Source organism: Salinicoccus luteus DSM 17002 (genome assembly GCF_000712035.1).
GTDB lineage: Bacteria > Bacillota > Bacilli > Staphylococcales > Salinicoccaceae > Salinicoccus > Salinicoccus luteus.
Genome location: NZ_JONV01000006.1, coordinates 1 through 56,481, shown reverse-complemented (window position 1 = coordinate 56,481; position 56,481 = coordinate 1). Strand labels below are relative to the sequence as shown.

The following is a 56,481-nucleotide window of genomic DNA, read 5'->3' as shown; positions in this document are numbered from 1 at the left end:
TGACCATGACCACTGCCAGAAATGTGCAGAGGCCTGCTTCAAATGTGCAGAAGCGTGCAGAAACGCTGCATAATCCGCACACCTTCATCAGACAGGAGACTCATCCAATTATGAGTCTCCTGTTTTTTTGTATCTCCGCCCTATTAGTGAAAATAAATCTGAAGTCATCTATACTTCAGATATGTACAGACTGAAATGAGGTGGAAGCAATGAGCATAAGAATCAGTAAAATCCATATGTTATCAGCCCTCCTGATATCCATCCCCCTCTTTCTCGCCTCCTGCATCACACGCCCTTCTCCCGATCTGCTGGAAGACCCTTCACCCAGACAGGAACTCCCCGCCGAGTCGGAAGACATCACGCTGTCACTTGAACAGACGACCCATGCCCTGCCTGTAGAAAAACTGAACCTCAATGTCCATAACACTGGCAGCACCTTCTATACATATGGTGAGTTCTTCTATATGGAAAAAGAGATCGAAGGCAGATGGTATATGCTCGAAATCGAGGATGCCATCTTTGATGATTTTGCCGCATTCGACAACTATGGCAGCAGAATCGCCCCTGGAGAAACCACGGAGGAAACGTTAGACCTGAAGGACTATGCACTCACCCTCAATTCCGGAAAATACAGACTCGTCAAAGCCTTCAGCAACGAGGCCACCTCCGAAACCACCTGGCTCTCAGCACATCTTGAAGTGATGGATTAGTTCCTATGCATCCCACCCTAATCGTAAACATCCATATTCACACTAATTAAAAGTAATTTAGTATGAATATGGATAAACCCCTTTTTATGTAACTAACTATCAGTTACACTGGTAATAGAAAGTATTTCCAAATAAGAAAGTATCAAAAAGTACCTATTTCATAATATGTGCTTATTTTTTTACTTCTTTATTGGAAATATTGTGTAACCAATACATATATAGGAGGTTAAATTTATGGCAGAAGAAAGACAGAAGAAAAAAGGTGGGTGTCTGAAATGGGCAGCAATCATCATTGGAGTACTGATACTATTCGGAGCCTGCGCTGCTGCATTTAGTGGAGGAGAAGAAGAGACTGGCAATACTTCAAATGATTCGAATGCTTCCAATTCAGCAGAAACGACAACTGAAGAGACTGCGGAAGAAAGTACTGAAGAAGAGACGGAAGAAGATATTTCAGAGGCGGTTGAAGAAGAAACTGAAACTACAGATGAAAACTTGGCTGTCGGTGATTCAACAGAAATCGACGGCATCACTTTTACTTTAAACGAGGCCTATTATACTGACGAGAGAAATGAATTCGCAGAAGTTGAAGCTGATAACGTTCTTGTGCTGGATATGACATACGAGAATAATTCTGGAGAAGATATCAGTGTAGGTGGAGATGTTTCAGTTTACGCCGACGGGACTAAACTAGAATCCTATCCGATCGATGAAATGCTGATGGACAGCTTGTCTGATGGCAGAAACATTTCAGGCAAAGAAGGTTTTGCAGTGGTCGGAGAACCTTCTGAAATTGAAGTTGAGTTTTCTCCTTTGATGTCCTTTAGTGGAGAAAAAGCAATTTACACAGTAAATCCTGAATAAATTTAAACACCTGCTGATCACATAATATTTAAGTGATCAGCTTTTTTTATAAATTAATATAAACTAGTTTATATATTTACAACTTGAATCTCTGCGAAAGTAGTGGAAATTAAATCTTTTTATAATTAAAAAACCCTCTTCAAAATAAAATTTGAAGAGGATTTAGATAATCTGCTTGGTAAGGATAACGGACAATGAGGGGTTTTCAAGGGCTGTTATATCAACGTTTATTTAAAAAGTCGCTGAAATATTGACACCTACATTCCCTACTTTTCTGTTTCTCTTATCTCTTTAATTTGCGGGTCGGGTTCCTGATACGAGCGCCATAATGACAACTTCAAAAGTTTCATTGTCAGGTGTCTTTACCTTTTCTCATACTCTATAGCTGATGATACATACATTCACTGTATTTCGCTAATTGTACCTATTATAACTCCTTTACAAAGAGAAGGCCAAGGAGTAATATAACTTCCATAAAAGAAGCGGATAAAATCATAAAAACTGAAGGTACCCTGATTGTATCACTCACCATGCAGGTATAAATCATTTTGAAGAAGAAGGTATGTAAATTGAAAAAGTTTAAGCATATCACTTTCAACCCATCTCAGTTATTTATTGTGGTATTTTCAGTTTTTATATTTCTTGGAACTCTTTTATTGAAACTTCCAGTTTCAACCACTGGTGTTATCAGTTGGATAGACGCACTATTTACTGCAATTTCTGCGATGACAGTGACAGGATTGGTCGTAGTCGACAAGGGCACAGGCTTCATCCGCTTCGGACAACCGTTCAACCAGCGTAGTCCTGGCCCCCCTTATGAGGTTCGCCAATAATTGCATCTCCTTAACCAACTGTCGAGATGTCCAACATCCGGCCCTAATAGGAATAGAAGTTCAGAAGCTCGGAACACTGGGAGTGGCCTTTCTGTGCGAACATCTGAAACATGAGTGTGCAGGGGGGCTGTTTTTCGCTTGCATGTAAATGCCTGTGGTTTGCCTTCACGGATATCTGCCAGATGGATTACCCGGCCTTCTTCAATATACGCTTTAAATTCACCCACTCTATCTTGCATGCACTCCCCCTTCTTATATTCTCATTTCGCTGCCCGTGCGCCTATGCGGTGCACCCGGCATCAGAATTTCCCAAATGATATCGCCTTTGCATTTTCATGACGCGGGCAGTGCAAAAAAGCAGGCATTCATGGATTTACATGAATGCCTGCTTTTTAAGTAATGTCAAGACCCTTAAGTTAATGACATTGATGAAATCATCGTTTCTTTTTCTTTCTTATTAGTAGGAAAATGAGGATGATCACCACTGCAATGAGAATGCCATACATGATCTTTGAATAGATATCCATATATCCCACAATTGTCTGCCACGAGCCACCGGCAGAAGCACCAAGGTATACGAGGACAGTATTCCAAATCAAAGTACCTACTGTAGTCAATGTAAGAAACAACAGGATGTTCATGTGTACCATCCCTGCAGGGATTGATATGATGCTGCGCATCACAGGAATGAAGCGGCATATGAACACAGCCACTGATTGAAATTTACTAAACCAGTCATTGGTTTTATAGATATCTTCCTTATCTAACGGGAGGAAATGCCCCCACTTGTCGACAATCTTTTCCATCCGCTTCTGAGCTTGAAACTTGCCGAAGTAGTACAGGACAGTGGCGCCACCAACGGAACCGATGGTCGCTGAAATGATGACACCGGTCATCCTCAAACTCGACTGGGTCGTCATGAAACCACCGAAACTCAGCACCACTTCTGATGGGAGGGGCGGGAAAACATTTTCTAAAGCCATCAAAAAGGCGATGCCGAGATGGCCGAAATTATTAATGATATAGGTAAGCAAACTTTCCATCTTATCCTCCTAAGACGCACCAAAATTACGGATAAAAATATACATCTCTTCCTTCTTTTAATTACCCGTAATCAGTTTCATTATGCCGTAATTGTTTAACAACATCGATAATATGGTTAAAACAGCTAAACGAACAGACAAAGGAGTATTTGATCATTACAGAAGGAAACAGGAACCTACAGGAACAAATGATGGAAAAAGCACAGGCTAAACAAAGCGATTATACAGATGAAAAATCAAAAGATCATTAAATATTTATAAGCAAATTAAAATCATCATAAAAAAGCCCCTTGAAACCAGAAGGTTTCAAGGGGTGAGTACGGACAGTGAGGGATTCGAACCCTCGATACGGGGTTGCCGTATACACGCGTTCCAGGCGTGCGCCTTAAGCCGCTCGGCCAACTGTCCATGATTGAAAAAGAAGTGAGCAGGCTCACTTCTGTTATGACCCGTACGGGATTCGAACCCGTGTTACCGCCGTGAAAGGGCGGTGTCTTAACCACTTGACCAACGGGCCATGGCTCCACAGGTAGGATTCGAACCTACGACCGATCGGTTAACAGCCGATAGCTCTACCACTGAGCTACTGTGGAATAATAAAATGGAGCGGGTGATGGGAATCGAACCCACGACATCAGCTTGGAAGGCTGGGGTTATACCATTTAACTACACCCGCAAAACCAATAAGGGCGGCTGATGGGGATCGAACCCACGCATGCCGGAACCACAATCCGGTGTGTTAACCACTTCACCACAACCGCCATAATATTAGAATGGTTCAGGACGGAATCGAACCGCCGACACTGTGAGCTTCAATCACATGCTCTACCGACTGAGCTACTGAACCTTGGTATGTATAGTCAAAAAAAAATAATGGCGGTCCCGACGGGAATCGAACCCGCGATCTCCTGCGTGACAGGCAGGCATGTTAACCGCTACACCACGGGACCTATATGTAAAACTATTGCGGGGGATGGATTTGAACCATCGACCTCCGGGTTATGAGCCCGACGAGCTACCAGACTGCTCTACCCCGCGGTAATATTATTGTGCGCTTTCAACGCCTGATACATATACTATACGTTTTACGAAATATTTTCAAGCAGTTTTTTTAATTTCGTTACGTAAAATTTACACTTTGGACAAAATTTGTTGTTTGTAAGTATTTCATACGGAATAAGGGTAAAAGATATAAAAATGTTTGAGGAGGATAATACATGACTGAATTGAACAATGACAACATTTCTTTCTGGACCGATACTGTAGACTTGCCCTCTTACCCTACTCTTGAAGACGATACAAGTACAGAGGTGCTAATTGTTGGAGCCGGAATCACCGGACTGATGAACGCGTATCAGCTTGCCATGCGGGGCCGTCAGGTGACTGTCATCGAAGGTAATGAAGTGCTCAGCGGAACGACAGCGAATACGACAGCACGCATCATGGCACAACAGGGGCTGCTCTATAGTCAAATCAGCAAGCAAAAGAACAAGGAGACCGCCCGCCTCTATTATGAATCCCAGATGGACGCCATCGATGAAATTGAAGCAGTCGCTAAAAAGCATAACATAGACTGTGACTTCAGAAGAGTCGACGGTGTCATCTATGCCGAAAATGAAAGCTCAATCAAAAACCTGGAAAAGGAAGCGAAAGTTTATGAAGAACTCGGCATAGATGGCACTTTATTGAAAGATCAGCTTGACCTTCCTTTTGAATCCGTGGCCCAACTGGTCATGAGGAATCAGGGGGAATTCCACCCTCTAAAGTTTCTGAAAGGCATATTGGAAGTGCTTGAGGAAAAAGGGGTCAAAATATATGAGCATACGATGGGCAAAGGTGTTGAGGGCAATACATTGAAAACGCCTGAGGGGATAAACATAGATTTCGAGCATCTCGTAGTGGCTACACACTTCCCGTTTCTCGACTATCAGGGATTCTACTTCAACAGTTTCAAGATCAACCGATCTTATGGACTCGTTGTCACGACTTCGACCCCACCGTCCGAAAACCTCTCCTTGAGCGGCTATGATGGCCCCAGCCTGACGACAAGGAATATCGTCAATCCGGACAAGGAGCTGCCTACTGTCCTCTTCGGCGGTCTTGGGCATATGTCCTATAATGAAATGGATATGACAGAGCAGCTCGAGAAGCTCAGGCTCTATGCCGATCAGAAGACGACCAACCATGAGCGCCTATACGCCTTCAGGGCGCAGGATCAGATGACGGCCGACTCCCTCCCCTACATCGGATATTTCGACCAGAAGCATGACAACCGGTTCGTTGCTGCCGGCTTCAACAAATACGGCATGACCAATGGCGTCCTCTCCTCGATGATTATCAGTGATTTGATCGAGGGCAGGGAGAACCGGTACCGTGATATGCTCAGTCCTCATAGGAAGAAAGGCACATTCGCCGAGCTCAAGCAGTTTGCTACGACGCCAATCGAGAGTCTAGGAGTCGAAGCGAAGAACATGCTGAAAAGTTATCCCGACATCAATGAGACGGACCTTTCTGCAGGAGAAGGCGCCGTTGTCAGGGATGGTGTGATGAAGAAGGGGCTCTATCGTGATGAGAACAGCGATGAGTACCTCGTCGTAGACAACCGCTGTACCCACATGGGATGCAGTCTGAGCTGGAACCAGGAGGACAGGACATGGGACTGTCCGTGCCACGGTTCGCGCTTCAACTTCAAAGGCAATGTAATAGAAGGTCCTGCGACAGAAGATCTCGATGTGGAGATAAAGAAACCGGAAAATGAATAGCACAAAAGTTCTTGATTCACACGATTATCTCCCCAAAAAACCATAAAAACTTAAAAAATTATCAAAACACGGATAAAAACATTACACCTACATTTTTTATCCGTGTTATTTTATGTCCCAATACTTTAAGAAGCATTCTTTCAGCGACTCAAAATTTCCATCCAAACCATCGACTTCCCCTCTCCCCCAAAGGGTATGCATGCTTACTATTCATTAAACTAATGTAATTAAATTTCTTTTATGTTTAAAAAATAATTTCATAATTTAGAGTTTAAAATCTATAAAAATCTGTGCTTTAACTCACAATATAAGACTTGATATGCGTTGTATAGGTTGAAAGTTTCTTGTGTTAAGTGTATAGTATAAAAGTCATGCAATTTGAAAATTTCATAGAAATGGAGAGGATATGTATGGGATCTGTGAAAGTGACAGATCAAAAGATTGATCATGAGATTGAAGAACAGGAAGATGACTACTCTTTGGACAAAGTTCCTTATAAAGAAAGGAACATGGGCTGGTTCAGCATTACCAACATAACCTTTGGTATCGCAACTGCAATCTTCTACTTCCAGCTGGGCAGTGTCATGGCACTTCAATTCGGTGCAGTGAACGCGCTCATATCAGCTGGTTATGCCATCATTGTAGCAGGTATCATGGGTACGATTATTTCCTACTTATCTGCAAGATCCGGGATGAACGTCAACCTGATGTCGCGAGGCGGCGGATTTGGTTACATAGGCGCTTCATTGACTTCCCTGATCTACGCATCCAACTTCATCATGTACTGCGCGTTCGAAGGTATGATCCTTGTGTACGCCATACATGAATTTTTCCCGGCCATTCCATTATGGGTGCTGATCGTTGTATTCGGTACGCTTGTCATTCCATTGAACTGGTTCGGCATCAAGCAGCTGGATAAGCTGCAGAAATGGTCTCTGCCGATATTCTTTGCTTTCCTTATCGCAGCAATTACTGTTGCACTGTTTACTACATCACTATATGATGGCCGCTTCTGGACCTACATGCCTGAAGGTGTGCAGATCGGCGGCACCGCACTTCTGATGTGCATCGGCATGCAGCACGGCATCATGGGACTGACTGCACTGCTTGCATCCGACTACGCACGGTTCCTGAAACCTGAACACCTTAAGATCGGATCCGTCATGATTGGGGTCATACCACAAATCTTCTGTTACGGCGTTATGGGCGGCCTCGGCATATGGTTTGGTGTCCGTCTCGCGGAACCAAACCCTGGCGTCTATATCGTTCAGCTGCTCGGAATCGGTGGTGCACTCTTCACGATGCTCACCCAGATCCGCATCAATGTGACTAACATCTACAGCAGTTCCCTATCCCTATCAAACTTCTTTGAAAATGTGTTCCGCTTTACACCGGGACGCAGGTTCTGGATCGTCGTTGCAGGCGTCACTGCAATGGTTCTCATGCTTGGAGGCATTGTGGATCATCTGGACGCAGCATTGATCTTCCAGGGTGTATTCCTGCTTGCATGGGCCGCCGTACTCATCACCGACGCCCTCATCGTCAAGATGATGCTCAAAATCGGCCCTGCATTCTATGAAGCACGCCAGGAAAACCTGTACAAGTGGAATCCGGTCGGCGTGGTGGCGCTCATCGTTTCCAGCGCCCTCGGTACCGTAGCTGCTCTTGGATACATGGGCACATTCCTGGAGAATACCGCCGCGTTCTTTGCCGCAGCACTTGCAGCGGCCCTCACAGTCCTCATGGCTGTTCTGACAAAAGGAAGATACTACCTTAAAAATGAGGTCGATGACATCGACAAGGAAGACTACCTTTATGAGCCGAAAGCAGAGCAGAAAAAAACCGTGCCGGTCAGGCGTCCGGTCACGGTCAATGCAGAAAGCATGAAAAATTAGGCTGTACAGAAAATGAAAGTGGGACGGAGATCACCATGACCTCCGCCCCACTTTTTTATATACTAGGAGCCCGTGTTACTCTGCTGATCGACTTCAATCCAGTCCTGGGACCAGTTTTCGATATCTCTCAGTACAGTTTCAAGGGAGCGTCCTTTTTCTGTAAGTGAGTATTCTATGACTACAGGCGTTTCAGGGTATACATCCCTTTTTATGAGACCTTCCTGCTCCATATCCTTAAGCCTGTCGGAAAGCACCTTCCCGCTGATGCCGATTGCGGCCTGTATTTCCCCGAAGCGTTGCGGCGCTTCCAGCATCTGATAGATGACCAGAGCCGTCCATCTCTGGCTGAGCAGTGTCACTGCCTTTTCGAATTTAGGACAAAGATTTGATTGTTTCAACTTATATCACATCCTTGATGTAATTATACCATATGTTACCTTTAAACATAAAGATATGATTTTACTTTACATATCCAAATTAGTAATATAAACTTAGTTACATAAAGTAACTTTTAATAGGAGGCAATTATGAATTTCCACACACCCCCTGCTACTCATGTTTCCCATGTAAAGATCAATGTGTCCGATATGAAGGAAGCCTCGAATTTCTATACTGGCCTGCTCGGCTTCTCCATTCTCGAACAGAGTGACAAGGATGTTCAGCTGACGACCGATGGCAGGACAAGCATCCTCTCACTACATGAACCAGAAAACCCTGTAGAAAAGAAAAGGACATCCGGATTGTATCACTTTGCCATCCTCCTGCCTGAACGTGCAGATCTCGCTGCAGTCACCATCCACCTTGCCAAAAATGATGTCAGACTGGGTGCGTCCGACCACCTCGTCAGTGAAGCCCTCTATCTCAACGACCCCGACGGCAACGGCATCGAAATATACAGGGACAGAAGACCTGAAGAGTGGACGTGGAATGGTTCAAGGGTGGAAATGACGACAGACCCGCTGGATTTTGAAAACCTCGTCGAATCACTGGATGAAGGACAGGAATGGCAGGGCATGCCGAAAGGTACGGTCATGGGACACCTTCACCTGCACGTCTCCGACATGCCTTCTGCCGTGAAGTTCTATACGGAAGGCCTTGGGCTCAACGTTGTAACTGAGTTCCCCGGCCAGGCCGCATTCATGTCTTCTGAGAACTATCACCACCACATCGCCGTAAATATATGGAACGGCATCGGTGCGCCAAAGCCCGAACCAGACAGTGTCGGACTCAATGCCTTCGTCATGAGCTACCCCGATAAAGCATCACTCAACGCCGCAGCCAAAAGACTTGAAGACTTGGGTTATGAAGTCGGCTCCGAAGATGGCGCAACCGTTTCATACGACCCTTCCGGCAACAAGGTCATCATGACAACAGACTGATCCTCCCCGTGCCCGCAATACTTTGTATTGCGGGTTTTTAGTTTGAATTCCGCCCCAACGGGAATAACTACTTAAAAAACGGAGGTCACTATACATGTATAAGAATCAATACAAACCATTCAAGACTGAAAAAGATGCAGAAATCTATCTGGACAACTACATCGACCTTAAGAATTATGTCGTCATATCCAAACAGGATCTATCCGGTCTCAAGTCGAAGTTTGAAGAGTTGAAGATCATCGATGGGAATGTCGACCATCCCGACCGCGACATCGATAAGCTGGACTTTGATGAAGGCAGCAAGAAGGACCTCATGAACCACTATGAAAATGACGAAGTCATCATCTTCGAGGGACTCAATCAGGAAGACACCGATTCCCCACAGATGGATGCGGTCAGTGAAAAGTACACGAATGTCGTCCCTAGGGATGAATATGATACCGAAGTCGTCGATGTGAACACCGGCGTCCGTACGATGGTCGAAGTCGAGGACAACAACCCGGATATGGTCACAGAGGATGAAGAGGAATACTTCAAGAAGCATGATGATGAAGAGGAACAGTTCCTGAACAGATAACAGCAAATTTGAATCGATATTGGATTTATGGCGCAGCTGATTGCAGTTGCGTCTTTTTTATGTCCTATATAAGGCACAAAAACTCCGCAACCAGAATGGTTGCGGAGTTGATGCTGAAATGACGGTATGCCCAAGGCCATTTTCCTTCATATTATATAGATGTTTGCTACTCACATGCCCAATTGTCCTTATCCCTGTCCATCTTCGGCTGATAGGCTGCATGGTCTGAAGACACACCATCCGGATAGACCTTCTTCAGCTCTGTACAGTTCTGGAAGTATTCTGTTTCTCCATTGCCCTCTGAAGGTGAAGTTTCATTTGTCGCCGGTTCGCTTGTCGTTTCCGGCTCAGCTTCCGGTTCTTCACTATTGAAGCCTTCCCCGCCTTCATTCACGTAGCCCGGGATGGACCAGATGCCGAGTTGGCGATCCTTGGCGTACTGTTCCGCTGCACGGAATTCGGACAGGTAGCGCTGCTGCTCATAGATGTAGCCGACACGTGCAAGCCCTTCTTTAAGCAACACTTCATGGACACTCACATCATCCGCGTACAGATAGACCAGATGCCTGTCATAATGATCCGTCTTATCGCCGCTGTCATACTCGATATACAGCTGATCTGCCGCATTCAGCAGCTCTGTCAATCTTGCAGACGCTTCCTTGCCATACGGTTCGACCGGCTTGTTCGGATGGACGGTTTCAGGCGTGTCGATCAAAAGCAACCGCAGCTTCAGCTCCTCACCGGAGTCATCAATGACATTGACCGTGTCCCCATCGACTACACGATAGAGGGAGACCGGAATGAGCCCCTCCTTGGAAGCTACAGGTTCCTCCACCGGCTCCTCTTCAGCTTCGGCTTTTGCTTCCGCTTCCTCGATGGACTTTTCCTTCTCAGCTTCAGCCTTCTCGATTGATTCTTCCTTTGCTTCTATGGACGCTTCTTTTTCGGCTTCAATCGATTCTTCCTTCTCTCTTTCAGCCGCTTCTATGGATGCTTCTTTCTCAGCTTCGATGGATTCCTCTTTTTCCGTCTCCGCCTCCTCCTCTTCTTCTGCGTCCTCTTTCGACTCCTCTGCAGTCTCTTCCTCTGTCGCTTCTTCCGTCACCTCTTCAGTATCTTCATCCGCTGAAGCGGTCTGGTCGACAGGCTCCTCCACTTCATCCGTGACAGCAACAGTCACGAAGAACAATGCCAAACCTGTCACAAATGCGATGCCCGCCCTTCTGAAATGCCTGCGGGGGTTCTGGTTTTTAGACTTGGACCTCAATGCCAGAGCAATGAAGACAAACATCACAATTGATACAAAAAACCATAGTATCCCAACCATATCCGCCAAGGAATACTCACTGCTTACTATCCCCAAAAGGACCACAAGCAGACAAGTCGCCACGAAGGAATAAAGTGCCGCTTTCCATGTACTATAATACGCTTGTCCTCTGTTCTCCCGGATTAAACCAAGCACGAAAAGAGTGATAGTTGCAACCACACCTAAAAACATTAATAATCCTACAAAAGTTCCCACTGATTCCCCTCCAATACATGCAATTTACATCATTTTACACTATTGGAATAAGATTTTGAATGGATTTAACAGGATTTTACCAAATATAAGGAAAGTTCTACGGTTTCTATTTAGTCTATGACTATTCACAGGATAAAAATTAAAAATCCCGCAACCTAAAAGGTTACGGGATAAATAACGGAGATGGAGGGATTTGAACCCTCGCGCCGGGAGAACCGACCTACACCCTTAGCAGGGGCGCCTCTTCAGCCACTTGAGTACATCTCCATGGCTCCACAGGTAGGATTCGAACCTACGACCGATCGGTTAACAGCCGATAGCTCTACCACTGAGCTACTGTGGAATAATGTTGTTTTCAATCGAACATTTACAATTATAACAATTCCACACGTTTTTTCAACCGTTTATAAACATGTTTTAAGTTAAATTTACACTTCATCCTTGATTTGCAGTCCGTTTATATAATTAATGTAGGAATGGTAGATGGTTTCATTGATCTGCGCTACTTCTCCCCTGCCGAGTGTGGGGTACTGGAAGTGCATATTCATCTCCTTCTTCTGATACTTCTCCTTCTGCTGGTTGAACTTGTAATGCAGTTTGAGTGCATTCAGATACTGGTTGTTGAAGGAGGCATAGGATATGTCGATGATGCGTTCCTCGTTGTTCGAGAACTGCACCCGGGTCATCCCGCCTTCATTCCAGTAGGACTGCACATGCCTGATGTTGAACCAGTTGTTCTCTGCTATCCGATCGGAATGTGTACAGAAGTATATGTAGGAGCCAAAAAGATCTACGATAACCGGCAGCTTGCTGGTGATGCTGGTGAGTGTCTTGGTCAGATCCTTCCTTGCTGCATAGTTCTGCGAGTGGTTCCGGCAGTTGCGTTCGATCAGCTTATTCGGATTGAGCCTGCAGTCGATGCCGCCCCCATATATCTCACCTATTCTGCTTTCGATATATCCCCCATTGTTGACTGGTACAATATACATGGTGTCTTCGTGGATCTGATAATGCAGTCTGTTCATGCTGTTCCCCCTTTAGAATATTCTAACAATTACACTATATCACACAGCGTTAAATTTGTTAACTTATATTTAAATAATGTTAAATAATAATTCAAACACAATTTATAATTGTAAAATTACAACAATAAATTGTCTAAATATTCAAAACTTAGTTTGACCTGGTGCATTTCGTGTTATATAATTTGTAACAACCAAATGATGAAGGGGGATTTAGGGATGAACAAACAAGTATATCCGGTTAACCAGTTGCGAGTCTTCATCAACACGATAAACGATCTGTCCGCTGAACTGCTGCTTCAAGAGGCCATGGATGACTATAATCGTAAGCAATACACTGAAAAGGTGGAAGAGGCCCTCATTGAAAAGGATGAAGAGAAGTTCATGACCTACACATCACTGCTAAAGGAATTGACGGATGAAGATGAAGATGCCGCTTAAAAGATACGAAAAAGGCTGACTTTTAACATGTACGATTGTACATACAGTTAAAAGTCAGCCTATTTTATTTGTCTACGCAATCAGGTCTAGGAATTCTTCCCTTGTGATCCTTCCCAGATAGAAACTGATGTCCACTCCTTCGAGTGCTTTATCTATCGCTTCCCTGTTATGCTCCACACCGATCAGTTTCTCCTCGATGACATCCACTTCCCCTACGCCGAAGAAGTCTCCGAATATCTTAGCATGCTGAATACGTCCCTTTTTGACGTCCAGTCTGACATCAAGCAGCCCGGCATCGAATTTGTGGGATGCATTGAAGTTGTATTTGGGATTCCTGCCATAGTTCCATTCCCATGTCTGATACTTCTCTTCAGAAAGCTTATAGATTTTCTCCCAGTCTTCCTCCGTCAGGACATACTCCTCGATGTTCTCTTCCCCACCAAAGATATATTCCAGAATCTTCTGCTTGAACGTATCGATATCAAGGTCCTCATCCATGAAGTCGTTGATGTTGCCGACACGTCCCCTTACGGATTTGACACCCTTCGATTCAATCTTCTTTGGATTGACCTTCAGGGCGTTCTGCACTTCGGAGATGTCACTGTCGAGCATAAGTGTGCCATGGGAGAACATCCGTCCCTTCTGGCTGAACATCGCGTTCCCGGATACCTTCTTGCCATCGATTTCAAGGTCGTTCCTGCCGGAAAGTTCTGCATTGACGCCCATATCCTGAAGCACATCGACGATTGGCTGTGTGAACTTCCTGAAGTTGTGGAAGCTTTCCCCGTCATCTTCCGTAATGAAACTGAAATTCAGGTTGCCTTCATCGTGATAGACAGCCCCGCCACCTGATACACGGCGGACGACTTTAATGTTATTCTCCCGTATATACGACTCGTTTATTTCCTCTATCGTATTCTGGTTCTTTCCGATAATGATGGATGGCTGGTTCACATAGAACAGGAAGTAGGAATCGTCTGTAGGAATTTCACGCAGTACGTACTCTTCCATCGCCAGGTTGATCATTGGATCGGTGATATTATTGTTTGAAATGAACTTCATTATACCTGCCTCCTTAAAAAAATGCCCTGATATTATATATGATAACATTCAGGGCATGGTTTTCCATCTATTCTGTAATTGACTCTACTGCTTCTTTGGCCTGTCTGACACAGTCCGGCAGACCGACGCCGCTATGTGAGGCGCCTGTCAGTACAACGCCCGGATAGTGTTCTGCCATATACTCATGAATGCCACGGATCATTTCCTTGTGGCCCACTTTGTACTGCGGCATGGAATGCTTCAGCTTCGTCACAATAGTGAACTCGGGCTCACCATTGATCGTCATGATCTGATCCAAATCTTTGCGGGCAAGACGTACGATTTCTTCATCATCCTTCTCTTCTACGATGTAGTCCCCTGGCCTGCCGACATAGGCACGCAGGAGCGTCTTGCCATCCGGTGCAGCATGCGCCCATTTCTTGTTGGTCCATGTGCATGCCGTGATGGAAGTATCCATCTTCCTGCTCACTACGAAACCAGTGCCGTCGATCTCATTCTTCACCTGATGATCATCAAAGGCCATGACGACCGTTGCGACGCTTGTGGCCTTCATGTGCTTGAAGTATTCAAGCGGCATGTCTTGGAACCATCTCTTGTACTGGAAGTGCGGCGTCGTGATGATGACATTGTCGTATGTGCGTGTTTCCCCATTGACGGTGAGCGCATATGTCCCGCCGTCTTTTTCGATGGTGGTCACATCATGGTTGAAATGTGTCGATACGCCGTTCTCCCGAATCACTTCGAGGAGCCTGTCTATGAACGACTGCAGCCCGTTCTTGAATTGGAGGAACTGGCCCTGCTTCTTGCCAGGCGCGCTTTTCGGAGCACTGTTCTTCTGGTGATAGACCCCTTTGATGAGGCTGCCGTGCTGCTCTTCCATCTCCTTGAAGTTCGGGAAGGTGGACATCAGGCTCAGTTCATCGATGTTGGTGCTGTAGATGCCGGACAGGAGCGGTTCGACGATGTTCTCGAGCACTTCATCACCGAGCCTGCTCCGGAAGAACTCACCGACGGAGATGTCGGTGTGCACTTTGATCGGCTTCTTGACGAAATCAAGGCCGGCCCTGAGTTTGGCCCGTGCTGAGATGAGGTCCGTCGTCAGGAAAGGCACCAGTTCTGTCGGCATGCCGAGCACCGCCCCTTTCGGGAGGGGCGACAGCTTCTTATTCACATAAATATATGACGTGCCCGTCTGGTTGCGGACGAGGTCATCGCCGAGGCCGATCTCTTCGGCCAGTTCAGTGAGGATTTTCTTCCTGGCAAGATACGATTCGGGACCGAGCTCGATCGTATAGCCATCCTGCTGGTGCGTCCTGATCTTGCCGCCTGCCCTGTCGCTCTGCTCGAAGAGGTCCACTTCGACACCTTCCTGCTTGGACAGATAATGGGCTGCGGATAATCCGGTTATCCCTGCGCCTATGATTGCTACCTTTTTCACTATAATCAGCCTTCTTTACTACAGTCTGTTTATTTCGTTGATCATTGCCTGAATGAAACGCTCGTCCGTGTTCGGCATTGTCGGCCTGTGGTATCCCGCGCCCACTTCATCACAGACATCCTTGCACTCGACATCGTTGTCATAGAGGACTTCGAGATGCTCACAGACGAACCCGACTGGAAGGTATATGAAATGTTTGTAGCCTTTTTCGTCATAAAGATCCTTCGTCAGATCCTGTACGTCCGGACCGAGCCATGGGTCCGGTGTATTGCCTTCGGACTGCCATCCGATATGGACGTTCTTGAGATCCGCATTCTCCTTGATGAGCTGTGCTGTTTCCTCGAGCTGATCCGGATACGGGTCATTATGCTCCTTGATCTTTTCAGGGAGGCTGTGGGCACTCACAACCACTGCCGTCTCACCGCGTTCTGATTCCGGCACTTCACTGAGGGAGGATTTTACCGCTTCCGTCCAGAAGTCGATGAACGGCTGCTGTTCGTAGTATGATTCCACAGATTTGATGGAAATGCCGTACTTGTCGGCTTCCTCTTTCGCCCGCTTGTTGTAGGAACCGACGGAGAAGTTGGAGTAGTGCGGTGCCAGTACGACGGATACCGCTTCCTTGATGCCATGGTCGTTCATCGCCTCGACTGCGTCCTCGATGAACGGATCGATGTGCTTGAGGCCGATGAACAGTTCATATTCGATCTCATTCTGCGACTGGTTCAGCTGGCTGACCAGTGCTTCCGCCTGACGCTTCGTCGTATCGGCCAATGGAGAGATGCCGCCGATTGCTTCGTAGCGGTCCTTCAGATCCTGGAGTGCTTCTTCGGACGGCTTTCTGCCCCTGCGGATATGGGTGTAGTAGGGTTCGATATCCTCTTCTTTATACGGCGTACCATACGCCATTACGAGTAGACCTTTTTTCTCTTTCATTCCAATCACTTTCCTTTACTGTATTCATGTACAAATGAAGTTAATTTCCTAAGTGTCTCCGGATCCACTTCAGGGAAGACCCCGTGGCCCAGATTAAATATATGGCCTTCATTTCTGCCCTGGTCGAGGATGGCTTTCGCCCGGTCCTCGATCACCTGCCAGTCGGCCAGAAGCAATGCAGGATCGAGATTGCCCTGGAGCGCCTTTGTAACGCCGAGCTCCCTTGCCTGGTCAATTGAGGTTCTCCAGTCGAGACCGATGACATCCATATTAAGTGTGTTCCATTCCGGAATCAAATGAGATGCTCCGATGCCGAATACGATGACCGGTGCACCCATCTCCCTTACACTGCTGATGATTTTGTTCATTGAAGGGGAAAGATAGTAGGCATAGTCCTCGCGGCTCAGTGCGCCGCCCCACGAATCGAATATCTGGATGAGGCTCGCCCCCGACTCGACCTGTGCCCGCAAGTAGCGGATGCTCATCTCAGTCAGCTTGTCCATCAGTCTGAACCATGTTTCCGGCTGGTTGTACATCATCTTCTTCGTCTTGTGGTAGTTCTTAGACGGACCGCCTTCGATCATATAGCTGGCCACTGTGAACGGTGCGCCACAGAAGCCGATGAGAGGAACGTTCAATTTCTCTTTCGTCAGTATCTCGATGGTCTTGTAGATATAGTCGAGATCCTTGTAGGGATCGAGCTCCCCAAGCTTCTCCACATCCTTTATGTCACGGATGGGATTCTGTATGACAGGCCCGACACCCGGCTTGATGTCCACATCAACGCCGAGGGGGGCCAGAGGAGAAACGATATCCTTGTACAGCACGGCCGCATCCACATCATAGTTCTCGACTGGTGTCGCAGTCAGATAAGCGGTCAGCTCCGGCTGGTGCGTAATCTCCATCAGAGAGTATTTTTCTTTGACCTTGTTATACTCTGGCTGGCTTCTTCCGACCTGTCTCATGAACCAGACAGGAGTATAATCGGTCTTTTCTCCTCTTGCCGCTTTAATTATCGTATCATTGAACACAATTTTCTCCTCCAATTTTTAATATCCATCAATATTTTAACACATTGATGATAGTTATTATTAATTAGGACCATAATGTCAAAAATTTGATTTATTTTTTGCACGTTTACCCCTCTTGGCTTTAAGGTATAGACCTATTAAGACTACTTACGAGGTGAACATGATGAAACTACATTTGACAACAGGAACGATAACCTATATGCAGGATCTGAAGAAAAAGCACAGGGATGTGAACATTGCCGCCATGGGGCAGGATGCCGTCCTCTATTATGAAAGCGACAGCAGCGACAGCCTCTTCAGTTCGCGCAATTCCTACGACCTGCAGTATTCATCCGGGACACTCGACGAGGACAACCCGACATCAATGCACTTCATTCCTGTGCCGGATGAGAGGAAAGGCCCGCTTCATGGCCACCTTGCCGATCTGAACGAAATACTCTCCGGGACGAGAGGGGTCCAATCCCACCGCATAGGCGAAGCACTGGGTGAAGATTCCTACCTCGTCCTCATCCAATGGGCCCAGACTTCAACCTACAACGATTTCAAGCAGACGAACAGCTACAGGAACTATCTGAGCACCGAAGCTCTTGCCAAGTACCGCACGGCGGAGTCGCTGTTCCACAAATCCATCTCCTCCAAGCTCTACCTGCCCCTCAAGGACAATGAAGAAGATACGGAAGACGAATTTTAAGCGACTGAATTATTCAGTCGCTTAATTCCTGTTCCTTTTTATATACCGTCCTGCTCAAAGTCCTATTGATGATGTATCCCCATAGTGGAAACAGCAGTACAAGATAGAAGTATTGGATATGCACACCCAGGAAGACCAGGCTGAAGATGACCGCAATCACGAATACGAGCTTGTGCGAATAGGTGATGTAGCTCCTCTGGATGAAACTGCGGTCCACCGGCCAGACCTTCGGCCAGAGCAGATAGGCCTGGGCAGTATAGATCTGCGACATCTGCAGGACGATGATGTAGATGCCGAACAGCACGATGATGACCGAAAGGTAAAGGTTGCCGATCCACACCATGACGATGCCAAACAGCAGGATGAGCCGCAGGATGATCATCGGCAGGTCATGGTCCCGTGCAAATGTCCGGTAGAAAAGGTATTCGTACATCCGTTCCTTGCTGAAGGCATCGCCCTTCGGCTTCCACAGGAAGGGGTCCAGATACCTTCTTCTTTTGAACTGCTTGTCAATGTGGCTGACATTCGTAAACAGTGCAACATTCTGATAGTACTTGTTGAGCTGGGCTTCCTCATAGTCGATCAGTGTACTCCAGTCCAGCTGGGAATGACGCCGCTTCCTCATGTATCCCATCAGCATATAGATGCCGATGGCCGCAGGGATGATCCACAGCGGGTGCTGCAGAATCAGCAGCAGCGAAATGAAATTCAATGCCATCAGCATAGCGATGACGGCAGCATTCGACACATCGGAGTTGATTGCGGCCTTCTTGATATGATAGTTCATTACATAGAAGATGATGCCTGCTGCCACAAATACAAGGATCTGCATGATGCCGTGCCCCACCGTCAGGAGCAGGACTGCGACGATGCCCCCAAGGATGGGTTTCGCAAGACCCAGCGTCAGCGAATATCTGTCGGCAGATGTCATATACCTGCTGAACTTCGCCTCATAGGGCAGCAGGAACACGCCATCCGCCCGCTTCAGCAGCGTCCGGTAGGCCGGGATGAGCGTGATGCTCACTAGAAGCGCTGCAGCGACGTCCTGCCATAATGAAGGCTCGAGCGTCTGGATGAGGCTGAGCAGCGAATATAGGAAAAAGCCGGAGGCGATTGTCAGGAAAATGAGGAAATGACTGTTGAAAATGAATTTGCCATAGTAGCTCCTTCTTTCTATGTCCGCATTCATTCTCTCCCGAAATAGCTGCTCAGTCATTTTGGGTGCCGCCTCCTGTAATCTTGAGATACACTTCATCCAGTGTGGCCCCCGGCATATTGAATTCCCTGCGGAGTGCTTCCAGGCTGCCGATCGCAATCAGACGTCCCTCGTCGATGATGGCGAACCGGTCACAGTATCTTTCAGCCGTGGCAAGTATATGCGTACTCATCAGTATCGACCGGCCATTGTGCTTCTCTTCGACCATCAGCTCGATCAGGGATTCGATGCCAAGTGGATCGAGCCCGAGAAACGGTTCGTCTATGATGTAGAGGTCCGGGTGCGAAAGGAACGCACAGATCAGCATCACCTTCTGCTTCATCCCTTTTGAAAAGTGTGTCGGGAACATATCCACTTTCGTCTCGAGCCTGAATACTTTGAGGAGCCGCTCTGCACGTGCCATCGCCGTGGATTCATCGATGCCGTATGCCATCGCCGTCATCTGTATATGCTCCTTCAGGGTCAGTTCCTCATAGAGAATCGGTGTTTCAGGAATGTAGGCAAGCTGCCGCCTGTAGGATTCTATATCCTCCGAGGCAGTCATCCCCCCTACCTTGATTTCGCCCGAATGCGGACGCAGCAGTCCGAGGATATGCTTGATCGTCGTACTTTTGCCGGCGCCGTTCAGGCCGATGAGGCCGACGATCTCCCCATGTCCGATGTTGAAGGAAATATCATGTATTACCGGTGTCTTTGAATATCCACCTGTCAGTCCATCTATTTGAAGTACCATATTCGACTTCCTTTTAATTAATATATATTATTTGTATACTTGTACCAAGTAAATATATCATAACTGAACAATGGAGGTACAACGAATGAGTAAAACTATTTTTGAACAGATTGCAGAAGGTGACATCCCGGCAAATATCGTATATGAAGACGATGTCTGCATCGCATTCATGGACGCCTTCCCCCTATCCAAAGGGCACACGCTTGTCGTGCCGAGGAAACCGATTGAGAACATCTATGACCTCGATGAGGAAACAGGTGCCCATCTCATGAAGGTCGTTACAAAAGTCGCCAACGCCATCAGGGATGCCTTCTCTCCGGAAGGACTGAATGTTGTACAGAATAACGGCGCATTCGCTTCCCAGTCCGTATACCATATCCATTTCCACCTCATCCCCCGCTACAAGGAAGAGTATGACGGCTTCGGCTACAAATGGGAGCAGGATGAGAAAAAACGGACCGACGAAGAGAAAACGGAAATTGAAAATGCCATCCGTGACCGTCTGGATGCATAACCCATCAGACAGCAGGGTATTGGTATATAAAAAAGGACGTGACATGCTATGAAATTCAAAAATATTGCAATCGGTTTTCTCGTTGGTGTGACGGGAGGCTCACTGATATCACTGATGAATGCACCGAAATCCGGAAGTGAACTGCAGTCTTCGCTGAAATCCGGTTCGGGTGATATGAAATCCCAGATGGACCAGCTCAAAATAGAGGCCAATGAGGTGAAATCCTCCTTCCTGAAGACAAAGCACGAATCCCAGGAAGTATTCAAGACACTGGGGGACGAAGTCAAGACGATGATCAGCAACTACAAGGCCGACATCAACCCCAATATTGAACATATCCAGGAAAATGTGGAAAATATTCAAAACAGGGTTGAAGAGGTTCAGAATACTTTTACAAAAGACAAGTAACCATTTGATAGCGGGTGTACAATCATTTGTACCCCGCTACTTTATTGTGATATATTATCTCCTGTAGCCAAATTTAAAGGAGAATTGTGAAATGAGAAAAAAATTAGCGCCAATTGTGGTCGGTTTGGGCCTCATCGGTCTTGCTGGATGTTCAGATGACAGCAGTAGTGAAAACGCCACAGGCAGTGAAAATGGTGAAACGGAATATGGTGATGTGCTCGCAACAAGTGACGCAGGAGAAGTCACTACTGACGATATACTTAACGAACTCGGTACCGATAATATCGCAAACCGTACTTTCCAGTTGACCCTGGATTCCATACTGCAGGACAAATACAGTGACGAAGTCGACCGTGAAGAGATCGAATCCCAAATTAATGAAGAGATTGAAAGCATGGGCGGAGAGGAACAGTTCGCCATGGTGCTCCAGCAGCAGCAGCCGGGCATGACGGTGGAACAGTATAAGGAGCAGCGCATCAACAATGCGTACCATGATAAGTTCTTTGCCGAGAAATTCGAAGTGACGGATGAAGAGGCGAAAGACTCCGTACGAGAAGCCTCACATATACTCGTTGAAGTATCCGAAGAAGAGGATGGTCTGAGTGATGAGGAAGCGCAGGAGAAAGCTGAATCCCTGCATCAGCAAATCGAGGACGGTGCCGACTTCGGTGAATTGGCTTCTGAAGAATCCGATGATACAGGCAGTGCAGAAAACAATGGAGAACTTGGCTACGTCCAGCGTGGACAGATGGTCGAACCGTTCGAGAACGCCCTTTTCGAACTTGAAAAGGGCGAAGTATCCGATGTAGTCGAATCCGATTTCGGCTACCATATCATCAAAAGGCATGAAGAAGAGAACATTGATGAAGAACTGGATGGCGTCAAACGCCAGGTTGTAAGCCAGAAGATCCAGGAAAACCAGGATCAGGTGCTCGGATTTTATAATGACCTTCTCGAGGAATACAATGTCGAGTTTGAAAATGAAGAAATCCGCACATATATTGAAGAAACATACTTGAATTCCGGTTCCGAGGAATCCAGCGAGGAATCCACTGAAGAATCCGCGGAGGAATCCACTGAAGAATCCACCGAGGAATCCACTGAAGAATCCACCGAGGAGCCAGCCGAATAGACGAAAAAGGACTTGTGAGTTGAACTCACAAGTCCTTTTTCGTGTCTTCAGCTTTAATCCAGCGATTCTGGACGGTAGAAGAAACGGCCTTCAAGCGGGAAAATCCGCTCTGTAAACTGCCCCTTCTCCGATTTTGACGTATGCTTGTCCATCATCATCATGCGTGCATCAATGTTGTCGATGAAATGGAGGATTTCAGCTTCCTTCAGCATCGGTGGTTTCGGCGAACCATATTCGAGCTTTCCATGATGGCTCAGTATCATGTGCTTGAGCAGCATGACCTCTTCACCGTCGATGTTCAGATCCTGGGCGACCCGCGTAATCTCTTCACTGGCGATGACGATGTGCCCGATCAGATTGCCCTCGACCGTATAGGTGGTCCCCACTGGGCCGGACAGCTCCTTCACCTTCCCTATATCGTGGAGGATGATGCTGCTGTAGAGCAGGCTGCGGTTCAGCGACGGATAGATGTCGCACAGCGCCTCTGCCGTCCTCAGCATATAGTGTACATGATACGCCAGTCCTGAAACGAAGTCGTGGTGGTTCGTCATTGCTGCCGGGAAGCTCAGGAATTCCTTCCTGTACTTGTTCAGAAGCTGGCGGACGATGCGCTGCAGACTGCCATTCTCGATTTTGATGACATAGTCCATGATGCTCTCATACAATGTATCTTCATCAATCGGTGCCTTCTCAACAAAATCCTTGGCATTCAGGTCATCCGCTTCGGTTGCGGTTCTGAACGCGGCAATTTTCATCTGCTTCTTGTTGCGGTAGTCGATGACATCCCCTTTGACCTTGATGAGCGTTTCGGGCTTCAGGACTTCCATATCTTCTTTCGATACGGTCCAGAGCTTGGCTTCGATCTCCCCCGTACGATCCTGAAGGAACAGGGTCATATAAGGTTTGCCCTGGGATGTGACCCCTTGCTGGCTTCTTTTTATCAGGTAGAAGGATTCCACCGAGTCTCCGGGTTTCAGTTTGGATATGTTATTCAAGTATAGTCACCTCATTTTACTCTTTCTTTAAGTTTGACCGTCTGTGAGGACGAAATTGCGCTGTCCAGGTTGCATGTGAAGTACAGTACCTGATCATCCACTTCATTGCGCAGGTAGTCGATGATGATCTTCTTGCGCTCCTTGTCGAAGTGGACGAAGGCATCATCTATAATCAGCGGCAGCTGGTAATATCCCTTGAGTGCTTTGATCAGGCTCAGCCTGAGACTGATATAGAGCATCTCCTTCGTCGACTGGGACAATTCCAGGGGATGGAAGAGCTGACCGTTGACATGCCTTACCGTAATGCCGTTCTCGTCATAGACGACGTTGATATACCGTCCTCTTGTCACCTTCTCGAAAATGCTCCTCGCCTCTTCGATGACCACAGGCAGCCTTTCATCTTTGATGGCTTTGATATGCGTTTCAATGAGGATGCGGATATAGTTGAGTGACATGTATTCTTTTGAAAGGTTCCGGATGAGGGTCTTCTTCATCTCGAACCTGTGATTCACTTCACTCAGCTTGCCGTCACTTTCCAGCGTACTGATTTCGGAGTTCAGCTCCGCCAGCACCTTCTGTTCATCCTGCAGCTTTCTGTTGAAGTCCTCTATCTGTTCCGCGATGCTCTCCTCCTCCTCCTTCAGATCGGCAAGGAGATATGTGGAGAGCTCGTTTCTCGCGTCATAGTCGAAGTGCTCCTCTTCAAGCTTTTCACTCAGTTCTTTAAAGCGTTCTATATTGTCATGATACTCTTTGTGTTTTCTTGCGAAATAGTAGTATTCTTCCTCATCTTCCGCATCCACATAGTCGAGCAGCTGCACGATTTCCTGCCTGCCTGCCTCGTTCCTTTCGGCAAGCACCTTTATTTCATTTTCAAGCAGGTTGATCTGATCTTTCAGCCGATTGTGATGCGCCTCATCCTTATACATGCCCGAAACCATATTTTTGACATCATAGAAGATGGTGCTGTCATCATAGTGTATACCGAAGTCCGCCACGTCATCCTTGACGGTCCTTTTGAACTGCTGAAGCTCCCGGTTGATGTTGTCCATTTCCACCGTATGCCTGTTGATCTGGTTCCGCTTCTGCTTGATCTCCCTGATCGTATGGATCGCATCCACGATATTTTTGTTTTCAATATCCGGATTCACTTTCAGGTCACTTTTGATTGCCGCAAGGTCGGTATTCAGTGAGTCATGCTGTGTTTCCTTGAGGGCCAGTGTTTCCTTGAGCTCCTCCAGCCTGACGTTCGTGGAGATCCTTTTCGTCCTCTGCGTCTTCAGGTCCATCTTGAGGTCTCTTGCGTCGTTGAGGTCGAAATCGACGTTATTGTTCCTTTTTATCGTCTCGATGATGTCCTTGAGTTCACGGACCTCATCCTGATAGTCGTTCTTCAGTGCATCGTCTCCACGCTGGTTGGTGAGCATCAGGAGCAGCAGGGCACCGGCCCCAATCACTGCGAAAAGCCCGCCCATCAGCCAATTGGTGCTGATCAGATAGAACACGCCGATCAGGAGGGCGAGGACACTGATCCCTATGATCAGGGTCGACTGGCCTTTTTTGACACGGTCCCGCTCCTTCTTCTCACGCTCATAGTCCTTCTCGATGAGTCTGAACATCTTCTCTTTTTCCTTCAGTTCAAACTCCCGTTCAACGACTTCCTTCTTCACGCGGATCCGTTCATCGCTGATCTGTTCCTGCTCCAGACGCTCTATGTCCTGATCGAACTGTTTGAGGTCGGATTTCAGATGATCGATTTCGCGTACAAGGAACTGTTCTTCCAATGTGACCTCATCGAGCTTTGAAAGGACCGTCTGCACGGACTCCTTGACGATATTCGAATCATCCACTTCATGATGCTCCTGCTGCCAGCCGATATCCCGCCTGAGCTGGGCGATCTCCTCCTCCAGGGTATCTATAGAAGCAGAGAGTCTGGAATACTCCATGTTCTTCTGTTTGATGTCCGGCTCCTTCTTCTGGATGCCCTCCAGATAGGCCAGCCGGTTCCTGTCGGGCAGCGACACACCGTCGATTTCATTTTCCAGGACTTTGAGCTTCTCGGTCCGGAGCGCAATATCGCGGTCGGTCTGCTGGACCTGATGCTTCAGCGTCTCGTACCTTTCAAGCCCCTGCTCGGGGAAGACCACGGGATCTATGTTCAGCTTGTCCTCAAGGGCCTTCCAGTCTTTGATGTCCTTATGGTACATGACTTCCTTCATCTTCTGCTTGCGTACCATATCCAGCTGGAAAAGGGCATCCTTCTTGGCATTCAGGCTTTCCTCGGTCTTGAGCCTCTCGTTGATCAGCGTCTTGTAGCGCTCCTCCGTCTGTTCCAGCACCCTGATCTTTTCACTGAGGCCAGCAATTTCATCCATTTCCTGGTTCAGTTCAGGGTTTGTGCCGTTCTTCTTATAGATTGATTTCATCTCGGCGTCTATGGCACTCAGCATCTCGTCATATTCATGGGATCCAAGTGCACCTGCCCGAAGCAGGTATTCCTGAAGTTTGTCTTCGGTCATATTCTTATGGATATCCTGAAGCCCCAGAACATCAAAGGAGAAGATCGACCGGTATGTCTTCTTGTCGATGAAGTTCAGCTTCTTTATGAGCCATTCTTCACCCCTGACGGAGCCGTCCATGAAATAGACTTTCACATCACCCTGGACCTTCCCTTTTATGCGCTCGATTTCCACCGGGCCCGCTTCATCCGGAAATTCCACCGTGATCTTCCCACCATACAGGTTGTGCATGCGCGGTTCCCTTCTCGGTTCCTGTTCCTTCCGCGTCGGAAAGCCGAACAGGATGGAATGGATGAACGACTGCATCGTCGATTTGCCGGCTTCGTTTTCACCAAAAAACTGGATGAACTGCTGATTGGTATCTATTTCAGTTTCTGTAATCTTTCCATAGCCATATATGTTCAAAGCAATAATTTTCATATGTCCACTACTTCCTCATCAGCATTCTAAGTCGTTCTTCGCCTTCTTTAAGCAGCGCTTCCTGGTCGATGTCCTGGATAGGCTCCAAGTATCTGTTGAGCCGCGGATCCATATACAGCGCATTCACCGCTTCCTTGAACAGTTCCCTGTTCTCAGAATGGGTCGCCTTTATATCATTGAGCAGGGCGATGTTGTCCTGGGTGAGATATTTGAGGCGGAGGTCATCGATCCATATGAACTGCTTCAGGTCCCTTTCGTCTTCCTTGAGCAGTTCGACCACTTCATTGAAGTCGGCATCCGATATCGTCTCTTCCCCATCATACAGAAGGTTGAGCTGTATGATGTGCCGCCCCTTTTCCCTCAGCCGATGCTTGAATTCGACGATGGACTGGTAGAGGTCCTGTTTGGCGAGCGACTGGACTTCCAGCTCATATTCCGAAAAGATGAGCTCCTGTACCGGTACAAAACGGGTGGTGAGATAGACGTCATCCCCTTCTGCCAGCAGGAAGCCCTTCTCCCCATACTCATTCTTGTGGCGTCCCTGGATGTTGCCTGAGTAATGGATCGGCGGGAGGTCGCTGAGCTGCTCCCGCTGATGGATGTGGCCCAGTGCCCAGTAATGATACAGCTTTTCATTCAGCACTTCCAGATTGAATTCTGTATAGCGCTCCTGTCCATACTGGCTCTTCGAATAGGTGCCGTGCAGGATGCCGATATGAATCCCTTCATTCATCGTATTCACCGGATAGTCATCGAGCTTGTTCTCATAGGAGTCATCCAGGAAATAGCTGAAGCCGTGAAGGAATACATTCTCCCCCTTCGAAGTGATCATCTCATAGGTTTCCACATTCTCCTTGAAGACCGTGACATTATCCGGCCAGGACGTCCTTACACCCTCGGTCAGCGGGTCGTGGTTCCCATGGATGACATAGGCGAAGATGCCGGCCTCCTTGAGGCGTTCAAACTGGCGTTTCATGAATATCTCGGACTTCAGTGTGCGGTTCGCCTGATCGAAGACATCCCCCGCTATTATAATGAAGTCCACCTTCTCCTCGATGGCGAAATCCATCATCCTTGTGACACTATTGTATGTACTCTCCATAAGCACATCGAAGATGCCTGAAGGCATCTTGGATCGGGACTTGAAAGGGCTGTCCAGATGCAGATCTGCGCTATGAATAAACTTAACCATATATTTCACCTGACTTTTCCTGGCATTATATTTTCAGTATACCAAAAAACACAAAAGAAAGAGGCCTATAATAGACCTCTTCAATAATTAATTCTGGTTGTTCAGACCATAAAGCTCTTCTATAGGTTTCATGATGACACGGTTCAGGTCCTGGATGAGCTCGCTCATCTTCTGTTCTGCTTCCATCAGTGATTTGATATTTTCATCCTTCTCTATATCTTCTGCTGATTTCTGTGCTTTCTGAACATCTTCCTCCTGAATCTCTTCACCCTGCATCTGCTTTTGCTGCAAGTCCATCTGTACTTCTCTGAACTCGTCGAACAGCTGCTTGGATTCCGGATTGGAATTCACTTTACCATAAAGGTCCTTCATATTCTGAAATTCATCTGAGTTGCGCAGTGCATCTTCCAATGCATTGGCCTGATCGTATACATTAACTGCCATTATTAAAAAACTCCCTTTATAAAGATATCTCTACTGTAACATAAAAAACCGACTTATAAAAACACAACGATGAGTCCCTGGACGATTCCTATCATTCCACCGAGGAAAAAGCCGAGAAGCGTAATCATGCGGAACTCCTTGCTCGAGATTTCCATCACCAGGTCTTCGATATGGCTGAGTTCAAAACTGTCGATCTGCTTTTTGACCACCTGTGCAAGCTGGAGCTTTTCGACGATTCTGCCTGTATTCTTACCAAGGTATTCTATGATGTTGTCACGCAGCCGATATTTTCCGCGTGTCTTGAATGATTCGAACATTTCAGGATTGAAGTCCTCAATCGGATAATCGAGTATGCCCTCGATATCTATACGTTCCCTGAGCACGCCATAGACGCTCTCAGTCAACCTTTGCCGGTCCCTGTCGGAAATGAGTTCATCCAGCCTGCTGTTCTTGATCTTTTCATACTCGTCGTTGATGATGCGCACCTGTATCTCCGTCATTTTCGGATGATGGATCAGCTTGTTCAGCTCGCCTTGTATATTCTGTACGATCGTCTCCTTCGACATCAGATATTTCAGCGAGCGGGCGAGCCTGCCCCTGTGTTCGATAAACTCGTCGGTCATCGTATAGAGGTCCTGATACCCCTTCTCCGAATTGATGTACTCTTCTATTTTCTGTGTGATCTGGGGCTGCAGGCTGCCGATTTTGTCATCCAGCGTAGCCATGGCATCCCCGGGGATGAGTCCGCCGATCTCCTGCTGATAGAGCCTTTCGCCTTCTGAGGCCACCTTCTCGGACAGCTGGGCGTTGAAGCCTTCCACCACTTTGTCGGACAGCCCTTCATTGATCCGTTCAAGAAAATAGCGCAGTGTCAGTTTTTCGGATTCGATCGTCTCTATCTGCCGGTCGATGAACAGCATGATGAAATTCTGGGTCTCCCGGCTCTTTATCTTCTCTATGAAGGCATCGGGCGTCAAAAGATGCCTGGTGACGATCTCCCCCATCTTTACGGAGGCTTCCTCCCGCCTGCGCGGAATGACACCCGGCGTAAAAGGGAGACGCCTGCCGAACATGTATTTCGCTTCATACGGCCTGAACAGCATGCGTATGGCGAGCATGTTCGTCAGTCCGCCGATCAGTGCACCGATCATGGCCATGAGTATAATCTGAAAACCATCGTTCAAGAAAAAGCCCTCCTTCTCCTGTCATTTATCCTACATGAATCCAAAAGAAAAAGCACCTTGCGGTGCTTCCTTTGAATCAGACGGGCTGCAGATCCGTCTGTCTCATGAAGTATGTCCTGATTTCCCTCTCAATATAGGAAGCATGGACCGGACGGTTCTCATCATTCAGTACTCTATATATCTTATTGCTTTTATTATACTGCAGACGGAATCCATTCTTTCTGTCGAGATCCTCCCAATATACCGCTTCACCATCATAATTCGGGTAGATACAATGCCCTCTGGATATCACCTGGGCAAGTTCAAGGGGATCACCACCGAATGAATTTGTCAGAACTTCGCTGTCCCTGAATAGTGCACAAAGCGAGATGCACGTTGTCCAGTTGGGAAGGATGCGTTCTTTCTCAATCTGTACGAGCGTCTTTTTGGACAGCCCGATTGTCTGACTCATGGAGTCCTGCGTATAACCAGCTTCTGTCCTGACCATCTTGAACTTGGACTGGAGCATCTCCGTAAAAGTCTGTTTATCCATTCTTTTCTTCCTTTCACTCAATTCGGGTATTGTAAAATTTACATGCGATAATAATACACTTTTAATATAATAATATAGATCGGGTAAAATTAAAAGGGCATATATTGAAATTCACCAAGTGTTCAATATATGCCCTATTCAATTTTAGTGATAAGAATGGCTTAGGCTTCGGCTTTTTCAGCCTCTTCCCGACGTGTCTGCTGCTCATTGATTACGAGCGCAATCGTTGCGTCCCCCGTAATATTGACCATCGTACGGGTCATGTCAAGCAGCCTGTCGATACCGATGATGATGCCGATCGCCGCCGGATCGAGCCCGACTGCCGTCAATACCATGGCCAGCATGACAAGGCCGACACCCGGCACACCTGCAGTACCGATGCTCGCCACCACCGCAATGATGACGACTGTAACCATCTGCATGATCGTGAGATCGATCCCGGACAGCTGCGCAATGAACACCGTGGCCACACCCTGCATGATTGCAGTACCGTCCATGTTGATCGTTGCACCGAGCGGCTGCACGAAGCTCGACACACTCTTGCGTATCTTCAGGTTCTCCTGTGCCGTCTCGAGTGAGATCGGCAATACCGCACTTGAGGAGGATGTACTGAACGCCACACCCATCGCCGGCGCAAAGTTCTTAAGGAACCAGATGAAGCTTTTCTTCGCCAGGAACTGGACTACAGAACCATATACGATTGCAAGGTGGATGAACAGCGCAAGCAGCACACAGATGAAGTACATGCCGAGCTGCTGGATGGCACCGAATCCGGCCTGGACGAAGGCGGTCGCAACAAGTCCGAATGCACCGATTGCTGCAAAGTATTTCATGATGGCCATGACAATCCACATCACGACGTCATTCGCCTCTTCAAACAGTGCTGTAAGCCGCGCGGACTTGTCCTTTGCGGCGATCATGGCAATGCCGATGAAGATCGCAAAAGCGATGATCTGAAGCATGTTCTGCGTGCCCATCGCCTCGATGATGTTCGTCGGAATCAGGTTGATGACCGTCTGGTCGAATCCCTGCTGGATGGCTTCCCCTGTCGATCCACCCTCAAGTTCCGTCTCGCGGTATTCTGATACTTCTTCCGAATCCAGAAGCTGGGACTGCCCTTCCCCAGGATTCAGAAGGTTCGCCACAACCATGGCGATGGTGATGGCGATTGCCGTAGTCGCCAGATAGAATGCCAGCGTCTTGATGCCGATGCCGCCGAGCATCTTCGGATCACCGACATTGACCACTCCGAGGACGATGGAGATGAAGACGACCGGAACCACCATCATGAAGATCATATTCAGGAACAGCTGTCCCACTACGTTGAATATGTACTGATCGATCCACTGTACCCATCCCTGGTCGCCCATCGGGCTGAGCACCGAGCCCACGATGATGCCGAGGATCAGGGCGATGATGATCTGTATTGTCAGTTTATTTCCCACTTTCATATTACCCCTCCAGACTTTGAAACTCCTTGATTCATTATACTTCCTTGTAACAGTTTTTGTAAACTGCTATTTGTAACCGGTTTACTCGGCGTCATCCGTGGCTTTCTAAAGTTCCACGATATTATATTTGATGGCATAGATGACAGCCTGGGTGCGGTCGGAAACTTCAAGTTTGTTCAGGATATGGCTGACATGGGTCTTCACCGTCTTTTCACTCACATAGAGCGCCTCCCCGATCTCCTTGTTCGATTTCCCTTTGACGATCTCCCGCAGCACTTCGACTTCACGCGCCGAGAGTGCATTCTTCTCATGGGGCATATCCCCCTCGCGGTCGATCACTTCAAGAATGTTCGGATGGATCACCTTCTCGCCCTCGATCACCTTTATGATGGAGTCGATCAGTTCCTCCGCCTCCATCTCCTTGATGATGTACCCATCCGCATGGGCGGCGAACACCGGACGGATGTACTCTTCACTCGTATAGCTGGAGAGCACGAGCACTTTGATGCCCGGATAATGGCTTTTGATTGCGCGTGTCACTTCGATGCCGTCCATCTCGGGCATCACGAGATCCAGAAGCACCAGGTCTATATGTGAATGCTTCTCCTCCAGATAGTCCAGCACTTCCTGTCCCGTGCCGAAATCCTCGAGTACGTTGATGTTTTCCGTGGTGGACAGAAGGAACTTCATCCCTTCCCTGACGATATGATGATCGTCCACCAGTATGATGTTATACATATGCTCACTCCTTCATCGGGACACTGACAACCACTTTCGTGCCCTCACCTTTTTTTGAAATGATGTCGAAAGAACCGCCGAGCTTGTGTACCCGCTCCCGCATGTTTGCAAGTCCGTAGCTGTAGCCCTTGCCCTCCTCCATCTCGAATCCCGTACCCGCGTCTTCTATTGTAACCTTGAGGGTGTCCGTCCCGGCAACCATTTCAATCCGTGCCGCATGCGTACCGGAATGCTTCCTGATGTTGTTGAGGCTCTCCTGGATGACCCTGTAGAGCCCGATTTCCACCCGGTCGGAAACATTATAGAATCCATCGACCTGCACAGTAATCCTAAGGTCCAATATGTCTGCGTATTTTTCGACCGCATCGATGATGCCGTTCTCAAGGCCGATCGGCTTGAGCTGCCAAATCAGCGCCTTCATCTCCTTCATCGCATGTTTCGACGTATGCTCGATCGACTGGAAGGCATCCTGCACCTTCCCCCGGTCGTCCAGTGTTTTTGCCGCGTGGGAAGTGATGCCGATCGAGAAGAGCATCTGGTTCACCGAATCATGAAGGTCCCGCGCCAGACGCTGGCGCTCCCGGATGATCATGTTCTCCTGTTCCTGCGCCGTCAGCTCGATCCGCTTCAGTGTTGAACCGATCTGGAAGGCGACGGACTCCAGAAGGTCCAACTCGTCCTGGGTGAACTGCTCCCTGTAGGGACTGGCAACGTTCAGCAGCCCGAATGACTCCTCACCGGATATGAGCGGCACCGTCGCATGGTGGGTGATCCCCTTGTTCTCCTCCGGGTACTCCATCCTGGCCTTCTCGAGCCTCGAACAGACGAATATATTCGTTGCCGTCTTGAGTTCACTGTTGTTATATTTGTTTACACACCAGCATTTTCCGTCGCAAAGATGGTGGTACTGCTCCTTTTCGAGAGACGGCGGCAATCTGTAATGGGCGCTGAGTTCATGCTGGCCTTCACTGTTGATGAAAAAGATCCAGCCCGTATCGAATTCGGAATAGTCGATCAGGAGCTTCAGGGCACCATGTATCATGGTACTGCGATCGGTCTCTTCATTGAGGAACTCGGCGATATCCTTCAAAAGCTGAAGTTTACTCTTCATCGTGACACCCTTTCGGTATACAAAAGTTAATAACTTTGTAAATTAATCGTTACCATGCATATATCATTATCACTTATAATGATATAGTATGACCTTGAAATGAAAAAGCAAATAGGAGGAACGGCATGGCCAACAATAAACTTTATATGCAGCTCATCTTCCTCACTGCACTGATTGCGACAATGGGATCCCTTTACTTCAGTGAAGTCAGGCAGTATGCCCCCTGCGAATTCTGCTGGTATCAGCGCATTCTGATGTATCCCCTGGTCATCATTTCAATCATCGGCTTCGTCCGCAATGATCAAGGTGCGAAATACTACATCCGCGTAATGAGCGGCCTCGGCATACTGCTTGCATCCTACCACTATGCCCTGCAGAAGGTCAGCTTCCTTGGGGATAACTTTGCAGCATGTACCGGCGTGTCCTGCACCGTCCAGTACATCAACGTATTCGGTTTCATCACGATACCGCTGCTCTCCCTCATTGCTTTTGCACTCATCTTTATATTATCATTTATGATAAAAAGAAAATAAAAAGGAGACTCAACCATGGGCAATAAACTATTTTATGGCATCGTCGCACTGATCATCGTCGCTTTTGTCGGAATCTTCATCTATATGAACAATGCTTCCGACAACCCGGACAACCTCAGCGACTCCGGCTACTATCCGTATACAGACAGGGAGCCGGAAGAACTTGAAGGAGCGACGATCGACAAGCTTGATGATGAGAACTACCACCACAACAAGACACTCGATGAAACACAGGAGATCATCGACGGCGGCGAAGGTGAGTTCGTCTACTTCTGGAGCCCGACATGCGTCCACTGCATGGCGGCAACACCATTCCTGATGGAGGCATTCGACGAGACGGGTGAAGAAGTCACCCAGCTGAACATACTGGAGTATGAGCAGGCTTGGAATGACTATGCCATCGAAGCCACGCCGACGCTCGTCTACTTCGAAGACGGCGAAGAAGTCGACCGGATGACCGGCAACCCGGGCAATGCAGATGACTATGCCGAGTTCATCACTGCCATGACAGGGGAAGAATAGATGAAAGTAAATATCCACGAAAATTTTGATGGCATGACACTTGAAGAGATGCTGAAATCGCTCCATGTTCCAAAAAAAGAGCTCCATTTCCTGCGCATGTCAAAAGACATCACGATCAATGGGGAGCAGGCGCCGCTCAATGCCCCCGTCCATACCGGGGATGCGGTCCTCCTGCCCGACACCGGAGCCGAGAGCCAGTACAAGCCGAGCTACCGTACATGCGACGTATTGTATGAAGACAGGTATCTGGCCATCCTGTTCAAGCCAAGGGGGGTCAAGACCCACCCGAACCAGATGAATGAGACGAACACGCTTATGAACCATGCGGTGTACACGCTCGAGTCCGACTATCTGGAACCCGTGCACCGGCTCGACCAGGAGACCAAAGGCGTAATCCTTGTCGCCAAGAACCCGCTTGTCAAGAAGATGCTCGACCATATGCTGAGCGAACGGGACATCAAACGCACCTATATCGCAAGAGTGGATACGAAGAAACGCCTCGAGCCGCAGACGATCGATGCACCGATCGCCAAAAACCCGAAGGAACGCAACAAGTACCATGTAACATCCAAGGGGAAGGAAGCCATGACGCACGTCATAGAGTCCAGAGTCACGCCTGAATACTGTGAACTCGAAATAGAACTTGAGACGGGGCGGACACACCAGATCCGGGTCCATCTTGCACACGTCGGCTTCCCCGTAATTGGAGATCCGCTGTATGGCGATTCAACGCTCAGGGACCTCCAGCTTTTCAGCTACAGGATAGAATTCATCCATCCGCTGCTGCAGAAGACGGTCCGTGTGGAACTGGACAGGAACACCCTCTAGAACAGGAAACACCGCTGAAACTTCATTGTTTCAGCGGTGTTTTCTTGTTTCTGCAAAATTTTTCGACCACATTCCCGAGCAGCTGCCGGCCTTCTCTGGACCCGATCGACTCGGGATGGAACTGCACCCCTTCAATCGGCAGCGATTCGTGCCGGATGCCGAGGATTTCCCCGAGCTCCGTTTCTGCTGTAACGGTAAAACAGTCCGGCAGCGTCCCTTCGTCAACGACGAGGGAATGGTAGTTCATCACATCTGAACCCTGCGACATCCCTGCGTATATGCCGGTATCGTCGTGATGGAGCTCAGAGGTCTTGCCATGCATCAGTTTTCTTGTGCGCCTGACATTGCCGCCGAACACATGGGCAATCGTCTGGTGCCCCAGGCATACGCCAAATATCGGCACCTGCTCCCTGTAGCGGCGGATGACCTCCATCGTCATTCCCGTATCTTCAGGGCGTTTCGGGCCGGGGGACAAGAATATCAGATCCGGCGCCAGCCGGTCGATCTCATCGAAATCTATTGCATCGTTCCTTCTTACTACGATTTCTTCACCCATTTCTCCAAGTGCCTGCACAATATTATAGGTGAAGGAATCAAAGTGATCGATCATATATATCATTTTCCATCCCCCTATACTTTCAATATATTTCTATCGTTGAATATCTTTTCGGTCAGATGCACCGTCTGCTCCAGGGCGCTCGCCTTATTGATGGTCTCCTGGTACTCCGATTCGGGATCCGAATCGGCGACCACGCCTGCCCCCGCCTGGATATAGAGATTCTGGTCCACCAGTGTCATCGTGCGGATGGTGATGCAGGAGTCGATGTTCCCATCGAATCCGAGGTAGAGGATGCTGCCACCGTATAGGTTTCTTGCGGTCGGTTCAAGCTCCCTCAGGATCTGCATCGCCCGCACTTTCGGGGCACCGGAAAGTGTGCCGGCCGGGAAGGACGAGATGAATGCGTCTATCGGGGAGACACCCGCCTTGAGCCTTCCCCTGACTTTACTGATGATGTGCATTACACGTGAGAAGCGGCCGATCACCATGTACTCGCTGACTGCCACCGATCCGTATTCGGCCACCCTGCCGATGTCATTGCGCGCCAGATCCACAAGCATGCGATGTTCGGCGATCTCCTTTTCATCTTCCAGGAGTTCCCGGGCGAGCCGGTCATCCTCCTCCTTCGTGGCACCCCTTTTTCTCGTCCCTGCAATCGGGTGAATTTCGAGATTGCCATCCTGGACTTCCAGCTGCCGTTCCGGGGAACTGCCGATCACTTCGAGCTGATTGAACTTCAAGTAGTACATGTATGGGGACGGGTTCACCTTCCTCAGCACACGGTAGAGTTCAAAGCCGCTTCTTTCCGTCTTCTTATGGAACCGTTGGGAAAGGACCGCCTGCAGTATATCCCCTGCCTCGATGTAGTTCTTGATCTTTTCGACATCGCCGAGGAACTTCTCTTTTCTATAGTTGCTCTCCAGGTTGAATGTGGAGGTCATCGGCAGCACAGTGGGGAGGAGCAGATCGGACAGGTCGCTGTCATGCAGCAGACGCGTTCTGATGTGTTCAATCGTCTCCATCGATTCTTCGTATATCTGTGCGTTGTCCCTGTCGTCATCCACTCTCGCAAAGTGGATGATATGGATCTCTTTGGAACGATGGTTATACACGAGCAGTGTGCGGCAGAAGAGCAGATGATAGTTCGCAATATGCACTTCCTCCTCCGGCGCCCTTGGAACAGGTTCATAGTCGGATATCGCATCGTAGCTGATATAGCCGACCCCGCCCCCTTTGAACGGAATATCCATATCAGGGATCTTCACCTCGAGACGTCCAAGCGTCACTTCGAACGCTTCTTTGAAAGTCGGCAGGGTGAGACGGTCTCCCCTCTCGAGGTCATTGACGATGAACTGGCGGCCGGTTTCCTCGATTTCGACCATCGGGTCCAGTCCGATGAAGGAGAAGTTAGACCACGCTGATTCGGGTTCCTGGCTTTCCAGCATATAGACTGCCTCATCCTTCAAAGAATGAAACATCTGTACAGGCGTCAGCAGATCGGTGCTGAACGATTCGATCACCGGTACAGTACGGTAATTCCCGGCATCTTTTAAAAATTCCTCATACGTGGTCATATCTTCACCTCATTGTTTTAGTTATATCTAGATAGTCTAAACATTTCAGAAAACAATGTCAATTGCAAAAAGACCAGGGATATGAAATCCCTGGCCCAAAACATGCTATTTTCTTCTTCTGAAGCGGTTCTTGACTTTAAGGAGCAGCTGATTCTCTTTCTGGACGAGCTGCTCCCTGCCGTTTCTCTCGGCACGCCGCATCAGCTCGATCTGGGCACTGTTCGGTTCATATTCATTGTCGACATATTCATATGTGCCATCCGGCTTCTGTATGCGCGCCTTGATGTTGTCCATCAGATACAGGCGACTGATGGATTTTATCTCTTCAAGTATTGCCGGGTCTTTGATCGGGAAGAGGATCTCCACCCTTTTGATCATGTTGCGTGTCATCATGTCTGCTGAGGAAAGGAACATCTTCTCCTCGCCATTATGATGGAAGTAGTAGATCCTCGAATGTTCAAGAAACCTGCCGACGATGCTGATGACCCTGATGTTGTCACTGACGCCTTCAATACCGGGCTTCAGACAGCAGATGCCCCGTATGACAAGATCCACCTTTACCCCCTCCTGGGAGGCCTGCAGCAGCTTGTTGATGATCTTCTTATCCGTCAGTGAATTCATCTTGGCGAATATATACCCTCTGCCATGCACCTTGTGCATCTCAATCTCCTTGTCGATGTACTCGGCAAACAGATCCCTAATGTCGAATGGCGCCACGTAGAGTGCCTCGTAATCGGGTTTCAGGGAATAGCCGCTCAGATAATTGAAGAAGTTGATGGCATCATTCCCGATAGCCTCATCCGTGGTCACGATTCCCATGTCGGTATAGAGTTTTGCAGTGGAATCGTTATAGTTCCCGGTGCCCAGATGAACATACCGGACGAGTCTGCCGCCGACCCGTTTGACTACGAGTGTGATTTTACTGTGCGTCTTCAGATAGTGCATGCCGTATATGACGTGGCATCCGGCATCTTCCAGCTCCTTCGCCCATTGCACATTGTTCTCCTCATCGAACCGTGCTTTCAGCTCAACGAGCACAGTCACCTGCTTGCCGTTCTCTGCAGCGGTCTTCAGTGCCTCGATGATGGGTGAATCGCTCGACACCCGGTAGAGCGTCTGCTTGATTGCCAGCACATCAGGGTTTTCCGCCGCTTCGCGCATGAACTCCACAATCGGCTGGAAACTTTCGAACGGATGATGGAAGAATATGTCCTCTTTGAGGGCCTTGTCATATATATTCTTGCCGGAAAGGAACTTCGGTTCCTGCGGTGTGAACGGTGGATATGTCAGATGCGGAAACCTCTCTGCCAGCGACGCGGTCAGTCCAAACAGGAAAGTCAGGTCAAGCGGGCCGTGGAACTTGTAGACATCCTGCTCGGAGAGTCCCAGTTCGTTCCGCAGGAATGACCCGTTGATGCTGTCATCTTTGCTGATGTCGATCTCCAGTCGCACCGCAGCGCCTTTCGTACGCTCCTTGAGAAACCTTTCAATCTCAATCAGAAGGTCCGCTGCCCCCTCTTCATGTATCGTCAAATCTGCATTTCTGGTAATCCTGAAAGGGAATGTCCGATCGATTGTATACCCTCTGAACAGCTTGTTGATGTATGTCTCAATGATGTCTTCAGCCAGTATGATATAGGTGCGGCCCCCGTCTTCAAGCTCATAGTAGCGTCTGATGACGGTGGGCAGCTGGACGATGGCGGTCTGGTCGCCCAGATCGTTCGACAGATTTATGAATATGTTTATCTTTTTGTTCATCAGTTTTGGAAATGGACGATAGGCGTCAATTCCAAGAGGGGTAAGAGAAGGAAATATTTCCGTATCGAATATTTCTTCAAGTTCCTCCTGCAGGTGCTCCGGAAGTTCATATGGCCGTTTCAGATAGATATCATAAGTTTCCAACTCACCCATGAGGCGATGGAAATACTCGTACTGCACAGCACTGTTCTGCCGGTTCAGCTCACTGATGCCCGCGAGCTGCTCCTCGGGAGTCATCTGCGTCTTCGTATCCGGCTCATGATAGTTCATCTTCACCTGGTCTTTGAGGCCAGCCACCCGAACCATGAAGAACTCGTCGAGATTCGAACTGGTTATCGCCAGAAACTTCAATTTCTCAAGTAGCGGGTTATTGGAATCCGCCGCTTCCTCAATGACCCTGTAATTGAATCTGAGCCAGCTCAACTCTCGATTGTTATAATATTCCTTATCATTCAATCGATATGCCATCACTATTCTCCTACTCCCTATAAATTAAAGATAAATATTATGCTTCAATGAATCTGATCTCCAGATCTTTATCCATAATTTTTTCTATATGTTTCCTCTGCCGGGTTGCCTGATATTCCTCGGCAATCGGATCGCCTTTATATTTGACTGTCATGACCATGTCATCGCCCTCCTCTTCCAGATAGAGGTCCTGAACAATGCCTGTATTGGATACATTGAGGGCGTTGGCGAACTTCAGTATGCTCCCCAGCGTCAACAGCGTCTCGAGATCATTGCTGTCGAACCATCCCGACTCCTCGGCATAGAACTTGAGCAGTGTCTTGTTCTTGAAACTCGCCATCAGGGCAAGCCGGACCCTGTCCTCGTGGACGATGCCGTTGATGTTGCTGTTGGAAATTATATAATACGTGTGCTGACTCGTCGCATCACGGTCGATGAATGCGCCAAGATAGAAGATATGCGCTGCATTCTTCATCAGATACTTCTCATGCTTGCCCGTTTTTATGAAATCGAAGCGTGCAAGTTCATGGTAGATGCGCTCTGCAATCTCCTGCCGTTTTTCACCTTCGCTTCTCAGGATATGGAAATCACTCGCCAGTTCCATCAGCGAATCCCTGAAAATATGGTATTTGTTGAAGGCGGCCGGATAATCCTTCGATATGATCGACATGGCCAGACCCTCGCGCAGGCCCTGGCGGCTGAATTTGAACTCTTCAGCCCTGACCAGGTCATAAAGCGACTTGAAGACGATGGCACTCGGCAGGATGATGTCGCTCCTATCCTTGCTGAGGCCATCGATATCGTCAAGGTCATCTTCTTTTGTACCTTCCAGAAGGTCGTAGACATCCTGCAGGTCATTGCGGTCCATGGAGTATCCATGGACACCTGCAATCGGATAGTTGACGGAAGACTGGTGGATGCGTGCAATATTACGCGCACTGCCTCCAATGGCCAGGATCGGCACTTTCCTTTTGGCCAGCCATTTGACCGACTTCAGCTGCTCTTTGACATATTTCTCAGTGGCCTCGAGTGCCTCTTCATCGTTATGCTCCTTGCCCTCAAAGAACATGGACTTCAGTGTGACAACCCCAAAGGGCAGGCTGACGGAATGGATGAGCTCCTTGTTCTCGAAGAAGGTGAGTTCGGTACTCCCTCCGCCTATATCAATTGTAACCGCGTCCATGTTGCTGATCGTATGGACCACTGCATGATATCCATAATAGGCCTCTTCCTTTCCTGGAAGGACTTTGATATCCATACCGACTTCATTTTTCGTCCGCTCCAGAATCTCCTCAACGTTGACGGACTGCCTGATCGCTGCCGTGGCAACTGGGTAGATTTCCGTCACATCATATTTCTCGCTGATCTTCTGGAAGCTGCCCAGGATGGAGAGGAGGTTGTCGATCCCCTCCTCGGCCATCACATTGTCTTCGTCCAGATACCTGGCCAGCCTGGCAGGTGTCTTGATGTTCTGCAGTTCCTTCAGACCGGTTTCTTCATTGTATTCGAAAAGTACAAGACGTACGGTGTTGGAACCGATATCCACAAGTCCGATTCTTTTCATAAGTAAGCTCCTAATCTTTGGATTGGATCATATCTTCCGGATTGATCCACTCATCAAACTGCGCTTCAGTGAGATGGCCGGATTCGACTGCCGACTCTTTGAGTGTAATCCCTTTTTCATGGGCATTTTTAGCAATCTTTGCTGCGTTTTCATAGCCGATATGAGGATTGAGTGCAGTCACCAGCATCAATGAATTATTCAGGAAGCGTTCAATGTTCTCTTCTATTGGTTCTATTCCCACTGCACACTTGTCATTAAACGTGTTCATGCCATCTGCCAGCAGATAGATTGACTGCAGTGTGTTGAAAAGGATGACCGGTTTGAAGACGTTCAATTCGAAGTTGCCCTGGGAGGCTGCAAATCCGACTGCTGCATCATTTCCGAACACCTGGGTCGCCACCATCGTGAGCATTTCAGACTGTGTCGGGTTTACTTTCCCCGGCATGATGGAGGAGCCAGGTTCGTTTGCAGGGATTTCGATTTCGGCGATTCCAGCCCTTGGACCGGAGGCAAGCCACCTGACATCATTGGCAATCTTCATCAGATCTGCAGCAAGTGCCTTGAGCGCCCCGTGCAGGTATACCACTTCATCATGGGCCGTGAGTGCATGGAACTTGTTTTCGGAGGAGACGAATTCATAGCCTGTCTGGTTTGAGATCTCCTTCGCCACACGATCGCCGAATTCAGGATGGGCATTGATTCCCGTGCCGACAGCCGTACCGCCGATTGCGAGGTTCTTAAGCTGCTGCTTGGATTCATTGACCAGTGTTTCACACTTCTCGAGCATGTATCTCCATCCGCTGATTTCCTGGCCGAGCGTCAATGGCGTCGCATCCTGCAGGTGTGTCCGTCCGATTTTGATGATGTTCTCAAACTGCGCTTCCTTGTCTGCAAAAGTCGACCTCAGCACACCGAGTGCAGGTACGAGCTGCTCCTCGACCGCCTGGTACAGTGCCACGTGCATTGCAGTCGGATAAGTATCATTTGAACTCTGGGATTTATTCACATCGTCATTCGGGTGGACCTTCTCGTCACTCCCCTTTTCTTCCAGATATTCATTCGCCACATAGCTGACCACTTCGTTGACGTTCATGTTGCTCTGTGTACCGCTTCCCGTCTGCCATACGACAAGTGGGAAATGCTCGTCAAGTTCGCGTGCGATGATTCTGTCGCAGGCATGCACGATCGCTTCCTTCTTGGCTTCTGAAAGCTTGCCGAGATCATGGTTCGATACCGCGGCTGCCTTCTTCAGATGGGCGAAGGCAACGATGACCTCAATCGGCATCTTCTCCTTGCCCACAGGGAAGTTCTGTCTGCTCCTCTCAGTCTGTGCAGCCCAGTATTTGTCACCAGGAACTTTAATTTCACCGATTGTGTCTTTTTCTATTCTATATGACAATTAAAAAACCTCCTGAAAAATTAGTATTCATAGAATATTTTATACTAATTTACAGAAGGATTCATCTGTTATTCATTATTTTCGTCTTCTTCCGGGTCCACACCATGTGATTCATCATCGGAAGAATCGATCGGATAGTCCTCATTCTGGGAAAGCTGCTCCATTTCCTTCCCCAGCGCCTTCACATCTTCCATATCTTCAGTCATCTCATTTTCGTCCGGTTCAATATCATTCCTATAGTCGATATCATTGTCCTTTTTCATGTTCTCCCTCGTTTCTAGGCGAATTCAGAAGTATAGTACTGGACGATGTCCTGGTCAAGACGGGATGCCGCTTCAGTATCCATGACAACCGTCACCATGCGGTGCTGCTTCACTTTGCCGAAGTCATCCTTGTCATTCTCGACTGCATCATACAGGTCCCTGATCGCATCCGCCTTGTCATTGCCAGTCGCCACAAGGATAAGTTCCCTTGAATCGAACAGTTGGTCGTTGCCGTCCGAGTCATTGTAGCCGAGATTCTTGTTGGCACCGATCGAGAGCACCGCAAGGTTCACTTGGTCCTTGTCGTCCAGCACTTTTTTCATCGAATCCACAGACCCGTCGGTCTTCAGCTGGTTGTCAGGGATATCCAGTTTTTCGAATATGTCCGTGTCTCCATCCTTGTTGATGGTCACGAGATAGATTTGTGAGAAATCAGCCGGATGCTGTTTGGATTCACCGACAAATTTTTGGTAGGTCCAATCCAGTTCCTCATTCATTTCAAGCCCCATTACGCTTGTTGGATTATTATGAACCTGTTTCCTCAGGATATCAGCAAGATAGATGCTGACCAGTTCCTTGTCCTTGAAAATTTTAAAGTTCATTGCCATGTTGATTCCTCCTAGATTTCTCAATGTCTTTTATATTCTACCCTTATCGGTACTATTTCTAACAAAACTTTTCTCCCTTTTCAGCTTTTTTCTTTCAGGCATATGGTTTATAATGTGTATATGTATGGAAATATAGGAGGCGCTAGTTTATGAAAGCATTTCTGATACTCATGGTAAGCATATCCTTCATCACCGCCATCCTCTCTTCAAGCCGTGACTCCGAATGGGGCTACAAGGATGACGGAGATGAAAAGCTCAGTCAATAAAAAATAAAGCCATGCGGATTCTCCGCATGGCTTATTTTTTATTGGCCGAGGAATCCCTGGCCCTTCAATACCCCGTCCACATCAAGGCGCTGCTTCTTGCCGAGCATTCCGATGACCTGGTCGCTCCAGGAATCATCCCGCTTGCCGCCGGAACGCGCCTTATAGTATTCGCTGATGCGTGCGTCATAGCTGTCGATCGCATCCTTCACCTCTGCGACCGGTGTGTAGCTGTTCTCATGATAGACTGCTTCGAATGGCAGCCTTTCCTTCCGGCTGCCTTCCTGGTCGGGTTTGCCTACCACCATGCCGAACAGGGGAACGACCCCTTTTGGCAGCTCAAGAATCTCTATCACGCGTGCCATATCATTTCTCAGTGAGCCGATGTAGCACATGCCGAGTCCCATACTTTCAGCCGCCACCGCGAGGTTCTGGGCAGCGAGTGTCGCATCCACAGTGCCCACGATGAGCTGTTCGGTCTTGTCATAATCGATCGGCGTCCCCTTCTCCTGAGACAGTTCGACATGACGGTTGTAGTCTATCAGGAAGACGAACAGATGTCCGTTATGCTCCACATAGGGCTGGGTGCTGATTTCCCTGAGTGCCGCCTTCTTTTCGGGCTCCGTGACGCCGAGGATGCTGTAGGCCTGTACATAGCTCGATGTACTTGCCGCCTGGGCGGCAGTGACGAGCTCCCGGATTGTATCTTCATCCAACTGCTCATCCTTGAACTTGCGGATGGAGCGGTGATTCTTCAATAGATCGATCACTTGGTTCATTGTATTGCCTCCTAATGTAATTGTGGAAATTCCTGCTGCTTCAGCGCTTCATATATCAGTATGGCAGCCGTGTTGGCCAAGTTGAGGGATCTCACTTTCCCGCTCATCGGCACCCGAAGGAGCGTTTCCCGGTACTTCTCCTTCATCCAGTCCGGAAGCCCGGACGTTTCTTTGCCGAAGATGAAGTAGTGTTCCGCTTCACGGCTGCTGAAATCCATTTCTGCATAGGATTTTTCTGCGAATTTTGTAAGCAGGTAGTAGGTGCCTGCCGTCGCTTCGAAAAAATCCTCCACAGAGTCATGATAAACGACATTGATATGGGGCCAGTAGTCGAGACCCGCTCTTTTGAGCATCTTGTCATCGGTCGAGAACCCAAGTGGTCTGATCAGATGGAGTGTGGTATTCGTGGCCGCACACGTGCGGCCGATGTTTCCTGTATTTGCCGGTATTTCCGGTTGATATAGAACAATATGATTTGCCATTGTAACCTCCTAGGCGACTTCCTGGACACCTTTCAACATTTCATCTCTGACTGCTTCATCTTTTTCCATTTTATATCTTTCACTTATATAATCAAGTGCACGATCTCCGAGGATCCTCCCGATCGCCCAGTAAGCCGTCCCTTTTATGACCGGACGCGGATCATTCTCCGCTACACGCTTCAGCGTCTCCACTGCCGCCTCCTCCCTGAAATGGGCAAGTGCGATGATGGCATTGCGCTGGATGGGCTTCTTCCCTCTCCAGACACCGGCCAGATGACCGTATGTCTCCTTGAAATCCTTGTTGGATATCTCAAGCAGCCCAGTCAGTTCCGGTTTCAATATCTCAGGCTCGAGCACGATGTCCGAATGATGGTCTGTATTGATGCCCTTGTTCCTCGGGCAGACCTGCTGGCATGTGTCGCAGCCGTACAGCCGGTTGCCGATCTTGCCGCGGTATTCATCCGGCAGGAACCCCTTCGTCTGGGTCAGGAAGGAGATGCACTTCTGCGAATCCAGCTGCCCGTTTCCGACAAGCGCCCCCGTCGGGCACCGGTCGACGCACAGATTGCAGTCCCCGCAGGAGTCTATAAGCTCTTCGTCGGGCGGGAAGGGATAGCTCGTGATCATTTCACCCAGGTAGGAGTATGTCCCAAGTTCCGGGTTGATCACAAAGCCATTCTTGCCGATATAGCCGAGGCCGCTGCGCCGCGCCACTTCCCGGTCACTGAGCACACCTGTATCCACCATGGACCTGCACTCGATGGAAGGATCCAGGGACTTTATATAATCTTCCAGCTTGGCGAGCCTTCTGTTCAGCAATGTATGGTAATCGACGCCCCAAGAAGCACGGGCGAAAGTGCCGCGCCGTTCACCCTTTCTGCTCTTGGGGGCATCAGGCAGCCGGTTCGGATAGCCGACCGCAATGGAGATGATGCTTCTGGCCGAGTCTAGCGAGAGACGGGGCTCAGTGCGTTCGTCCACTGAGCCCTTTTCAAACCCCGAGGCATACCCCCTCTTATGGTAGTCGATGAGCTTTTCCCTGAACTCCGTGAAGGGTTCCGCATGGGTGAAGCCGATCTGGTCTATTCCTATCGAATGGGCATAGTCGATCACTTTCTTCTTGAATTCGGATCGTTCCATATCTTCACCTGCTTTCAAAACTGGGGCCAATAGCCAAATTCAAATAAGTATTATACTATTCCCCAGCCCTTTTGACAATCATCAGGGACGCTGCCGGATCATTCACCCCTGCCCCTCATATAGTCTGCCTGCCACTCTTCATCCGGCACCATGCTGCCACCCGTGCTCCAGACGATATGGGTTGCATCCTGGAGCTCAGACCGGTTGAGATTCTGGTGGAGGATGGCGGGGCCCGGCAGGCCGGCTGTTGCGGAAGGCTCAATTTTCATGTGCTCCCGGTCATACAATTCGGCCAGAAGTGTGTACATCTCCTCATCCTGGACCGTATAGAACGAATGGATATCACCTGCGAGCAGCTTCCCTGCAAATTTTGACGGTCTGCCCACTGCCAGGCCGTCCGCAATCGTCCTGTTGTCGAGACCGATGTCCCGAACCGATACTTCATCGTGCATCCCCGTGATGAGACCGAGCAGCATGCATGGGGAGTGCACTGGTTCAGCGAATACCGGATGGACTGCGTCCCCGAACACATGCTTCAGGCCGAAGCTGATGCCGCCGGGTGCACTGCCCACCCCGCACGGCAGGTATACATAAAGCGGATGTTTTTCATCCACCCGGATCCCCTTCTCCTCAAGCTGTCTCTCAAGACGCAATGCAGCCACCGCATAACCCAGGAAGAGCGGCTTCGAATCCTCGTCGTCGACAAAATAGCCTTTATCATCCCGAAGGGCCTCCTCCCTGCCCTCTTCCACTGCTTTGCTGTAGTCGTCCTCATGCTCGATCACCGTGACACCATTTCCCCGCAGCATATCCTTCTTCCACTGTTTTGCATCACTCGACATATGGATGACGACCTTGAATCCGAGAGCGGCACCGATGATGCCTATGGAGAGGCCGAGATTGCCGGTCGAGCCGCATATGATTGTATAGTCTGAAAAGAAATCCCGGAACTTTTCCGAATCGAACTGTCCATGGTCCTCATTCAGATCGATCATTTCATGTTCCAAAGCAAGATCCTCGGCATATTTCAGAACTTCGTATATGCCACCGCGTGCCTTGACGGAACCGGAGACGGTAAGGCTGTCATCCGATTTGATGTGGAGGGCGCCATCGATGGTCACCCCGTATCTTGTACCAAGATGCTCCTTCATATCATCCGCTTGGACCAGCGGCGACTCGATGATGCCGTCCTGCGCTTTTGTCTCCGGGAAAGCCGCTTCTATAAAAGGTGCGAAACGCCTCAGGCGCCTGTCCGCCTCCATAATATCTTCCTTCTTCAGGATGGAGCTCGACGAATCCGGCTGGAACGCCGAATAATGATCATTCGGCCAGAATACCACCCTGTTTTCAGCCATCTGTCCGATCAATGGATGTTTTTCAGTCAGCGGAATCTTCATGAGCACCCACCTGCCCTCCATTGAACATCGCGTTTCTGGTACGCTTCGGCATCATTACGACGGAAGCATTGAGATCAAGTGGCTGGAAAGTCTTGTCAATGCACTCGTCAAAGAAATCCACCAGCTTCTGGTTGATGTCCAGCGCATCATCCTCATCCGGATCTTCCTCCTGCACACTGTACCAGTAGAGATATTCATGTTCTCCATTCTGCTCCCTGAATATCGTTTCGATATACATCTTCTCACCTTCCAATGTAAGAAGCGCATCATCCATGTTCTCTTCGATATATGCCATCCATTCATCCACTTTGTCACTTTTATTCGGCTTCACCTTGAATTTCGTCAGTTCTACCTTCACTTGTCTTCCTCCTATCATCATTTTGAATATCTAGCTTTTCCGCACCGGGTGGTTCATCGCATTCCTTCCCATTCCTGGTAGAACTGCTCCAGGTACGCCTCCATGAAATCGTGGCGTTCTTCCGCCATACTTCTGGCAGTATCCGTGTGCATCAGGTCTTTCAGTCTGAGCAGCTTTTCATAGAAATGGTTGATCATCGTATTATCTTCCTGGCTGTACTGTTCAAATGTCAGATTCTCACGCGCTGCCCTGTCCGGATGATAGAGTTCATGGCGCTTGTTGCCACCATATATGAAAGTCCGTGCAATGCCGACTGCCCCAAGTGCATCGAGACGGTCGGCATCCTGTACAATCGCGTCCTCCACGGACGCGACTTCAACGGTATTGTTTCCGCCCTTGAAGGAGACTGCCTGCATCGCGTGGATGATGCGGTCGATCAAATCTGGCTCCACATTACGTCTGCTCAGGAATGCCTTTATCCAGTCAAGCTGTGCATGTTCGTCATCAGTCAGCTTATAGTCGATCATGTCATGGAAAAGGGCTGCCACTTCTATGATGAAACGGTCTCCACCCTCCTTTGACTGCAGCATGCGGGCGTTATTGTAAACACGCATGACATGCCAGTAGTCATGTCCGGTAGTGTCCGAGCTGTGAAAATCGTATACCTGTGCCTTTGCATCTTCAATGATGCTGTGATGATCCATAATCCATGCTCCTTTTCAAATTTCATGCTGGAACCCGCTGCGGTTCATTCATTGGCTATTATATCATGATTAACGGGGTGGTTTGTTCCATAAAAAAACAGGACCCGCACCAAAAGGTACCGGGCCCCGTCCATGAAATGCACCAGCGGAACTATTCCTTGGAATAATCCACTCCGCGTGTATATCTGTTGGAGGCATCCCATAGCAGGAACTCCTCGACTCCATTATCGTAGAGGGCCTGTACTTGCGCCTCCACTTCCGCTGTACCATATGGCTTGTAGTTTCCACTTCCCAGATAGGAAGCGGTGAAATCCTGAAGCCATGGTCTGGAAGTCGGTGGATCTTCAAGCTGATTCAGCACTTCATTTTCGACTTCCATGTATCCTGAGACCACCTGGTAGGGGTTAAGATCGGGCTTTTCCACTCCAAAGTAGCCGTCTCCCCAGTGACTCGGATAGATCATTGAAGAAATGACATCGACATTGTTCGATATTTTTGAGAAATTCTGCCCGATACCCGGTGCTTCCTGCTGTGTGGCAGCATAGCCGAATATATCTACGGATACATCGACATCGTACGGTTTGAGTTCTTCCCTGGCATAGCCGACGAAGTCAGTCACTGCATCAACACGCTGCTGTACGTCATCCTTGCCATTGTTCTCATAGTCTCCACGTGTATAGTTGAGTGTATCGGCACGGTGTTCAAAACCTTCCGGGAAGCGTACATAGTCAAACTGTATTTCTTTGAAACCAAGTTTCGCGGCCTGTTTGGCCACTTCCACATTGTATTTCCATACTTCCTTTGAGAATGGATTGACAAAACTTTCTCCGCGTCCATTTTTCCACACGGTGCCGTCAGAATGTGTAAAAGAAAGGTCCGGCCGTGCTTCGGCAAGCAATGAATCCTTGAAGACGACGACCCGGGCAATCGGATATATCTGCTCCGATTCCATATGCTCCATCAGCGCACCCGGATCGATATGGCCAATGGAGGCGCTCTGGATCGTCTCCATATCCGAACCAAGATCCATCATCATATTCCCATGGTCCTCCTTGACATCGATGACCATCGCGTTCAGTTCTGTTTCCGCCAAAAGACCCGTCAAATCTTCCATTCTCTCCCCACCGGCTGAATAGCCTGATACGTAGATGCCCTTGACCCCTTCTTCAGGATAGGCGATATCTACACCACTATCATACTTGAACTGGTCTGGAATCTCTTCAGGCATACTCAGCAATGGTTCATCATGCAGTTTTATGATTTGTGTCTCTTCGGCTGCTGCTGTGGATGGAAAGAAGAGTGCAGCGAATAGACCTGCGATTCCGATAATAAAGAAATATCTCCTCATTGTGCCGTCTCCTCCCTCTCTGGAGAAGCAATCAGAGCAGGGTCGACCAGTTTATACCCCTTGTCTCTCAACCCCTCCACGATTTCTGCTGAAGCATCCCTGGTCCAGGAACGGTCATGCATCAGGAGGTTGGCTCCATGATTCAGATACTCGGTATCGACCATGATTTCCGCCAGTGCCGGGGCATTCTGATATTCCGGCTCCCAGTCGTAGCCGTATGTCCAGTTCATAAGCGCCATGCCCTCCTCTTCGGCGATTTCCCAGGATGCTTCGGTGTTCTGTCCGAATGGTGCACGGAAGAAGCGCGGACGCTCACCGGTAATTGCTTCAACCCGCTCGTTTGTAGCTGTAATTTCCTCACGCTGTGCTTCCGGAGACAGATCGGGAAGGCTTGCGTGCGTCTCGGTATGGTTCCCTATTTCAAAGCCCATCTCATGGATGGTGCGGAGGGCTTCCTTTCCCGCCTCGGATTCGAGGTACATGCCGTTGACGAAGAAGATGGCAGGCGCATCATGTTCTGCCAGAATTTCTGCAATCTCCACTGCATGACCATCTGGCGCATCGTCATAAGTAAGCAGGGCGACCTGGGGGTCTGCGCCGCTATCTTCAATCGGCTGAATTGCGTATGTATCCGCATTGACTTCGTACTGGAATGCTGGCTCTTCAGTGATTTCTCCATCATCTTCCTGTGGCATTTCAGTTTCTTCCGCCTTTTCCGCTGCCGGCGCCTGGTTCTCCTGTTCCTGTTGTTGCTCTCCGTTCTGCGCATCTGCATCGGCTACGTCCGTCTCTGCATTTTCTCCACTATCCTGACAGCCGGCCAACAGCATGCTGCTGCATAGCGCCGTCAATAGAAACTGCCTCTTAAACATATCGTGCCTCCTTTGGGGTCATCTTATTCATCGGATGTTTCCTCCAACTGTGAAGACAGGGTGCTGCGGGCCGCTTCCAGCGCCACAAACTCCTCATCAAGTTGAACACGCAGTGCCTGGATATCTTCCATTTCCTCGTTGACCGCTTCGATTCCTTCCCGGAATGTTTCATAAGTCGCATCATCCTGTCCCAGGGATTCAAAATATCCTGTCTCGGAAGACAGCTGCGCTTCATAGGCTGATGTGAATTCATCAAGTGAGCCTGTCACAGCTTCGAGGGAATCAAGGACTCCATTGACCGCCTCCTCCGATATTTCACCGCTGTCGATCTGGGTCATCTCTTCGTGCTGACCGCGCAGTCCCCCGTTGGTCTCCGACAGTGTTCCCAGGGCTTCCCGCCTTTCTTCAATCGTCGTATGGACTGCGGCAGAACCCTCGGCCAGTGTACTTAAATCTTCGTCTTCCTCCAATACCGTCTGAAATTCTGACTGCAGGCGGCTTTCCAGATCAGCCAATTGCGTGAATGATTGAACCGCCGCTTCCTGTTGTGCCTCTATGTCTGACAATGAAGTCTCCGTCTCTTCGACGGGGTTGCTGCATCCTGAAAGCAATAATAGTGAAGCCGTAACGCCAACTGCCATATTGCGACAATGGGAGAACATAGGTCATCTCCTTTATATTTGAATTTCAGTAAAGTATAACAGTTCCCACATTTTTAGTAAATTTCAATTTTGACCCATCCACTATGAAAAAAGCCGGAGACCAGTCATTAAAACAACTGGTCTCCGGCATATATATTGCACTTAGGGCATATTTGCCTATTCACTTTTTTCTGAGAACTGAAGTTCAAGCTGTGCCTTTACATCCTTGCTCACAAGTACGCCGCCCGTCTCCAGCTGCTGGTTCCATGTGAGGCCGAATGCTTCGCGGTTGATGGTAAATTCCGTTTCAAAGCCATGGACTTCCTGTCCCCATGGGTTTGTGCCCTTGCCATTATACTGGAGGTCGATCGTCATCTCTTTGGTGATGCCATTCATTGTCGTTTCACCCGTCACTGATACAGTATCACCGGATTTTGTGACATTGCTGGATTTGAATATGATTTTCGGATGCTTCTCGACATTGAAGAAATCTTCGGATTTCAAGTGTGCATCACGGTCTTCATTTTTCGTACTTATGCTGTTCACATCTATTTCTGCATAGACTTCCGCATTCTCGAAAGTTTCAAGCTTGTCCGTCTTCACTTCAAAATGAAAGTCTTCAAAATGCCCTTTCACTTTTGATACCATCATATGTTTTACTTGGAATCCCACTTCTGAGTGCGCTGGATCTGTTACGAATGTTGTCATTATTAAAACCTCCAATAATTATTATCTCTAATTCAAGATAAATATATAATACATCACTAACTTACTTTATGCAAGTAAATTATTAAATATGATTATATGATTGGCTGTTTCGCCTTTCTTCGAACAGGTAATAGTGGATTACAGGAATACATAATATTTTTATGGGAGGGTTTAATATGATTGAATTGCCTGCAACGACGAAAAGAGTACAGAATCATACACCTGAACATATAAACAAGGAAATTCAGGAGGAAATCGAGCGCCGTATTGAATACTATCGGGGGAGAAATGAAAAGGATATAAAGAAACGGATCGCATCACTTGAGAAGGAATGGAATACTGAAAGGGTTCTCGAGGCGAATGCCAGCACCCTCGTCATCATTGGCAGCATCATGGGTGCTTCTGTCAGCAGGAAATGGAACCTGCTTCCCGCCATCGTCGGAACCTTCCTTCTCCAACATGCCATCCAAGGATGGTGTCCGCCTCTGTCGGTCATACGCCGTCTCGGTATAAGAACACCGGGAGAAATCAATCAGGAGAAGAGCGCCCTGGAAGATCTCCTCAAATGATATTCGCTGTTGACTTGACAGAAAATTCTTTATCCTTTAAGGTACATGTAATATAATAATTGAAACTCTTATCAAGAGAGGTGGAGGGGCTGGCCCAATGAAACCTCAGCAGCGGACCTTAGGTACCGTGCTAATTCCAGGAGCACTGCTCGAAGATGAGATGAATGGATGGTCAGAATCCCCAATTTATCCACTTCGGACGATTGGGGATTTTATTATATTACTATTATTGGAAAGAGGGATCAGGATGACGAAAACGGCACTCAAAGCACCATTCAGGGCGGATCATGTAGGTAGTCTATTGCGGCCCGAAAGCATACATAAGGCACGGGAGGACTATCAGGCGGACAGGATTTCCTATGAACAGCTCCGTGAGATAGAGACCGAAGAAATCAGGAATGTGGTCGACAAGCAGATTGAAGTGGGACTCAAGGCGGTCACCGATGGAGAATTCAGAAGACGCTTCTGGCATACTGACTTCCTGGAACACTTGGAGGGCGTGGAAGGATATGTACCCGATACAGGCTTCCAGTTCGATGGTATCGAGACGGAGAGATACGATGTGCGTGTTACAGGAAAGGTCGCATTCAACAAAGATCACCCTCATATAAAGGATTTCATAGAATTCAGGGAAATCGTCGGAGACCGTGCAGTGGCCAAGCAGACGATTCCCAGCCCAAATCAGATGTTCAATGCAGGCATCAGGGACCAGGATATCTATCCGGATGTCGAAACTTATGCCAAGGATGTCATCAAGACATACCAGGAAGCTGTTCAGGCATTCTACGATGCCGGCTGCCGCTACCTCCAGTTCGATGACGTATATATTGCAGGCCTCAATGCACCGGAGATTCCATTCAATGACAGCGGATATGACAGGAACTCCCTAATCCATCTGGCATTGAGGGTGCTCAACGGCGTACTCGAGCAGAAACCTGAAGATATGGTCATCACCACCCACCTCTGCCGCGGAAATTACAGATCAAAATGGGCATTCGAAGGCAGCTATGCCAAAATTGCTCCCGTGCTCTTTGCCAAGGAGCAGGTTGACGGATTTTTCCTTGAATATGATGATGATCGTTCCGGAGACTTCGAACCTCTCTCCTATATTCCGAAAACAGGCCCCCGCGTCGTGCTTGGGCTGTTCACCTCAAAGCGTGGCGAACTTGAGGATGAAGATGTAATCAGGGAGCGGATTGAGGAAGCATCCAAATATGTCACAAAAGATCAGCTATGCCTCAGCCCCCAGTGCGGATTTGCCTCCACCCATCATGGCAATGAACTCACGGAAGAGGCGCAGTGGAAAAAGCTCGAATATATCGTATCGCTCTCTGAAAATTTCCTCGGCGAATAGAAAAATGAGGCTCACTATTCGTGAGCCTCATTTTTATGGAATACTATAGTGTCCGGTTTAAGAATTCGATTATCTGGCTGTTCATGTCATCGATATTCTCCTGATGCATGTAGGTATGTCCTTCATTTTCATATGCAGTGAATCCGACATATTGACCGTTCTCCTTCAGAGCCTCCACCATCTGGACCGATTCGCTGTATGGAACACGGGCATCGTGATGGCTGTGGAAGACCATCAGTGGAACCGATATGTTCCCACTTCGGGAGAGCGGTGAGATGTCATCGAGGAATGCTCCCGACTCTTCTATTGAACCGTATTCGGCAGCCCGCAGCGTCCTCCTCCATGGTGGGGTATGCTCCAGGAAAGTCCTCAAGTGAGAGATGCCGACGATATCCACAGCTGAAGCCCACAACTCAGGATGGTGGGTAACGAGAAGTAGCGTCATCAGTCCACCATAGCTCCTGCCCATGACCGAAATGCGGGACTCGGGAGCAATGCCGTCATCAATCAGATGACGCCTCAATGCGATGACATCCTCCATCGCATCAAGCCGTTTCTCCTTATCATCGGCTTCAAGATAGGCACGTCCATACCCTTTGCTGCCCCTGATATTCGGAACCACCACCTGGATGCCTGCCCTGTTCAGATGATAGTAGAGTGCATTGAATTCGGGTCTGGCCTGTGATTCGGGGCCTCCATGTATATGGATGACGGCCCTCTTCTCATCCGAGTCCGAGTCATATATGAAATATGGAACTTCCAGATCATCGAATGAGCGGTAGGATGTCATCCGCCATAAGACTTCGGAAGCTTCACTGGTGTTCCCCAGCACAGTTTCAGTTTTTCCCGTTTCAAGTGAATAGCGGCATATGTGATGGGGCTGGTCGACCGAGGAATGGATCAGGAAAAGCTCCCGCCCTTCTCCATAGTCCAGTGAATGCACGACACCATCCTGCATGCCCGGCAGCTTTTTAGTTTCGAATGTTTTCAGGTCCAGACGATACAATATGGAATAACCATTTTCATTACATGAAAGAATGGCTTCCGACCGGTCCCATGATACTTTGAAATGTTCAATGTCCCACTGGAATGATGTAAGGCTTTTATGACTGCCATCTTCAAGGCTGATTTCATGGACATTCATGTATCCATCATCCATGTCGGTGAGGCACAGGCACCTGTCGTCATGGAATTTGAAGGAGGCAAAACGGGCTTCAGGCAAGGAAACCGCCTCTGTGGCCCTCTTATCCAAATCATAGATCAGCAGTGCTTCATCGATGTTGTTCACATCTTTTGACAACAGGACCCTCTCCGGCGACAGTTCATGTATGAAACGGATCGGCCCGTCAAAAGTCTCAAGCACCTTGAACGCACCTTTGCCATGGACGATGCAGAGATCAAACGAAGAGGATTCATGATGGTTGCGGACCATGGTATAGATATTCTGCCCATCATCATATTCTCCATAATGATGGAAGTAATCAGGGTTTTCGACAAGCGGCTTCATATCATCGCCGTCCATCACATGAAACTGGTTCCTTTCGTTTCCATGGTGGTCCACAGCCACGGTCACATGCTCCTTCTCCAGCCAATAGTTCTTGACGTTCTGATCCGACTTTGTAAGCTGTACTTTCCTGTCTTTTGAGGGACTGTATTTCCACAGCTGCTGCATTCCGCTTTCGCTGCTTATGAAATAAAGTTCCTGGTCTTCCCTTTTGTACTTTATATTCATGTACTTGATGAACTTTTCCACTCCTCATTCCCCTTTATGTATGACTTCATTCCCATCTTACTATATTACGTGACTTTTCTGTCAACTTTACGGGATAATATGGATAAATATGAATGAAGGGATGCATCCTATTATGAAAGTGAAGACATTAAGTGCCATGACCGAAAAGGGTCTCGATAAGAAAGTGAATGAATTCCTCTATGAAAATCATCAAATAGAGATCATCGACATCAAGTTTTCCTATGGCGGTACACTTGCGGTGCTGATCATCTACAGAGACTAAAAGAAGCCCTGCACTTCAATTTCCTGAAGTGCAGGGCTTCTTTATTTTGATAATGGCGGTAAAGGAAATATTATCTCCTCTGGAGTATTTCTTTTACCAGAACTGCAACGTTCTTCGTCTTGTCGTTGTTACTCGTACTATCTCCTCCTTGTATTGTTAAGACGCAAAAAAGCAGCCAGATGAAATGATTCATTCTGACTGCCATAGGCAATTATTAAACATATCATTTATATTGTTTGGGAAAACAGGTTATACCACCGGTCGGGATCGAACCGACACTCCCGCAATGGGAACTGGATTTTGAGTCCAGCGCGTCTGCCAATTCCGCCACGGTGGCCCAGTATTAATAGAATTATAAAGCGGAAGATAGGATTTGAACCTATGTCTTGCTTCAGGTAGAAGCATGTTCTGAACACTGAACTACTTCCGCATGGGAGTAAAAGAATGGAGGCGCCAACCGGATTTGAACCGGTGATAGAGGATTTGCAGTCCTCGGCCTTACCACTTGGCTATGGCGCCTTGAAGCTGGGCTAGCAGGATTCGAACCTGCGCATGACGGTACCAAAAACCGTTGCCTTACCGCTTGGCGATAGCCCAATAAAATGGGGCGGATGATGGGAATCGAACCCACGAATGCCGGAGCCACAATCCGGTGCGTTAACCACTTCGCCACAACCGCCATGGCAGGGGTAGTAGGAATCGAACCCACACCAAAGGTTTTGGAGACCTTTATTCTACCGTTAAACTATACCCCTGTATATGGAGGGGGGCAGATTCGAACTGCCGAACCCGAAGGAGCGGATTTACAGTCCGCCGCGTTTAGCCACTTCGCTACCCCTCCATCATGTCTATCTAAAGATGGTGCCGGCCAGAGGAATCGAACCCCCAACCTACTGATTACAAGTCAGTTGCTCTGCCAATTGAGCTAGACCGGCAACACAAATGGTGGTTCAGGACGGAATCGAACCGCCGACACTGTG

At 48.4% G+C, this 56,481-nt stretch carries 56 protein-coding genes, 18 tRNA genes and 1 riboswitch (1 of these 75 only partly in view); of the genes, 19 read left to right on the top strand and 55 right to left on the bottom strand.

Going from position 1 to position 56,481, the window contains the following annotated elements:
* The 4 genes from BO53_RS0100450 to BO53_RS0100435 form a co-directional block, all read left to right on the top strand.
* Positions 1-73: the 3' portion of a four-helix bundle copper-binding protein gene (locus BO53_RS0100450; RefSeq protein ID WP_031544286.1), read on the top strand. 254 nt of this gene lie to the left of the window's left edge; the window shows 73 of its 327 coding nt (coding positions 255-327); its start codon lies beyond the left edge, outside the window; it ends in the stop codon at positions 71-73.
* A 136-nt stretch (positions 74-209) separates the two neighbouring features.
* Positions 210-710: an immunoglobulin-like domain-containing protein gene (locus BO53_RS0100445; RefSeq protein ID WP_031544284.1), complete on the top strand. Its 501-nt coding sequence runs from the start codon at positions 210-212 to the stop codon at positions 708-710.
* A 234-nt stretch (positions 711-944) separates the two neighbouring features.
* Positions 945-1,574: a DUF4352 domain-containing protein gene (locus BO53_RS0100440; RefSeq protein ID WP_031544282.1), complete on the top strand. Its 630-nt coding sequence runs from the start codon at positions 945-947 to the stop codon at positions 1,572-1,574.
* A gap of 569 nt (positions 1,575-2,143) precedes the next feature.
* On the top strand, positions 2,144-2,407 hold the full coding sequence (locus BO53_RS0100435; RefSeq protein WP_031544280.1) for a hypothetical protein: 264 nt from the start codon (positions 2,144-2,146) through the stop codon (positions 2,405-2,407).
* 434 nt (positions 2,408-2,841) lie between these two features.
* Here the strand turns inward: BO53_RS0100435 and BO53_RS0100430 are convergent, their stop codons facing one another.
* The 9 genes from BO53_RS0100430 to BO53_RS0100390 form a co-directional block, all read right to left on the bottom strand.
* Entirely contained in the window at positions 2,842-3,450 is a 609-nt protein-coding gene (locus BO53_RS0100430; RefSeq protein WP_031544278.1) for a DedA family protein, read from the bottom strand.
* Between the two features lie 320 nt (positions 3,451-3,770).
* Positions 3,771-3,858 (bottom strand) — tRNA-Ser (locus BO53_RS0100425).
* 37 nt (positions 3,859-3,895) lie between these two features.
* Positions 3,896-3,967 (bottom strand) — tRNA-Glu (locus tag BO53_RS0100420).
* 1 nt (position 3,968) lies between these two features.
* Positions 3,969-4,043: transfer RNA gene (locus BO53_RS0100415), tRNA-Asn, on the bottom strand.
* Positions 4,044-4,052: 9 nt separating this feature from the next.
* Positions 4,053-4,126: transfer RNA gene (locus BO53_RS0100410), tRNA-Gly, on the bottom strand.
* 12 nt (positions 4,127-4,138) lie between these two features.
* Positions 4,139-4,211: transfer RNA gene (locus BO53_RS0100405), tRNA-His, on the bottom strand.
* Positions 4,212-4,224: 13 nt separating this feature from the next.
* Positions 4,225-4,297 (bottom strand) — tRNA-Phe (locus BO53_RS0100400).
* Positions 4,298-4,324: 27 nt separating this feature from the next.
* Positions 4,325-4,400 (bottom strand) — tRNA-Asp (locus BO53_RS0100395).
* A 14-nt stretch (positions 4,401-4,414) separates the two neighbouring features.
* Positions 4,415-4,488: transfer RNA gene (locus tag BO53_RS0100390), tRNA-Met, on the bottom strand.
* A 179-nt stretch (positions 4,489-4,667) separates the two neighbouring features.
* Between BO53_RS0100390 and BO53_RS0100385 the strand changes: the two genes are divergently transcribed.
* Together BO53_RS0100385 and BO53_RS0100380 are read left to right on the top strand one after the other, a co-directional pair.
* Entirely contained in the window at positions 4,668-6,212 is a 1,545-nt protein-coding gene (locus tag BO53_RS0100385) for an FAD-dependent oxidoreductase (protein WP_031544277.1), read from the top strand.
* 410 nt (positions 6,213-6,622) lie between these two features.
* Positions 6,623-8,107: a purine-cytosine permease family protein gene (locus tag BO53_RS0100380; protein ID WP_031544274.1), complete on the top strand. Its 1,485-nt coding sequence runs from the start codon at positions 6,623-6,625 to the stop codon at positions 8,105-8,107.
* A 62-nt stretch (positions 8,108-8,169) separates the two neighbouring features.
* On the opposite strand, the gene BO53_RS0100375 is transcribed toward BO53_RS0100380, so the two are convergent.
* Positions 8,170-8,505, bottom strand: a complete 336-nt coding sequence (locus tag BO53_RS0100375; RefSeq protein ID WP_031544273.1) for a winged helix-turn-helix transcriptional regulator — start codon at positions 8,503-8,505, stop codon at positions 8,170-8,172.
* Positions 8,506-8,634: 129 nt separating this feature from the next.
* On the opposite strand from BO53_RS0100375, the gene BO53_RS0100370 reads away from it, so the two are divergent.
* A complete protein-coding gene (locus tag BO53_RS0100370; RefSeq protein WP_031544271.1) occupies positions 8,635-9,486 on the top strand; it encodes a VOC family protein in 852 nt (283 codons plus the stop codon).
* A gap of 94 nt (positions 9,487-9,580) precedes the next feature.
* Positions 9,581-10,063, top strand: a complete 483-nt coding sequence (locus BO53_RS0100365; RefSeq protein ID WP_031544269.1) for a hypothetical protein — start codon at positions 9,581-9,583, stop codon at positions 10,061-10,063.
* 166 nt (positions 10,064-10,229) lie between these two features.
* Here BO53_RS0100365 and BO53_RS0100360 read toward each other — a convergent pair whose 3' ends face one another.
* The 4 genes from BO53_RS0100360 to BO53_RS0100345 all read right to left on the bottom strand — a co-directional run bounded on the left by BO53_RS0100360 (position 10,230) and on the right by BO53_RS0100345 (position 12,610).
* The gene (locus BO53_RS0100360) at positions 10,230-11,390 is read right to left on the bottom strand and encodes a thermonuclease family protein (protein WP_051682951.1); all 1,161 of its coding nucleotides are present in this window, start codon (positions 11,388-11,390) and stop codon (positions 10,230-10,232) included.
* A 373-nt stretch (positions 11,391-11,763) separates the two neighbouring features.
* A tRNA-Ser gene (locus tag BO53_RS0100355) sits at positions 11,764-11,852 on the bottom strand.
* 1 nt (position 11,853) lies between these two features.
* Positions 11,854-11,928: transfer RNA gene (locus tag BO53_RS0100350), tRNA-Asn, on the bottom strand.
* Positions 11,929-12,013: 85 nt separating this feature from the next.
* Positions 12,014-12,610, bottom strand: a complete 597-nt coding sequence (locus BO53_RS0100345; protein ID WP_031544264.1) for a competence protein ComK — start codon at positions 12,608-12,610, stop codon at positions 12,014-12,016.
* A 216-nt stretch (positions 12,611-12,826) separates the two neighbouring features.
* On the opposite strand from BO53_RS0100345, the gene BO53_RS0100340 reads away from it, so the two are divergent.
* Positions 12,827-13,048 (top strand): IDEAL domain-containing protein, encoded by a 222-nt coding sequence (locus tag BO53_RS0100340; RefSeq protein ID WP_031544262.1) that lies wholly within the window; start codon positions 12,827-12,829, stop codon positions 13,046-13,048.
* Between the two features lie 72 nt (positions 13,049-13,120).
* On the opposite strand, the gene lplA is transcribed toward BO53_RS0100340, so the two are convergent.
* The 4 genes from lplA to hemE form a co-directional block, all read right to left on the bottom strand.
* Entirely contained in the window at positions 13,121-14,110 is a 990-nt protein-coding gene (gene lplA / locus BO53_RS0100335; protein ID WP_031544260.1) for a lipoate--protein ligase, read from the bottom strand.
* Between the two features lie 67 nt (positions 14,111-14,177).
* A complete protein-coding gene (gene hemY / locus BO53_RS0100330) occupies positions 14,178-15,548 on the bottom strand; it encodes a protoporphyrinogen oxidase (RefSeq protein ID WP_211250548.1) in 1,371 nt (456 codons plus the stop codon).
* Between the two features lie 18 nt (positions 15,549-15,566).
* Positions 15,567-16,484 carry a ferrochelatase gene (hemH, locus tag BO53_RS0100325; RefSeq protein ID WP_031544257.1) on the bottom strand — a complete coding sequence of 306 codons (918 nt, stop codon included), beginning with the start codon at positions 16,482-16,484 and terminating at the stop codon, positions 15,567-15,569.
* A 5-nt stretch (positions 16,485-16,489) separates the two neighbouring features.
* Entirely contained in the window at positions 16,490-17,515 is a 1,026-nt protein-coding gene (gene hemE / locus BO53_RS0100320) for a uroporphyrinogen decarboxylase (RefSeq protein ID WP_031544255.1), read from the bottom strand.
* 160 nt (positions 17,516-17,675) lie between these two features.
* Between hemE and BO53_RS0100315 the strand changes: the two genes are divergently transcribed.
* Entirely contained in the window at positions 17,676-18,206 is a 531-nt protein-coding gene (locus tag BO53_RS0100315; RefSeq protein ID WP_156956065.1) for a hypothetical protein, read from the top strand.
* 13 nt (positions 18,207-18,219) lie between these two features.
* Here the strand turns inward: BO53_RS0100315 and BO53_RS0100310 are convergent, their stop codons facing one another.
* Positions 18,220-19,422 (bottom strand): ABC transporter permease, encoded by a 1,203-nt coding sequence (locus BO53_RS0100310; RefSeq protein WP_031544251.1) that lies wholly within the window; start codon positions 19,420-19,422, stop codon positions 18,220-18,222.
* The gene (locus BO53_RS0100305) at positions 19,415-20,155 is read right to left on the bottom strand and encodes an ABC transporter ATP-binding protein (RefSeq protein ID WP_031544248.1); all 741 of its coding nucleotides are present in this window, start codon (positions 20,153-20,155) and stop codon (positions 19,415-19,417) included. The genes BO53_RS0100310 and BO53_RS0100305 overlap by 8 nt, the downstream gene beginning before the upstream one ends.
* An 85-nt stretch (positions 20,156-20,240) precedes the next feature.
* Here BO53_RS0100305 and BO53_RS0100300 point away from each other — a divergent pair, with 85 nt between their 5' ends.
* The 3 genes from BO53_RS0100300 to BO53_RS0100290 all read left to right on the top strand — a co-directional run bounded on the left by BO53_RS0100300 (position 20,241) and on the right by BO53_RS0100290 (position 22,209).
* Positions 20,241-20,669, top strand: coding sequence for an HIT family protein (locus BO53_RS0100300; protein WP_031544246.1), 429 nt, complete (start codon positions 20,241-20,243; stop codon positions 20,667-20,669).
* Between the two features lie 48 nt (positions 20,670-20,717).
* Complete coding sequence (locus BO53_RS0100295; RefSeq protein ID WP_031544244.1) at positions 20,718-21,077, top strand: YtxH domain-containing protein; 360 nt, start codon at positions 20,718-20,720, stop codon at positions 21,075-21,077.
* Positions 21,078-21,168: 91 nt separating this feature from the next.
* On the top strand, positions 21,169-22,209 hold the full coding sequence (locus tag BO53_RS0100290; RefSeq protein ID WP_031544243.1) for a peptidylprolyl isomerase: 1,041 nt from the start codon (positions 21,169-21,171) through the stop codon (positions 22,207-22,209).
* A 53-nt stretch (positions 22,210-22,262) separates the two neighbouring features.
* On the opposite strand, the gene yhaM is transcribed toward BO53_RS0100290, so the two are convergent.
* From yhaM to BO53_RS0100245, 9 genes are all read right to left on the bottom strand, one after another.
* A complete protein-coding gene (yhaM, locus tag BO53_RS0100285; RefSeq protein ID WP_031544241.1) occupies positions 22,263-23,204 on the bottom strand; it encodes a 3'-5' exoribonuclease YhaM in 942 nt (313 codons plus the stop codon).
* A gap of 11 nt (positions 23,205-23,215) precedes the next feature.
* Positions 23,216-26,143, bottom strand: coding sequence for an ATP-binding protein (locus BO53_RS0100280; RefSeq protein ID WP_031544239.1), 2,928 nt, complete (start codon positions 26,141-26,143; stop codon positions 23,216-23,218).
* A gap of 7 nt (positions 26,144-26,150) precedes the next feature.
* Entirely contained in the window at positions 26,151-27,335 is a 1,185-nt protein-coding gene (locus BO53_RS0100275) for a metallophosphoesterase family protein (protein ID WP_031544237.1), read from the bottom strand.
* Positions 27,336-27,422: 87 nt separating this feature from the next.
* A complete protein-coding gene (locus tag BO53_RS0100270) occupies positions 27,423-27,779 on the bottom strand; it encodes a YlbF/YmcA family competence regulator (RefSeq protein WP_031544234.1) in 357 nt (118 codons plus the stop codon).
* A 53-nt stretch (positions 27,780-27,832) separates the two neighbouring features.
* On the bottom strand, positions 27,833-28,963 hold the full coding sequence (locus tag BO53_RS0100265) for a DUF445 domain-containing protein (protein WP_031544232.1): 1,131 nt from the start codon (positions 28,961-28,963) through the stop codon (positions 27,833-27,835).
* A 76-nt stretch (positions 28,964-29,039) separates the two neighbouring features.
* Entirely contained in the window at positions 29,040-29,495 is a 456-nt protein-coding gene (gene xdrA / locus BO53_RS0100260; RefSeq protein ID WP_031544231.1) for an XRE family transcriptional regulator XdrA, read from the bottom strand.
* 161 nt (positions 29,496-29,656) lie between these two features.
* Complete coding sequence (locus BO53_RS0100255; RefSeq protein ID WP_031544229.1) at positions 29,657-30,946, bottom strand: dicarboxylate/amino acid:cation symporter; 1,290 nt, start codon at positions 30,944-30,946, stop codon at positions 29,657-29,659.
* A gap of 105 nt (positions 30,947-31,051) precedes the next feature.
* Positions 31,052-31,684 (bottom strand): response regulator transcription factor, encoded by a 633-nt coding sequence (locus tag BO53_RS0100250; RefSeq protein ID WP_031544227.1) that lies wholly within the window; start codon positions 31,682-31,684, stop codon positions 31,052-31,054.
* 4 nt (positions 31,685-31,688) lie between these two features.
* A complete protein-coding gene (locus BO53_RS0100245; RefSeq protein ID WP_031544225.1) occupies positions 31,689-32,795 on the bottom strand; it encodes a GAF domain-containing sensor histidine kinase in 1,107 nt (368 codons plus the stop codon).
* 125 nt (positions 32,796-32,920) lie between these two features.
* On the opposite strand from BO53_RS0100245, the gene BO53_RS0100240 reads away from it, so the two are divergent.
* From BO53_RS0100240 to BO53_RS0100230, 3 genes are read left to right on the top strand one after another with little or no spacing between them, the layout of a single operon-like run.
* Positions 32,921-33,328 carry a disulfide oxidoreductase gene (locus BO53_RS0100240; RefSeq protein ID WP_031544223.1) on the top strand — a complete coding sequence of 136 codons (408 nt, stop codon included), beginning with the start codon at positions 32,921-32,923 and terminating at the stop codon, positions 33,326-33,328.
* Between the two features lie 15 nt (positions 33,329-33,343).
* The gene (locus BO53_RS0100235; RefSeq protein ID WP_031544220.1) at positions 33,344-33,850 is read left to right on the top strand and encodes a thioredoxin family protein; all 507 of its coding nucleotides are present in this window, start codon (positions 33,344-33,346) and stop codon (positions 33,848-33,850) included.
* Complete coding sequence (locus BO53_RS0100230; RefSeq protein WP_031544218.1) at positions 33,851-34,678, top strand: RluA family pseudouridine synthase; 828 nt, start codon at positions 33,851-33,853, stop codon at positions 34,676-34,678. It begins immediately after the preceding gene.
* A 22-nt stretch (positions 34,679-34,700) separates the two neighbouring features.
* On the opposite strand, the gene BO53_RS0100225 is transcribed toward BO53_RS0100230, so the two are convergent.
* From BO53_RS0100225 to BO53_RS0100140, 17 genes are all read right to left on the bottom strand, one after another.
* Positions 34,701-35,297, bottom strand: a complete 597-nt coding sequence (locus BO53_RS0100225; RefSeq protein WP_031544216.1) for an anthranilate synthase component II — start codon at positions 35,295-35,297, stop codon at positions 34,701-34,703.
* An 11-nt stretch (positions 35,298-35,308) separates the two neighbouring features.
* Entirely contained in the window at positions 35,309-36,811 is a 1,503-nt protein-coding gene (trpE, locus tag BO53_RS0100220; protein WP_031544214.1) for an anthranilate synthase component I, read from the bottom strand.
* Positions 36,812-36,916: 105 nt separating this feature from the next.
* Complete coding sequence (locus BO53_RS0100215; RefSeq protein WP_037341571.1) at positions 36,917-39,037, bottom strand: RNA degradosome polyphosphate kinase; 2,121 nt, start codon at positions 39,035-39,037, stop codon at positions 36,917-36,919.
* A gap of 37 nt (positions 39,038-39,074) precedes the next feature.
* Complete coding sequence (gene ppx, locus BO53_RS0100210; protein WP_031544210.1) at positions 39,075-40,601, bottom strand: exopolyphosphatase; 1,527 nt, start codon at positions 40,599-40,601, stop codon at positions 39,075-39,077.
* Between the two features lie 10 nt (positions 40,602-40,611).
* Complete coding sequence (gene fumC / locus BO53_RS0100205; protein WP_031544208.1) at positions 40,612-42,000, bottom strand: class II fumarate hydratase; 1,389 nt, start codon at positions 41,998-42,000, stop codon at positions 40,612-40,614.
* 68 nt (positions 42,001-42,068) lie between these two features.
* The gene (locus BO53_RS0100200; RefSeq protein WP_031544206.1) at positions 42,069-42,263 is read right to left on the bottom strand and encodes an SAS053 family DNA gyrase inhibitor; all 195 of its coding nucleotides are present in this window, start codon (positions 42,261-42,263) and stop codon (positions 42,069-42,071) included.
* Between the two features lie 14 nt (positions 42,264-42,277).
* Complete coding sequence (locus BO53_RS0100195) at positions 42,278-42,871, bottom strand: sugar phosphate isomerase family (protein WP_031544204.1); 594 nt, start codon at positions 42,869-42,871, stop codon at positions 42,278-42,280.
* A gap of 304 nt (positions 42,872-43,175) precedes the next feature.
* Entirely contained in the window at positions 43,176-43,913 is a 738-nt protein-coding gene (nfsA, locus tag BO53_RS0100185) for an oxygen-insensitive NADPH nitroreductase (protein ID WP_031544202.1), read from the bottom strand.
* A gap of 11 nt (positions 43,914-43,924) precedes the next feature.
* Complete coding sequence (gene trmL, locus BO53_RS0100180; protein WP_031544200.1) at positions 43,925-44,395, bottom strand: tRNA (uridine(34)/cytosine(34)/5-carboxymethylaminomethyluridine(34)-2'-O)-methyltransferase TrmL; 471 nt, start codon at positions 44,393-44,395, stop codon at positions 43,925-43,927.
* A 9-nt stretch (positions 44,396-44,404) separates the two neighbouring features.
* A complete protein-coding gene (queG, locus tag BO53_RS0100175; RefSeq protein ID WP_031544198.1) occupies positions 44,405-45,535 on the bottom strand; it encodes a tRNA epoxyqueuosine(34) reductase QueG in 1,131 nt (376 codons plus the stop codon).
* A gap of 98 nt (positions 45,536-45,633) precedes the next feature.
* Positions 45,634-46,932, bottom strand: coding sequence for a D-serine ammonia-lyase (locus tag BO53_RS0100170; RefSeq protein WP_031544196.1), 1,299 nt, complete (start codon positions 46,930-46,932; stop codon positions 45,634-45,636).
* Positions 46,913-47,290 carry a DUF6176 family protein gene (locus BO53_RS0100165; RefSeq protein WP_211250547.1) on the bottom strand — a complete coding sequence of 126 codons (378 nt, stop codon included), beginning with the start codon at positions 47,288-47,290 and terminating at the stop codon, positions 46,913-46,915. Before BO53_RS0100165 ends, BO53_RS0100170 begins: the two co-directional genes overlap by 20 nt.
* 53 nt (positions 47,291-47,343) lie before the next feature.
* Positions 47,344-47,994, bottom strand: coding sequence for an HD domain-containing protein (locus BO53_RS0100160; protein ID WP_051682949.1), 651 nt, complete (start codon positions 47,992-47,994; stop codon positions 47,344-47,346).
* Between the two features lie 151 nt (positions 47,995-48,145).
* A complete protein-coding gene (locus tag BO53_RS0100155) occupies positions 48,146-49,342 on the bottom strand; it encodes a putative glycoside hydrolase (protein WP_031544190.1) in 1,197 nt (398 codons plus the stop codon).
* Positions 49,339-50,214, bottom strand: coding sequence for a polysaccharide deacetylase family protein (locus BO53_RS0100150; RefSeq protein ID WP_031544189.1), 876 nt, complete (start codon positions 50,212-50,214; stop codon positions 49,339-49,341). The genes BO53_RS0100155 and BO53_RS0100150 overlap by 4 nt, the downstream gene beginning before the upstream one ends.
* Positions 50,215-50,237: 23 nt before the next feature.
* On the bottom strand, positions 50,238-50,876 hold the full coding sequence (locus BO53_RS0100145; protein ID WP_084184800.1) for a YkyA family protein: 639 nt from the start codon (positions 50,874-50,876) through the stop codon (positions 50,238-50,240).
* Between the two features lie 156 nt (positions 50,877-51,032).
* A complete protein-coding gene (locus BO53_RS0100140) occupies positions 51,033-51,563 on the bottom strand; it encodes a YceI family protein (RefSeq protein WP_031544185.1) in 531 nt (176 codons plus the stop codon).
* Positions 51,564-51,739: 176 nt separating this feature from the next.
* On the opposite strand from BO53_RS0100140, the gene BO53_RS0100135 reads away from it, so the two are divergent.
* Together BO53_RS0100135 and BO53_RS0100130 are read left to right on the top strand one after the other, a co-directional pair.
* The gene (locus BO53_RS0100135; RefSeq protein WP_031544183.1) at positions 51,740-52,132 is read left to right on the top strand and encodes a YgaP family membrane protein; all 393 of its coding nucleotides are present in this window, start codon (positions 51,740-51,742) and stop codon (positions 52,130-52,132) included.
* A gap of 65 nt (positions 52,133-52,197) precedes the next feature.
* Positions 52,198-52,294, top strand: a riboswitch (SAM riboswitch).
* A gap of 85 nt (positions 52,295-52,379) precedes the next feature.
* Positions 52,380-53,486, top strand: coding sequence for a 5-methyltetrahydropteroyltriglutamate--homocysteine S-methyltransferase (locus BO53_RS0100130; protein ID WP_031544181.1), 1,107 nt, complete (start codon positions 52,380-52,382; stop codon positions 53,484-53,486).
* Between the two features lie 43 nt (positions 53,487-53,529).
* Here BO53_RS0100130 and BO53_RS0100125 read toward each other — a convergent pair whose 3' ends face one another.
* Positions 53,530-55,239, bottom strand: coding sequence for an alpha/beta hydrolase family protein (locus BO53_RS0100125; protein WP_031544179.1), 1,710 nt, complete (start codon positions 55,237-55,239; stop codon positions 53,530-53,532).
* Between the two features lie 112 nt (positions 55,240-55,351).
* Here BO53_RS0100125 and BO53_RS13810 point away from each other — a divergent pair, with 112 nt between their 5' ends.
* On the top strand, positions 55,352-55,501 hold the full coding sequence (locus BO53_RS13810) for a sporulation protein Cse60 (protein ID WP_156956064.1): 150 nt from the start codon (positions 55,352-55,354) through the stop codon (positions 55,499-55,501).
* Between the two features lie 252 nt (positions 55,502-55,753).
* Here BO53_RS13810 and BO53_RS0100115 read toward each other — a convergent pair.
* The 8 genes from BO53_RS0100115 to BO53_RS0100080 all read right to left on the bottom strand — a co-directional run bounded on the left by BO53_RS0100115 (position 55,754) and on the right by BO53_RS0100080 (position 56,436).
* A tRNA-Leu gene (locus tag BO53_RS0100115) sits at positions 55,754-55,838 on the bottom strand.
* 21 nt (positions 55,839-55,859) lie between these two features.
* A tRNA-OTHER gene (locus BO53_RS0100110) sits at positions 55,860-55,931 on the bottom strand.
* A 15-nt stretch (positions 55,932-55,946) separates the two neighbouring features.
* Positions 55,947-56,020, bottom strand: a tRNA-Cys gene (locus BO53_RS0100105).
* A 6-nt stretch (positions 56,021-56,026) separates the two neighbouring features.
* Positions 56,027-56,098, bottom strand: a tRNA-Gln gene (locus BO53_RS0100100).
* Positions 56,099-56,104: 6 nt separating this feature from the next.
* Positions 56,105-56,180, bottom strand: a tRNA-His gene (locus BO53_RS0100095).
* 2 nt (positions 56,181-56,182) lie between these two features.
* Positions 56,183-56,256: transfer RNA gene (locus BO53_RS0100090), tRNA-Trp, on the bottom strand.
* A gap of 5 nt (positions 56,257-56,261) precedes the next feature.
* Positions 56,262-56,342: transfer RNA gene (locus BO53_RS0100085), tRNA-Tyr, on the bottom strand.
* A gap of 18 nt (positions 56,343-56,360) precedes the next feature.
* Positions 56,361-56,436: transfer RNA gene (locus BO53_RS0100080), tRNA-Thr, on the bottom strand.
* Positions 56,437-56,481 lie beyond the last annotated feature (45 nt).

What these genes read in the sequence shown, in the direction of transcription:
- BO53_RS0100445 (WP_031544284.1), top strand. Translation starts at nt 210, where the DNA reads ATGAGCATAAGAATCAGTAAAATCCATATGTTATCAGCCCTCCTGATA.
- BO53_RS0100440 (WP_031544282.1), top strand. Translation starts at nt 945, where the DNA reads ATGGCAGAAGAAAGACAGAAGAAAAAAGGTGGGTGTCTGAAATGGGCA.
- BO53_RS0100430 (WP_031544278.1), bottom strand. Translation starts at nt 3,450, where the DNA reads ATGGAAAGTTTGCTTACCTATATCATTAATAATTTCGGCCATCTCGGC.
- BO53_RS0100385 (WP_031544277.1), top strand. Translation starts at nt 4,668, where the DNA reads ATGACTGAATTGAACAATGACAACATTTCTTTCTGGACCGATACTGTA.
- BO53_RS0100380 (WP_031544274.1), top strand. Translation starts at nt 6,623, where the DNA reads ATGGGATCTGTGAAAGTGACAGATCAAAAGATTGATCATGAGATTGAA.
- BO53_RS0100370 (WP_031544271.1), top strand. Translation starts at nt 8,635, where the DNA reads ATGAATTTCCACACACCCCCTGCTACTCATGTTTCCCATGTAAAGATC.
- BO53_RS0100365 (WP_031544269.1), top strand. Translation starts at nt 9,581, where the DNA reads ATGTATAAGAATCAATACAAACCATTCAAGACTGAAAAAGATGCAGAA.
- BO53_RS0100360 (WP_051682951.1), bottom strand. Translation starts at nt 11,390, where the DNA reads ATGGTTGGGATACTATGGTTTTTTGTATCAATTGTGATGTTTGTCTTC.
- BO53_RS0100345 (WP_031544264.1), bottom strand. Translation starts at nt 12,610, where the DNA reads ATGAACAGACTGCATTATCAGATCCACGAAGACACCATGTATATTGTA.
- BO53_RS0100340 (WP_031544262.1), top strand. Translation starts at nt 12,827, where the DNA reads ATGAACAAACAAGTATATCCGGTTAACCAGTTGCGAGTCTTCATCAAC.
- lplA (WP_031544260.1), bottom strand. Translation starts at nt 14,110, where the DNA reads ATGAAGTTCATTTCAAACAATAATATCACCGATCCAATGATCAACCTG.
- hemH (WP_031544257.1), bottom strand. Translation starts at nt 16,484, where the DNA reads ATGAAAGAGAAAAAAGGTCTACTCGTAATGGCGTATGGTACGCCGTAT.
- BO53_RS0100315 (WP_156956065.1), top strand. Translation starts at nt 17,676, where the DNA reads ATGATGAAACTACATTTGACAACAGGAACGATAACCTATATGCAGGAT.
- BO53_RS0100310 (WP_031544251.1), bottom strand. Translation starts at nt 19,422, where the DNA reads ATGACTGAGCAGCTATTTCGGGAGAGAATGAATGCGGACATAGAAAGA.
- BO53_RS0100305 (WP_031544248.1), bottom strand. Translation starts at nt 20,155, where the DNA reads ATGGTACTTCAAATAGATGGACTGACAGGTGGATATTCAAAGACACCG.
- BO53_RS0100300 (WP_031544246.1), top strand. Translation starts at nt 20,241, where the DNA reads ATGAGTAAAACTATTTTTGAACAGATTGCAGAAGGTGACATCCCGGCA.
- BO53_RS0100295 (WP_031544244.1), top strand. Translation starts at nt 20,718, where the DNA reads ATGAAATTCAAAAATATTGCAATCGGTTTTCTCGTTGGTGTGACGGGA.
- BO53_RS0100290 (WP_031544243.1), top strand. Translation starts at nt 21,169, where the DNA reads ATGAGAAAAAAATTAGCGCCAATTGTGGTCGGTTTGGGCCTCATCGGT.
- BO53_RS0100280 (WP_031544239.1), bottom strand. Translation starts at nt 26,143, where the DNA reads ATGAAAATTATTGCTTTGAACATATATGGCTATGGAAAGATTACAGAA.
- BO53_RS0100275 (WP_031544237.1), bottom strand. Translation starts at nt 27,335, where the DNA reads ATGGTTAAGTTTATTCATAGCGCAGATCTGCATCTGGACAGCCCTTTC.
- BO53_RS0100270 (WP_031544234.1), bottom strand. Translation starts at nt 27,779, where the DNA reads ATGGCAGTTAATGTATACGATCAGGCCAATGCATTGGAAGATGCACTG.
- xdrA (WP_031544231.1), bottom strand. Translation starts at nt 29,495, where the DNA reads ATGGATAAACAGACTTTTACGGAGATGCTCCAGTCCAAGTTCAAGATG.
- BO53_RS0100255 (WP_031544229.1), bottom strand. Translation starts at nt 30,946, where the DNA reads ATGAAAGTGGGAAATAAACTGACAATACAGATCATCATCGCCCTGATC.
- BO53_RS0100250 (WP_031544227.1), bottom strand. Translation starts at nt 31,684, where the DNA reads ATGTATAACATCATACTGGTGGACGATCATCATATCGTCAGGGAAGGG.
- BO53_RS0100245 (WP_031544225.1), bottom strand. Translation starts at nt 32,795, where the DNA reads ATGAAGAGTAAACTTCAGCTTTTGAAGGATATCGCCGAGTTCCTCAAT.
- BO53_RS0100240 (WP_031544223.1), top strand. Translation starts at nt 32,921, where the DNA reads ATGGCCAACAATAAACTTTATATGCAGCTCATCTTCCTCACTGCACTG.
- BO53_RS0100235 (WP_031544220.1), top strand. Translation starts at nt 33,344, where the DNA reads ATGGGCAATAAACTATTTTATGGCATCGTCGCACTGATCATCGTCGCT.
- BO53_RS0100230 (WP_031544218.1), top strand. Translation starts at nt 33,851, where the DNA reads ATGAAAGTAAATATCCACGAAAATTTTGATGGCATGACACTTGAAGAG.
- BO53_RS0100225 (WP_031544216.1), bottom strand. Translation starts at nt 35,297, where the DNA reads ATGATATATATGATCGATCACTTTGATTCCTTCACCTATAATATTGTG.
- trpE (WP_031544214.1), bottom strand. Translation starts at nt 36,811, where the DNA reads ATGACCACGTATGAGGAATTTTTAAAAGATGCCGGGAATTACCGTACT.
- BO53_RS0100215 (WP_037341571.1), bottom strand. Translation starts at nt 39,037, where the DNA reads ATGGCATATCGATTGAATGATAAGGAATATTATAACAATCGAGAGTTG.
- ppx (WP_031544210.1), bottom strand. Translation starts at nt 40,601, where the DNA reads ATGAAAAGAATCGGACTTGTGGATATCGGTTCCAACACCGTACGTCTT.
- BO53_RS0100200 (WP_031544206.1), bottom strand. Translation starts at nt 42,263, where the DNA reads ATGAAAAAGGACAATGATATCGACTATAGGAATGATATTGAACCGGAC.
- BO53_RS0100195 (WP_031544204.1), bottom strand. Translation starts at nt 42,871, where the DNA reads ATGGCAATGAACTTTAAAATTTTCAAGGACAAGGAACTGGTCAGCATC.
- nfsA (WP_031544202.1), bottom strand. Translation starts at nt 43,913, where the DNA reads ATGAACCAAGTGATCGATCTATTGAAGAATCACCGCTCCATCCGCAAG.
- trmL (WP_031544200.1), bottom strand. Translation starts at nt 44,395, where the DNA reads ATGGCAAATCATATTGTTCTATATCAACCGGAAATACCGGCAAATACA.
- queG (WP_031544198.1), bottom strand. Translation starts at nt 45,535, where the DNA reads ATGGAACGATCCGAATTCAAGAAGAAAGTGATCGACTATGCCCATTCG.
- BO53_RS0100170 (WP_031544196.1), bottom strand. Translation starts at nt 46,932, where the DNA reads ATGAAGATTCCGCTGACTGAAAAACATCCATTGATCGGACAGATGGCT.
- BO53_RS0100160 (WP_051682949.1), bottom strand. Translation starts at nt 47,994, where the DNA reads ATGGATCATCACAGCATCATTGAAGATGCAAAGGCACAGGTATACGAT.
- BO53_RS0100155 (WP_031544190.1), bottom strand. Translation starts at nt 49,342, where the DNA reads ATGAGGAGATATTTCTTTATTATCGGAATCGCAGGTCTATTCGCTGCA.
- BO53_RS0100150 (WP_031544189.1), bottom strand. Translation starts at nt 50,214, where the DNA reads ATGTTTAAGAGGCAGTTTCTATTGACGGCGCTATGCAGCAGCATGCTG.
- BO53_RS0100145 (WP_084184800.1), bottom strand. Translation starts at nt 50,876, where the DNA reads ATGTTCTCCCATTGTCGCAATATGGCAGTTGGCGTTACGGCTTCACTA.
- BO53_RS0100140 (WP_031544185.1), bottom strand. Translation starts at nt 51,563, where the DNA reads ATGACAACATTCGTAACAGATCCAGCGCACTCAGAAGTGGGATTCCAA.
- BO53_RS0100135 (WP_031544183.1), top strand. Translation starts at nt 51,740, where the DNA reads ATGATTGAATTGCCTGCAACGACGAAAAGAGTACAGAATCATACACCT.
- BO53_RS0100130 (WP_031544181.1), top strand. Translation starts at nt 52,380, where the DNA reads ATGACGAAAACGGCACTCAAAGCACCATTCAGGGCGGATCATGTAGGT.
- BO53_RS13810 (WP_156956064.1), top strand. Translation starts at nt 55,352, where the DNA reads ATGAAAGTGAAGACATTAAGTGCCATGACCGAAAAGGGTCTCGATAAG.